The sequence below is a fragment of the Rhodanobacter sp. FW102-FHT14D06 genome (assembly GCF_043950705.1).
In the GTDB taxonomy this organism is placed as follows: Bacteria; Pseudomonadota; Gammaproteobacteria; order Xanthomonadales; family Rhodanobacteraceae; genus Rhodanobacter.
Map to the genome: position 1 here is coordinate 3,457,532 of NZ_CP170722.1, position 57,671 is coordinate 3,515,202.

Sequence of the window (57,671 nt, forward strand, 5' to 3'; positions counted from 1 at the left end):
GGCCAACTACGATGCCGGCGGCACCGTGCACGGCGTGTTCGGCCTGTACTACTTCGACGGTCATGCCGACGGCCAGATCAAGAACATCTTCCTCGGCTCGCCGCCGTATTCCACCCTGGGCCTGACCCAATTCGGCGGCACCGGCGGGCGCATGGGCACCAAGAGCTGGGCCGGCTACGGCGACTTCACCTGGGACATCAGTCCGAGCTGGAGCCTGGACGTCGGTCTGCGCTACACCCACGAGACCAAGACCGCACTGATCCGGAACTACGGCTACGCGGACGACACCTTCACCACGCCGATCGCCACGCTGGCCGACTTCAGCGGTTCGCACGCCAGCAGCAACGTGTCGCCCAAGGTCTCGCTGGACTGGAGCGTCAGCGACCAGGTCAAGCTCTACGCCAGCTACTCGGAGGGCTTCCACTCCGGTGGCTACAACATCCGCGCCAACTGCGTGGCGGTGCCTGCTTCATGCCGCCCGATCGACGACGAGAAGGTGCAGTCGTTCGAGCTGGGCAGCAAGATGAGTTTCTTCGACGGCGCGCTGATGATGAACACGGCGATGTTCCGCAACGTCTACTCGGACATCCAGCTGTCGGTGTTCAGCTCCTACACGCAGGCCAACGGCAGCCAGGGTTTCTTCGGTGACTTCACCAACGCCGGCAAGGGCCACATCGATGGCCTGGAGGAGGAATTCGCCTGGAAGCCGTCGGAGAACTGGACCTTCAGCGGCAACTTCGCCTACCTGCATACCAGGTACACCAAGTACATGACTGGCGGCGTCAACGTCGCCGACCAGCAGAAGTTCACCAACGCGCCGGAGTGGTCCGGCGGCCTCTCGCTGGAAAACAGCACGCCGCTGGCCAACGGCGGCAACCTCTCGGCGCGGATCAACTACACCTACCAGACCATGGTGTATCCGGAGACCACGTTGTCGCCGCTGATCGCGCAGTCCGCCTACGGCCTGTGGAACGCCGGCGTCATCTGGCAGGTCAACCAGCCCTGGTCGCTCAGCCTGCAAGGCACCAACCTGGCCAACAAGTCCTACCGCACCACCGGCTACAACATTGGTGCGCTGGGCATCTACACGGGCTTTTACGGCGCCCCGCGGATGGTCACGCTGAGCGCGAAGTACAAGTTCTGACGACACGGTTCCTCCCCATCCCGCGGAAGTGCCGGCGTGCTTCCGCGGGGTTTTTTTCATGCGCCGGCGCATCCGGTCGGCGTCGGGACCACGCTCGCCGCCAGGCATCGGCTGGCCAAACGGAGAACACGCATGCGCAAGACCCTCGGCTTCGTGACCTTGCTGCTGCTCGCCACCGTCGCGCGGGCGGGCGACACCCCGCCATTGCCCCGGTTGAAGATCGTTCCGGCGCGCACCGCCGTGGTCGGCCTTTCGTCCGGCGCGTACATGGCCAGCCAGGTGCAGCTGGCGTATCCGGAACTGTTCCCGAACGCGGCCCTGGTCGCCGGTGGTCCCTACGGCTGCGCCGGCGGCCAGCTCGGTGCGGCGCTCGGCAGTTGCATGAAGGGCGCGCCCGCACCGGATGTCGGTGCGCTGGTGGCCAAGGCTCGCCGGCGTTCGGCCGCCGGCGAGATCGGCTCCCTGAAGGATCTCGCGCGTGCCCGCGTCTACCTGCTGCACGGCAGGGACGACGCCCTGGTGGCGCCGGCCGTGGCCGAGGCCGGCGCCCGTTTCTACGAGCAGTTGCGCGACGGAACCCCCGCTCTCGCGGGCATGCGGGTGCGCGACGATGGCGATCGCGCGTTCGCACACAACCTGCCGGTGGCCGGCCGCGGCGACGACTGCGACAAGTCGGTGTCGCCCTACCTGGGCCACTGCGGTTTCGATGCCGCCGGCGAGATCTTTGCGCAGATGTTCGGCAAGCCGGCCCACGCGGCGGGCGAAGCACACGGCGAACTGCGCAGCTTCGACCAGGACGCCCTGCGTCCCGGTGACGCCGACGCCTTCCTGGCCGACACCGGCTACGTCTACCTGCCCGCCGCCTGCCTCGCCGGCAAACCCTGCGGCCTGATGGTGGCCTTCCACGGCTGCAAGCAGAACGCTGCCGCCGTGGGCAAGGCCTTCGTCGAGGACGCCGGCTTCAATCGCTGGGCGGACGTCTACGACGTGGCCGTGCTATATCCTCAGACACGCGCAAGTTTCGCGCCCTTGAATCCGCAGGCATGCTGGGACTGGTGGGGTTATTCGGGAGCCGACTACGACACACGCCAGGGCGTGCAGTTGCGCTGGCTGGTGAACGCGGCGCGCGCGCTGGGCTTGCCTGCCGGTCATTGATGGCCCCCCATGCGGACGGCTTCGGCAGTGTTGTGGGAGCGCGCTCGCGCGCGATGCTCTTGTTCCCGTCCGCTCCTGCAGATACCGGCGTACGAAAGCTGTTCGTTTTGAAGACATGGCACATCGGGACTAACGCATCGCGGCCGGGGTCGCCCCCGCAAGCAAGGGCACAGACGCCATGCTGAGCTCCAGCGTCATCGCGATCGCGGCGCTGTGCTGGCTGGGCCTGCTGTTCGGGGTGGCGTTGCTGGGCGAGCGGCGGCCGCACATTTTCGAGAAGCGATGGGCGATCGTGTATGCGCTGTCGCTGGCGATCCACTGCACCTCGTGGACGTTCTACGGCACCGTCACCCAGGCCAGCCGCTCCGGTTGGTGGCTGCCGCCGACGTTCGTGGGGGCGATCGTGATGTACCTGTTCGCGCTGAAATTCCTCGGCCGGATGGTGCAGCTGGTGCGCGAGTACAACGCCGGTTCGCTGGCCGACCTGATCGCGGTGCGGCTGGGCCGGCATTCGGGGTTGGCGGCGCTGGTCACCGCGGTGGTGGTGATCGGCATCGTGCCGTACATCGCGCTGCAGCTCAAGGCGGTGGCGATGAGCTACGGCATCCTCAGCCAGGGGCAACTGGCCGAATCCGAGCCGTGGCAGGACAGCGCGTTGTACGTGGCCTTGCTGATGGCGCTGTTCGCGATGCTGTTCGGTACGCGGCGCGCCTCGACCATGGCGCACAATCGCGGGCTGGTGCTGGCGATGGCGTTCGAGTCGCTGTTCAAGCTTGGCGCAATGCTGGCGCTGGGCAGCCTGTTGTTTGCCGCGCTGCCGGCGGATTTGCCCGCGCATGTGCCAGGGCCGCCGGACAGCGGCGGCTTCCCGGTGCTGATCCTGCTCGGCGCGTTGGCGATGTTCACCATGCCGCACCAGTTCTACGCCGGCATCGTGGAGTGCCGCAGCGACGGCAACCTGCGCACCGCGCGCTGGCTGTTTCCGTTGTACCTGCTGCTGATCTCGCTGCCGATCCTGCCGCTGGCGCGGCTGGGTGATGCGCTGCTCGGGCCCAGCGGGGTGTCGTCGGACATGTACGTGCTGGCCCTGCCGCTGGCACAGGGCGAGCGGGGGCTGGCGCTGGTCGCGTTTCTCGGCGGTCTGAGCGCGGCGACCAGCATGGTGGTGATCGCCACGCTGACGCTGAGCCTGATGGTGGTCAACCATTTCATCGCGCCGCTGCGCGTGCGTTCGGGTTGGGGGCGCGGCGAGCGCGTCGACTTGCGCGGGGCATTGCTCAATTACCGGCGCGTGGCGATCGTGGTGGTGATCCTGCTGGCGTGGGCATACAGCCGCCTGCTGGCGCGCAACGAGGCCCTGGCCGACATCGGCGCGATCTCGTTCTCGGCGCTGGCCGGACTGACGCCGGCCGTGCTTGCGGCGATGTACCGGCCGCAACTGGGCTCGCGCGCGGTGATGGCCGGGCTGGCTGCCGGCACCGTGGTGTGGATCTACGCGGTGTTGCCGGCGCTGCTGCCGGCGTCACTGCCGTGGCTGCGCGAGGGACCGTTCGGCGTGCACTGGCTGGCGCCGGACGACCTGCTCGGCCTGGGCGACTGGAACCGCCTCGGTCGCGCCGTGGTGGTCAGCCTGGCGGCGAACGCGGCGGTGATGCTGGCCGTTGCCGGCTCGCGCTACGGGCAGGGCGGACGGGCGGTCAGCGTCGGCCATGTCGACGTCGCCGAACTGCGTGCGCTGGCGGCGCGCTTCCTGCCGCCGGAGCGTGTCGAGCATCTGTTCGACGGTGCGCCAGCCAGCGGCTCGTCCGGCACCGCGCGGGTCAACCAGGTGGAGCACGAGCTGGCCGCGGTGATCGGCGCCGCCTCGGCGCGCCTGCTGCTGGAAGTGGCGCATCGGCAGGGCCGCGACGAGCTCGATACGGTGGTCGCGATCGTGGGCGAGGCGGCGCAGGATTTGCGCTTCAATCAGCGCGTGCTGGGCGCGGCGCTGGAGAACATGAGCCAGGGCATCTGCGTGGTCGACGCGGAGCTGTGCCTGGTGGCGTGGAACTCGCCGTATGCACGCCTGTTCAACTATCCACCGGGCATGTTGCGGGTGGGCCGCCCGGTCGCCGAGCTGACCCGCCACAACATCGCGGCCGGCATGCTCGGCCCCGGGGCGGTCGAGACACGCGTGCAGCGCCGGCTGGAGCACATGCGCGCGGGCACCCGGCATTTGTCCGAGCGCCGTTTTCCCGACGGCAGGATCGTGGAGGTCCGCGGCAATCCGATGCCCGGCGGTGGCTTCGTGGCCACCTTCACCGACGTCACCGCGTTCCGCCAGGCCGAGGCGGCGCTCAAGCGCGTCAACGAGACACTGGAACTGCGCGTGGATGAGCGCACCCGTGCACTGGCGCTGGCCTCGGCGGATGCGCAGGCGGCCAACGAGGCGAAGGGTCGCTTCCTCACCGCGGTCACCCACGACTTGATGCAGCCGCTGCATGCGGCGCAGTTGTTCGCGCATGCGCTGACCGAGCGCAGTGGCGACAGCCGCACGGCGCAGCACCTCAACGGCGCGCTCGCCGCCACCGAGGGCTTGCTGACCGGGCTGCTCGACGTGGCGCGGCTGGAGGGTGGCCGCCTGCATCCGCAGCTGCGCGCGTTTGCGCTGGCCGAAGTGTTCGATCCGCTCGGCGCCGAGTTTCGCGCGATGGCCGCCGATCGCGATGTCCGGTTGCGCGTGGTGAGTACGCGGGCATGGGTGCAGTCCGATCCGCAGCTGTTGCGGCGGGTGCTGCAGAACTTCCTGTCCAACGCGCTGCGCCATGCCGGCCACGGCCGCGTGCTGCTCGGCGCGCGCCGGCGCGGCGCCATGCTGCGGCTGGAGGTGTGGGATACCGGTGGCGGCATTGCGCCGGAGGAGCAGCAACTGATCTTCCAGGAGTTCCGTCGCGGCAGTACGGCCGGAGGGCAGGGCTTGGGGCTGGGCCTGTCGATCGCACAGCGCATGGCGGACCTGCTCGGCCATCCGCTCGGGCTGCGCTCGTCGCCGGGGCACGGCAGCGTGTTCCATCTCGAGGTGCCGCTGGCACCGCCCACGCCGCACCGCGCGCCCTCTCCCGACACCATGCAGCCGCTGCCGGCGGGCCGCGCGCTGGTGCTGGACAACGAACCGGCGGCGCTGGCGGCGCTGACCACGCTGCTGGCCAGCTGGGGCTGGCAGGTGTACGCCGCGCGCAACGCGGCGCAGGCGTTGGCGGTGCCGTGGCGGCCGGACGTCAACATCCTGGACTTCCATCTGGATGGCGGCCAGAACGGCCTGGATGTCTGGCGACAACTCGCGGCAGGTCACCCTGACGTACCCACGGTGATGCTCACCGCGGACCGCGACGGCGAACTGCGCCAGCAACTGCTCGATGCCGGCGCGGGTGTGCTGTACAAGCCGCTCAAGCCGCTGGCACTGCGGCAGACGCTGTTGCGCCTCGGTGCGCGCGGTGTACATGCGGCGCAACAAGTTGCGCGTACCCGCGTCGTCAGCGCGGGCACGGCGCCTTCGCCCACCGCGTCGCAGCCGGGCGATTCTTGCGGCGCCACTGCCGGCGAGACCTGATCTGGATCAATGCCGCACCGGAGATCGAGGCCTATGGTCATGGGGCTCGACGCCCGGGTGGGCGCCATACCGGATTCGACGGAATGGAACGATGCAGGCAAGCGCAGCGGCACCCCGCGCGATCGGACAGGCGGAAGACGACCGTGCGTTGACGGCGGTATTCACGGCGTACGTCACCACCGCCACGATCTGGCTGGTGATTGCCACGGCAGTCGGTCTGCTGCTGGCGTTCAAGTTCGGCGCACCGGACTTCTGGGCGGCCAAATACCTGACTTTCGGTCGCCTGCGGCCGATCCATACCAACGCGACGTTCTACGGCTGGGCCAGCATCGGCCTGGTCGGCGTGGCGTATTACATCGCCGCGCGCAGCTGCGGCACGCGCCTATACAGCACCCGGCTGGCGTGGCTCGGACTGGCGTTGTTCAACCTCGCCGCGATCGCCGGCACGATTGCGCTGGACCTGGGCTGCAACGACGGCGATCTGGAATATCGCGAATGGCCGTGGCCGATCCGGCTGATCTTCCTGGCCGCCTTGCTGGTGACGGGATGGAACCTCATCGGCACCGTGCTCAGGCGCAGCAGCGAGGACATCTATCTTTCCAACTGGTACACCATCGCCGGCGTGTTGTGGACGTGCGTGATCGCCACCGTGGGCGTGCTGCCGTGGTACCAGCATGGCCTGGGCCAGGTGGCCATCTCCGGTTTCTACATGCACAACGCGGTCGGCATGTGGTTCACGCCTCTGGCACTGGGCACGTTCTACTACGCGATACCCAAGATCCTGAGCCGACCGATCTATTCCTACGCGCTTGGCGTGTTCGCGTTCTGGACCAACCTGCTGTTCTATCCGCTGCTCGGTGCGCACCATTTCCTGTTCAGTCCGCTGCCGTGGTGGCTGCAGACCACCGCGATCGTGTTCAGCGTGGCGATGCTGGTGCCGGTGTGGGGCGGCAGCGCGAACTACCTGCTGACCATGCGCGGGCGCTATCGCGACATGATCCATTCCTACCCGCTGATGTTCATCTTCGTGGGGGTGATCGGTTATCTGTTCGGCTCGACCCAGGGCACGGTCGAGGCGTTCCGCTCGATGCAGGCGATCTGGCACTTCACCAACTTCACGGTCGGACATTCGCACCTGACGATGTACGGCTTCGTCACGTTCGCGCTGTGGGGCGGCATCTACGCGCTGCTGCCGCTGGCCACCGGCAAGACCGCAGGACGCATCGGGCTGGCGGCGCATTTCTGGATGGCGCTGGTAGGCAGCTTCATCTACGTGATCTCGCTGTCGATCGGCGGCACGGTGCAGGGACTGGATTGGCTGCACGGCCTCCCGTTCATCCAGTCGGTGGTGGACATGCAGCCGTACTACGTGTGGCGTGGCGTGGGCGGGATGCTGATGTTCGGCTCGCACCTGGTGTTCGCGTGGAACGTGTGGCGCATGACCTCGGGCCAGCCCGGCAATGCCGCCTCGCCGGTGCTCGATGCCGACGCCACCGGGGAGGTCACGGCATGAAAAAGCTCCTGCTGATCGCCGGCGGGGCGCTGGGCATCTACATCGTCATCGTGCTGCTGGTGGCGGTGCTGCCAGCGATCGACTTGTCCGGCACACCGGCGGGCCCGGGCGTGGAACCGCTGACCGCGTTGCAGGCGGAAGGCCGCACGGTTTTTGTCGCCAACGGCTGCAGCTATTGCCATACGCAACAGGTACGCCCGCTGGACGAGGACAAGGTGTTCGGCCGGCCTTCCGCCCCGGGCGACTTCGTCTACCAGACGCCGGAGTTGCTGGGTTCCGAACGCACCGGCCCGGATCTCGCCAACGTGGGCGCCAGCAAGCCGAGCGACGTGTGGCAGTACATCCACCTGTTCGACCCGCGCGCCGTGGTGCCCGAGTCGATCATGCCGAACTTCAAGTTCCTGTTCCGCGTGGTGGACAAGGTGCCGCCCGGCGAGACCGCGGTGCCGATTCCGGAAGGTTTTGCACCGACGACGGGCAAGGTGATCCCCACGCCGCAGGCCAGGGCGCTGGTTGCCTATCTGCTGTCCCTGAAGCAGACGCCGATCCCGGGTTACACGATGAACGGCAGCATGGGCGGCGCGACGAACGCGGCGCCGATGGCGAAGGCCGGACCTGCGCCGGCGACTGCTCCGGCCGGTGCGTACCAGTACGTGGCGAGCAAGGGCGAGGCGTTGTTCACCGCCAATTGTTCCGCCTGCCACCAGGCCACCGGCACCGGCATCCCCGGCGCCTTTCCGCCGCTCAAGGGCAATGTCGCGGTGGACGATGAGGACCCGACCCTGCACATCCACACGGTGTTGCAGGGCGCGCACGGCGTCATCATCGGCGGCGTGAAATACGACAGCGCCATGCCGCCGTTCGCCGGCCAGCTGAGCGACGCCGACATTGCCGACATCGTCAACTACGAGCGCAGCTCGTGGGGCAACCACGCCAAGCCGGTCACTCCGACCGAGGTCGCTGTCGTGCGCGCGAAGGGGCAATGACATGCATCACATGACCGGGCCGCTGTGGGGCAACATCGCGATCATCGGGATCGCCGGTGCCATCACGATCGGCTGTTTCGTCGCGATGTTCTGGATGATCTTCCGGCCCGGCGAGAAGGATCCGCGCCACTGCAAGAACGACATCCTGCGGCCGGATCGGTGAGGGAGGTATCCGCGATGGCCAAGCCGCATGTGCGCATCTACATCGACGACAACCCGAAGCCGGTGATCGATCGCGAGTTGCCCACCTCGCTGACGCTGGATACGCGCCAGCTGAGCGACGGTCCGCATCGTCTGATCGTCTGTGCCGAGGACCAGGGCGGTGCCGAAGGCATCGAGGAGATTCCGTTCGTCGTGCAGAACGGTCCCGGCATCCTGGTCTCCGGCCTGCGTCCGGGCTCGACCCGGCGCGGCGAGTTGCAGCTGCACGTGGATGCGTTCAGCACGGACGATCCGTTTGATCCGCGCCGCGCCGAGGCGCGTTCGTCGATCCCGGTGTGGGTGTGGGTGCTGAGCCTGTTCGTGGTGGCCTGGGCGGTGTTCTACGCCGCGCGCATGTGGGAGGTGCCCGCGCCCTATGCGAACACGCCGACCTACATGCAGCCGGCCGCACCGTCGCACGGTTGATCGCTGCCGCCGCGCGTGGCCGGTGCGAGCACGGTGTTTTCACCGGTGCGCGCCCATCATGCCGGCGATCCAGCCATTCCCTGACGTGGATCAGCGCTGCGCCATGCGGCCGCGCCTAAGGTGAGGGTACGCGACGCCCGCTTGGCGCCATGCCGGGTGCACAACCATGAAACGATGCAGAAGGGCAGCGGAATCCGACGTGCGGCGGCAGACGCCGGGTGATGCGCGCCAGTCGCGCGAACGGCGCGAACGACGCATCGACGAGCAACTGGCGCAGAGCTTTCCCGCCAGCGATCCGCCCGGCTGGGTGCTCGGCACATCGCGGCCGCCACTCTGAGGCGATCGACCCGACCCCGCGCGTCCGGTCGCCGCAGGGCGAGCGGGCGTGCGCGTCCGAGAAACGAACAGGAGCAAACCCCATGGAGTCACCCATGTATCCCCCCTCCACCGCGGAACTGGCGCGCAAGCGCCGCGAGCTGGCGCCCGCGCCGCTGCAGGCCTTCAAGGCTTTCAGTGCCGCCGTGTTCGCCGACGGCGCCTTGCCCGACGTCACCAAGCAGTTGATCGCGGTGGCGGTGGCGCACACCACGCAATGCCCGTACTGCATCAAGGGCCATACCGCCGAGGCACTCAAGCAGGGCGCCACCGAACAGCAGATCATGGAGGCGATCTGGGTCGCCGCCGAAATGCGCGCCGGCGCCGCCTATGCGCATTCCGCGCTGGCGCTGGACGTGATGCAGCATGCGCACGAGGGCCACTGAGATGAGCGCCCGTTTTGCCACGGTCTCCGACACCATCCTCGACGCCATCGGCGACACGCCGCTGCTGAACATCGAGGGCGTCTACGCCAAGATCGAGTTCCTCAACCCGTCCGGCTCGATCAAGGCGCGCATCGCCAGGTACATGATCGAGCGCGCCGAGCGCGAAGGCCTGCTCAAGCCGGGCGACACCATCGTGGAGGCGACCAGCGGCAACACCGGCAACGCCCTGTCGATGGTGGCCGCGGTGAAGGGCTACCGCATGCAAGTGGTGATGCCCGAGGGGCTGTCCAGCGAGCGCGTGGCGATCTCCCGCGCATTCGGCGCCGAGGTGCTGTTCTGCGGCAATTTCCACGTCAACGAGGCGCTGGCGCGGGCGAAGGAGCTGGGCCAGCAGCCCGGCTATTTCTGCCCCAGCCAGTTCGAGTCGGAATGGAACGTGGAGGAGAACCGCGAGATCCTCGGCCCGGAGATCCTTGCCCAGCTGCCCGCCGGCTGCGTGCCCGATGCTTTGGTGCTCGGCGTGGGCACCGGCGGTACGCTGATCGGCGTGGGGCAGGCGTTCCGCGCGGTCAATCCCGATGTGCGGCTCTTCGCGATGGAGCCATCCGAATCGTGCACGATCCTCTGCGGCGAGATCGCCGCGCACACCATCGAGGGCATTTCCGACGGCTTCGTGCCGGGCATCTTCGAACGCCACGCCAGCCTGGTGAACGAGGTGCTGTCGGTATCCAGCGTCGATGCGGTGGCCGAGATGAAACGGTTGGCACGCCGCCACGGCCTGTTCTGTGGCCCCAGCTCCGGCGCGCACATGCTGGCGGCGCAGCGCATCCGCAAGAACTTCCCCGAGTTGAAGACGGTGGTGACGGTGTTCTGCGACGAAGGCGAGAAATACCTGCACGAGTATTTCATGGCGCCGGCCAGCAGCGAGGTCGATGCCACGCATTTCGCCTGAGTGAGTGTTGGTACGTGACGGGGATCGCGGCGGGACGCCGTGCATTCACGGATGTGCCGCGACGAACCCCTTCGCTTCGGCCAGCGCCGGCAGATCCGCATCGGCGCTGTGCCAGATGGTCATCAGTTCCTTGTAGGTGGCGGTGGCTGCCGCGGGGTCGCCGCTGGCCGATTCCGCGCGGGCGCGGCCGAGCAGGGACCGGGTGCGGCGGGGTGCGCTTTTCAGTGCGGTCCCGAATGCCGCGCGCGCCTCGGTCGCCTTGCCTTGCCTGAGCAACTGTTCGCCCAGCAGTTCGTGTGGCGGCTTGATCGGCATCGGCGGACCGAAGTCGAACGCCAGTGTTTCGTAGCGGCGGGCTGCGCGGCGGATGGCATCCAGGCCACTCTGCGGCTTGCCCTCGCCGATCGCCAGCATGCCGCCGAGGTCCTCCCGGAGGATGGCCAGGTAGCTGGTCGTCTGGGCGTCGCCGGAGGTCTCGCTGCCGGCGTGCCGCGCCGACAGCGCGGCCAGCGATTTCTGCGCAGCCGGCAGGTCGTGGCGTTCGATCGCGGCATAGCCCTCGGTGAAATCGTTCCAGCCGGCGTCCGGGCCCATGCCGATCGTATCCACCGTGGTGTGCGCGGCCGGGCCGTTGCCGTCGCCGGATTCGACCACGGCGATCGCGCGCATCTGCAACAGCGACTTGTTGAGCATTTGCGCGAACTTCGTCGGCGTGCTTTGCATCGTGGCCAGCCGGTCGGCGTGGGCGTTGGCCCAGGCTAGCGAGGGCTCGATCGACTGCCGGCATGTCTGCAGCGCCCTTTCAGCATCGCGGAAACGACCCTGCTGGTAGTAGGCGTACTCCAGCCATTCCATGTAGTGACCGCATTCGGCGGGCGGGCGGCCGGCGGCTTTGGCCTGGGCATTGACCACGCGCATCGCCACCTCGTTGGCTTTCGCCACGTCATCCCACAAGCCGAGCGCCATGAAGATGTGCGACGTCATGTGCTGGGCGTGGGCGGCGTCGGGCGAGATCTTCGACAGCGCGTGCGCAGGCTCGAGCGCGCCGGCGGCGTGCGCGGGATCGTCCATTGCGTGAATCCAGTAATGCGCCGCGCCGGGGTCCTGCGGGTTCAGGCGGAAGATGCGCTCGGCAATGGCACCGGCGCGCAGATAGGCCGGGATGTCGCGCACGCCTTCGCTGCGTCCCATCAGCGCCAGCGCGTGGAAGAGCTGGGCGTTGTTGTCATGCGGCCAGGTCCTGGCCAATCGCTCCATCGCCTGGTCGTACTGCGCGTCGCGTTCCGGCTTGGTGCCGTGGCCGGAATACAGGATTTCCACGGCGGCGAGATAGGCCTTCTCGCGCGGCGTCGGCGCCTTGGCGGCGCGCGCGGCCGGGGTAGGGCCGAGCCGGTCGAGTGCCGCGCGACCGGCATCGGCATCGAGCTGGTTCCAGATGCCGTGGTTGTACGTCATCGCTTCACCCCAGCAGGCCATGGCGAAGCCCGGGTCCAGTTGCCGGGCCTCGCGGAATGCCTTGGCGGCATCCGGATACTCGAACAGGTGCAACAGCAGCGCGCCGCGCAGGAAGGCGGTTTGCGCAGCCGTCGAATGGGTCGACGTGGGGAACGAGATGCTGCCGAGGCCGGCGATGGTTTGCATCGGGGTGGCTTCGCGCGCCTGGGCGCCGGTCAGCAGGCCCGGCCACAGGATTCCGCAGACGAAGGCGACGAGAGCCAGGACGACGAGACGAAGACGACGCGACAGATTCATGATTGACATCCTTCTGCTGGATGAAGGCACGTGCGGCGGGCGAACCCGCCGGCGCAGGGGACGAGATCATGAGGTAGCGCCCATCCTCCGGGAACGGGGCAGACGCGTCTCGGTCTGGGCGCGCGCAGTGTGCGCCGGGCGGGCCACGGATGGAATCCCGCCAAGGGCGATGTCGTGGCGTGGTGTCGCCGCGTGCGGCTATCCCACCCGTCCTGGCTCCCCCAGGTCGAGCGATCGCAACAGCATGCCGGCCTGCGTGCGATTGCGCACCCGCAGCTTCTCGAAGATCGCCGTGACGTGTGCCTTCACCGTGCGCTCCTGGATCGAGAGCCGGTCGGCGATCTGCTTGTTCAGCAGCCCCTCGGCGAGCAGGGCGAGCACCCGCGACTGCTGTTCGGTCAACCGGGCCAGCCGGCCGGCGAGATCGGTGTCGGTGGAATCGGCGGGCAGGGCGGCGACGGCGTCGGCGAGTGCGGCGGGCAGCCAGCTGCCGCAGTCGAGCACCTGCCGGATCGCTGCACCGATCTCGGTGGGGCTGGCGCTCTTGCAGATGAAACCGGCGGCACCGTGGTCGAGCACGCGGCGCACCACGTGCGGTTCGTCGTGCGCCGATACCACCAGCACTGCAACCGCCGGATGCTGGCCGCGCACCGCGGCCAGGCCGGTCAGTCCGTGGCTGCCCGGCATGTGCAGGTCGAGCAGCACCAGGTCGATGTCCGGGTCCGCACGCAACGCGGCCAGTGCCGTGGCCAGGTCGGTGGCCTCGCGCACGGTGCAGTCGGGCAGGCTGTGCTCGGCGGCCTGGCGCAACGCGGCACGAAACAGCGGGTGGTCGTCGGCGATCAACAGACTCGGCATGACCGCCAAGGTAGCCGGACGAACTGCCGGCGTCGAGTTGCCGTGGCGGCGAGGCTGGACCTTCGTACGATGGCAACGTGTCGCGTGCCTGCTTATGGTGTGGCAATGAATGCATCCCTTCGCTGGTTGGCCGCGCCGTGCATCTGCGTGCTGGTTTCCGTCATGCTGTCCGCTTGTGTCGAAGGGGCGACCACGCGAGGGGCGAAGATGCATGAGCTGGAACTGGGCAAGGTGCTTGCCACCGAGCACCGCGGCCACGATGACCTGCTCAGCGCCGGCCTGGGCCTGAGCGGATTGGCAGGCTTGCCGGCGCCGTTCGCCAATCCGCTGGCGCCTACCGCGGCGGAGCTGCGCCGCCGGGCGATCCAGGCCAGCTGGAAAGGCATCGCCGATCTCGGCCCGCTGGGCGGCTACGGCCGCGTGTACGGCGGCGTGCCGGACGTGCCGGGGCGCGAGTACCAGATGTTCGCTCGGCTGCCGGGGGCGCGTTCGCCGCATCGGGTGCTGCTGCAATTGCCCGACGGATTCGACCACGCGAAGCGCTGCCTGGTGGTGACCGCCTCGTCCGGTTCGCGCGGCATCTACGGCGCGATCGCCGTGGCCGGCGCGTGGGGTCTGCCGCGCGGTTGCGCGGTGGCGTACACCGACAAGGGCACCGGCTCGGGCTATTTCGATTATTCCGACGACAGCGGGGTGGCGCTGGACGGCCGGCGTGCGAAACGCGGCGAGCAGGAACTGGAGTTCGAGCCGCCGCCGGCAGGTGCCGGCACGGGCATCGCGGTCAAGCACGCGCACTCCGGCGACAACCCGGAGGCGGACTGGGGCCGCGACGTGATCCAGGCCGCGCAGTTCGGCCTGGCCATGCTCGACCGCGCCTACCCGGGCGAGGCGCCGTTCACGGCGCAGAACACGAAGATCATCGCCACCGGCATCTCCAATGGCGGCGGCGCGGTGTTGCAGGCGGCGGGGCTCGACCATGACGGGTTCTTCGCCGGCGTGGTGGCGCTGGAACCCAATGTCTACGCCGCGGATGGCGGCCGGCCGCTGTACGACTACGCGACCGAGGCGGCGATCTGGCTGCCATGCGCGCTTGCCGACGCCCGCTTCGACGACACGCCCATGGCGCGCGGGGCAACCCGTCAGCCGCCGCCGGCGTGGTCGTTGCGCTGCGCCAGCCTGCGCGCGCAGGGCAAGCTGCAAGGCAGCACGCTGGCCGAGCAGTCGGCGCAGGCGCGCCACTATCTGCAGCAGCGTGGCTGGAACGACGCGGCGATGGCCACCGCGGCCAGCACCACCGCGTTCGACCTGTGGCGCGTGGTCACCGCCGGTTACGCCTCGGCCTATCTGCGCCGCGGCCCTGCCGACATGCCATGCGGGTTCCATTACGCGGCGATGGGTGCCGGTGCCCTCCCGGGCGTGACCGAGCCGATGGCGCGCGCGGCGTGGTGGGCCGACGCCTCGGGCATTCCTCCCGGCAATGGCGTGGGGCTGTTCGGCGGCGTCAACGTGTCGCCCGATCCGACTCTGCTCGGCGAGGATTGCCTGCGCGCGCTGTGGACCGGCGACGAGCCGGCCGCGCAGATGCTGCAGGCCTCCATTGCTGCCACGGCGGCCAAGCTGCCACGCGCCGACTTGCCGCTGTGGGTGGTGCACGGTGCCGACGACGGCCTGCTGCCGACCGCCTTCACCTCCGAACCCTATGCCGCCTGGCTGCGCGAAGAGGGCCGTCGGCTGCTGTACTGGAAGGTGCCGCACGCCCAGCATTTCGATGCGTTCCTGCCGCTGCCAGGCTTCGGCGAGCGCCATCTGCCGCTGCTGCCCTACGGCTACGCCGCCCTCGACCGGTTGTGGGCGCATCTGTACGAGGGGGCTGCCTGGCCGACCAGCGTGCCCACCCCTGCAGGCCACCCGCGCGGCGCGTCCGTGCTCACGCGGGAGTCGCTGGGGCTGGACTGAGGCGCTGCCTCGCGGGGGCGGGTGTTGACCTGACCGGAAAAACGGCGCGACCATGTTCAGTGTTGCGGCAAATCGTCGCAGGCGAGGGACAACAAAAATCAGGGGCTCAATGACGGCGAAGCGGCCGGTCGCGAATGCGGCCGATACCGGCGAACCGCCTTACGTCGGGAGCAGAACTTGATGAACAGACACATGCGATTGGTCTTGTCCGCGGCGATTGCCGCCTGCCTCGTGCCCGGACTCGCGCTGGCACAGGATGACGACTCGGCGCAAACCACGGCACCGCCTGCTGCCAGCAAGGCGCCGGCCAAGCCCAGTACCGCCAATACCAAGAACCTCGAACAGGTGGTGGTGACGGGCAACGCGGCCACCGGCGGCCTGAAGAAGATCGACGCCAGCTACACGATCACCACGGCAACCGCCGAGCAGATCAAGATGGCCAACCCCAAGAGCACGGCCGATCTGCTGAAGATCGCGCCGGGCCTGTGGCCGGAGTCCACCGGTGGCCAGACCGGCGCCAACATCGAGATCGCCGGCTTCCCCGGCGGCGGCGATGCGCCGTTCAACACGGTGCAACTGATGGGCTCGCCGCTGTACGGCATGCCGACGCTGTCGTTCTTCGAGCAGACCTCGATCTTCCGCCTCGACGACACCGTCGATCGCGTCGAGATCATCCAGGGCGGGCCCTCGGTGGTATTCGCCGACGGCCAGATCGGCGCCAGCGAGAACTTCATCCTCAAGCAGGGCACCGAGGTGCCTTCGGGCAGCGTCGGGGTGACCTGGGGCAACGAGAACCTCAAGCGCGTCGATGGCTTCTTCGGCTTTCCGATCGCGCAGGACTGGTATGGCAGCGTGGGCGGTTTCTACCGCGATTCGGACGGCGTGCGCGATCCGCAGTTTCCCGCCGACAAGGGCGGCCAGCTCACCGGCACGCTGACCCACGACAGCGACAACGGCACGATGACGCTGTACGCGCGCTACCTCGACGACAAGAACCAGTTCATCACGCCGATTCCGCTGATCCAGACCGGCACGGACAACTTCCATGCCTATCCGGGCTTCGATCCGCTGACCGACACGTACAACAGCAAGGCCATCCAGCACGTGTTCCTGCGCGGCTATCCCGGTGGGGGCCGCAACGCCGACCTGGCCAACGGCCGCGGCGCCAAGTTCGGCTTCTTCGGCGGCAACTTCGACTACGACCTGGGCAACGGCTGGCGGCTGTCGAACAAGTTCCTCATCGACGGCGGCGACGTCGACACCAATGCGCTGTTTTCCGGCACCAACCCGGGCAGCATGAACGACATGCTGTACACCGACCAGAGCCAGATCGGCGCGTTCAACCTGGCGCCTGGTTCGGCCACCGCCACCTACGTGGGTGGCGGCGCGGTCGATCCGAACCAGAGCGTGATCCACCAGGGCTGGTGGTTCATCCACAAGCACCTGAAGAACATCAACAACGACTTTCGCCTGAGCAAGGAGATCTTCGACGGCAACACGCTCACCGCCGGCCTGTACCTGGCGCACTACACCATGGATGACGAGTGGGCACTGGGCAACCAGATGCTGATGACCAACACTCCCAACGCACGCCCGATCACGGTCAGCTACGTCGATGCCAACGGCGTCAACCAGCTCACCGACAACCAGGGGTTCCTCGACTACGGCGGCTTCAACATCACCGAGCATGGCAACGCCAACAACAAGGCGTTCTACCTGTCCGACATCTGGCGCCTGGGCAAGTGGCTGATCGACCTGTCCGGCCGGGTGGAGAACCAGAACGCCACCAACGACGTGTGCAACCTCACCAACGTCAACCTGGACGGCGACCCCAACACCAAGTACGACAACGCCGTGCCGGTATGCAACGGCAGCTTCTCGCATACGCGCTACGACAAGACGCATCCCTCGTGGACGTTCGGCGTGAACTACGAGCTGGCCGACAACATGAGCGTGTATTTCCGGGCGAACAAGGGCGCGCACTTCCCCGATTTCGACAACGGCATCCGCGGCAATGCGTCGGACAACGTCGCGCCGGTGCAGAAGATCCAGAACGTCGAGGGCGGCTTCAAGTTCCAGTCCAAGCAGTTCTATGCGGACATCAGCGTGTACCACCGCCAGTTCATCGGTCTGCTGTACCAGCCCACCGACGCCGGCGGCGTGCCGAACGGCCCGCAGAGCACATACGGTTCGGATTCCAAGGGCGTCAACGTCAACACCGCGTGGAGCCCGACCGAGAACCTCAAGTTCCAGCTGATCGGCGACTACCTCGATGGCCACTACTCGCACAACAGCTCGTGCCTGCCGTACACCAACCCGGTGGCCGGCAACGGCTGCGCCCTGATCAACGGCGTGCAGCTGCAGCGCCAGCCGAAAGTGCGCTACATGTTCACGCCCAGCTACAAGATCCCGTTCGGCTGGGGCGACGTGCTGGCCTTCGTCACCTACACCCACGTCGGTCCGCACACGCAGGACATTTCCGGCCTGCAGCAGCTGGGCAGCTACCACACCTGGGATTTCGGCGTGGTCGCCAACCTGCAGCAGAACTGGCAGGTGCGCGTGCAGGGCACCAACATGACCAACGAGCTGGGGCTGACCGAGAGCAACTCGCGCATCTTCGGTTCGGCGGCCGGAACCACCGGCGTGATCCTGGCCCGTCCGCTGGAGGGGCGTGAAGTCAACATGGAGGTCAAGTACATGTTCTGACCTGCGCAGGTGGCGCTTCCACGGGTGCGGGAGTGCCACCCATTTTCCCGGGGTCATTCCCGCGAAAGCGGGAATGACCCCGGGGGTACGCAGCCTTCCGGAAGCCGGGCAACAAAGAGGCATGCCCCATGAAGCGTTTTTCCGCCGGACTCGCGGCGTTCCTGCTCGCCATCACCTTGCTCGCTGCGCCGGCATCGGCCGCCACCGATCCGAGCTTCCTGTTCACCGCCACGGCGAAGGATTTCGCCAGCTACTTCCCTGGTTACCTCGCCAACGGCTACTTCTCCACCATGACCTCGCCGCGCGGCACCGAGCCGAACGCGTCGTACATGGTCGCCTTCATGGATTACAAGCCGGGCGACATCTCGCGTCCCGCGGCGATTCCCGGCTGGAGCGAAATCGACTACAACCCTGGCGGTGGCTGGCTCAACCGCACGCGACTGGATGCGGGCATCTTCCAGCGCTACGCACAGACGCTGGACATGCACGACGCCACGCTGATCACGCGCTACCGCTTCGCTTACGCCAACAAGGCCAGCGACATCGAGGTCACCAGCTTCGTCAGCCAGGCCTCGCCGCACCTCGCGGCTATCCGCATGGCGATCACGCCGCAGTTCGACGGCCAGGTGCAGCTGAGTTTTCCGATCCGGTTGTGGTCCGAGCACCAGCCGCGCTTCCCGATCGCCAGCATGGGCGGCGAGGAAATGATCGCCGCGGTGATCGCCAGCGGGCAGAGCCTGGACAACAAGCCGGTACCCACGCCCGACCGTGCGCCGGTGTGGTATCCGGGCTACACCCAGGTGCGTTCCGCCGAGGGTGATGCGAAGGCGCTGACGCTCGCGCTGAAGGGCAGGGCACAACACGGACTCGGCATGGCCGAGGCGGCCGCGATCGGGCTGCCCGAAGGGCTCTCGCCCGACACGGTGAAGCTGGAACGGACCTCCACCAGACTCTCGCTGGACATCACCGCCACGCTGCACAAGGGCCAGCGCTACGTCTTCACCAAGTACGTGGCGCTCTCGCGCGACGGCTGGGGCGACGACGGGGACGTGCTCGCCCTGGCCAGCGCCGCGCGCAAGGCCGGCTTCGACCGCCTGCTCGCCGATCACCGGGCGGCCTGGCACAAGCTGTGGCAATCGGACATCGTGATCGACGGCAAACCGGCCGTGCAGAAGGCGGTGCACTCGGACCTCTACTACCTGTTGTCCAACACCACCGTCGGCACCGCCTGGCCGATGGGCGCCTGCGCGCTGACGCCCAATTACGCGGGCCATGCGTTCTGGGACAGCGACTCGTGGGTGTTCCCGGCGCTGCTGCTGTTGCACCCGGAGCGCGCCAGACCCATCGTGATGTTCCGCGACCGCACCACCGAACCCGCGCGGGCGCGTGCCCGCCAGTACGGCGTGCAAGGCACCATGTACCCGTGGGAAGCCGATCCGCAGACCGGCGTGGACGTCACCCCGCACTTCGCCTGGGAGGTCTACCGCGAGGTCCACGTCAACGCCGACATCGCCATCGCGCAATGGCAGTACTACCTGGCGACGGGTGACAAGGCATGGTTGAAAACGCATGCGTGGCCCGTGCTGGAGGGCATTGCCACGTTCTGGACCAGCCGCGTCACCTACGACAGGTCGCACGACCGCTACGAGATCCACCACGTCACGTCGCCCGACGAGGCCTACAACGACGTGCCGAACGACTCCTTCACCAATGCCGTCGCCCGCAAGGCGCTCGAGATCGCGGTGAAGGCAGCGCGCGTGGTGGGCGCCAAGGCGGACCCGCGCTGGAGCGAGATCGCCGCGAAGATGTACATCCCGTTCGACGAGGATGAACAGCGCCATCTGGATTTCGACAAGTCGGTGCCGCACGACAAGATCACCTGGATGGGCTCCTCGCTGGCCTGGCTGATGTATCCGAACCTGGACTTGCCGATGTCGCCGCAGGTGCGCCGCAACGACTTCGACTTCCAGCTGCAGGCGCTGAAGAGCCACGGCGACGACCCCAACGAGATGATGATGGTGATGCTCGCCGTCGGTGCCGCAGAGCTGGGCGACGGCAGGGCGGCCGGCGAATGGATCGACCGCAACCTGGTCGGTTTCCTCAAACCCCCGTTCAACGTGCGCACCGAGACCGCGGCCAACAACGCCGGCTACATCCTGGCCACCTCGGCCGGCTTCGTGCAAAGCATGCTGTACGGTCTCACCGGACTGCGCATCGACGACGACGGGCTGAGCGCGAAGTACGCCCCGGTGTTGCCGCCAGGCTGGAACGCCTTGACGCTCAAGGACGTGAAGTTCCGCGGGCGCCGCTACGACATCCGCATCAGCCGCGACGCCGACGGCAAGGTGGTGCTCAGCCGCCAGCCGTTGCGTGCAACTGGCATGCGCCACCCTGATCCATTGCAGGAGGAAGCCCGCCCATGAAAGTCGTCTCCCTGTTCGCCGCCATGGCGCTGGCCTTCGCTACCGCGGCCGGTGCCGCCACGCCCGACCCGGCGCAGACGCAGGCATACATCCACAAGGCCTGGGACACGCTGACGCGCTCGCTGGACGATTGCTCGGCCCTGCACGATCCGAAAATGGATGCGCGCCCGGTACTCTACCTGCCGGCCGGCTTCCCTGCGCCCGCAGCGATGGCCGACATCAGACAGCGTTGCAAGATCGACGTGCACACGCTGCCTCGGCGCATCGAAAAGCTCGGCGACCTGATGCCGTCCGCGCTGCCGGCGGAAGGCCTGCTCTACCTGCCCAGGCCCTACGTGGTGCCGGGCGGGCAGTTCAACGAGATGTACGGCTGGGACAGCTACTTCATCCAGCTCGGCTTGCTGGCGGACGGGCGCGTCGAGCTGGCCCGCGACATGACCGACAACATGCTGTTCGAGGTCGAGCACTACGGCGGCGTGCTCAACGCCAACCGCACCTATTACCTGACCCGTTCGCAGCCGCCGTTCCTGTCGCGAATGATCGGCGACGTGCTGGCCGCGCCCGGCGCCTTCAAGGGCGAGGCCGAGCGGCATGCATGGCTGGTCCACGCCTATCCGCTGGCGGTGGCCAACTACCGCATCTGGACCCGACCCGAGCATCGTGCCGGCGACACCGGCCTGGCACGCTACTTCGACCTCGGCGCCGGCCCGGTGCCGGAGATGCACGGCAGCGCCTACTACCGCGGCGTGATCGACTGGGTGCTGGCGCATCCGAAGGACGACCCCGGCTACCTGGTCAAGGCCGCCGAGCATCCCGACGCCGCCGAGACAGCGCGCCTGAAATCCACCAGTTGCGACATCGAGGCGTCCCATGTCTGCGCCGGCGCCTGGTCGCAGGGCCATCGCCTGAGCGCCGACTACTACCTGGGTGATCGCGCCATGCGCGAGTCCGGCTTCGACACCAATTTCCACTTCGGTCCGTACGGCGGCACCACCCATCACTACGCCGGCGTGGGCCTCAACAGCCTGCTGTATCGCTACGAGCGCGACCTGCACGACTTCGCCCTGCAACTGGGCAAGGTGGCCGAGGCCAGGCAATGGGCGGACGCCGCCGCGAGGCGCAAGGTGGCGATGGACAAGTACCTGTGGCAGCCGGAACGCGGCATGTTCATGGACTACGACTTCACCACCAGCAAGGCATCGACGCCGCCCTATGTCACCACCTACTGGCCGCTGTGGGCCGGGCTGGCCAGCAAGGCGCAGGCGGCCGCGCTGGAGAAGCACCTGGCCGTGTTCGAGCGCAAGGGCGGCCTGTCGATGGACGACCTGGGCAGCGGCGCGCAATGGGACGAGCCGTTCGGCTGGGCGCCCACCAACTGGCTGGCGATCTCGGGCCTGGACGCCTACGGTTTCCATGACGACGCCCGCCGCCTGGCGCGCAAGTTCACGGCCACGGTGGATACCGGTTTCGCCCATGACGGCACCATCCGCGAGAAATACAACATGGCGCTGGGCAACGCGGAGGTGAAGATCACCGCCGGCTACACCACCAACGTGATCGGCTTCGGCTGGACCAACGCGGTCTACCTCAAACTGCACCAGTTGCTGCAGGCGGCGCCAAAGCCGGCGGCGGCGCACTGAGGATCATCCGTTCACGGCTGCAGCCGGCGGCTGGGTTATCCTTTCGGTCTTTCGCCCCAGCCTCAAGGATCGCCATGACCATCAACGTCACCTTCACCACCAACCGCGGCCCGATCCACCTGCGCCTGCACGAGGACAAGGCACCGGTGACGGTCGCCAGCTTCGTCAACCTGGCGCGCCGCGGCTACTACGACGGCCTGTCGTTCCATCGCGTGATCGCCGATTTCATGATCCAGGGCGGGTGCCCCGAGGGCAGTGGCCGCGGTGGTCCGGGCTACAAGTTCGAGGACGAGTTCAACCCGTCGCTGCGCCACGACAAGCCGGGTGTGCTGTCGATGGCCAATGCCGGTCCGCGCACCAACGGCAGCCAGTTCTTCATCACCCACGGTCCGACGCCGTGGCTGGACGGCAAGCACAGCGTGTTCGGCGAAGTGCTGGACGCGTCCGACATGGACGTGGTCAATGCGATCCAGCAGGGTGACACGATCGAGAAGGTCACCGTGGAGGGCGACGTCGACGCCTTGCTGGCGGCGCAGGTCGACCGCGTCAAGGAATGGAACGAGGTGCTGGATCAGCGCGGCTGAGCTTGCCGCCGGATACGCAGGAAATCGCCGGCCGGAGCCGGCGATTTTTTTTGCGCGAATGAGTCATGGCTCCACTACTTTCACCGGCCTATGATCGGCGGGCTACACGCGTGTTCATTCATCAAGGAGAGCGACCATGTCATTCCTCAATGATTTGCTTGGCGGTCAGGGACAGCAGGCCGGCGGTGCCAGCTCGATGATTTCGGTGGCCAGCGACCTGTTGCAGCGGGCTGGCGGCGTGCAGGGCCTGATCAGCATGCTGCAGCAGCACGGGCTGGGTGGCGCAGTGCAGTCGTGGGTGAGCAACGGGGCGAACCAGCCGGTATCGGGCGATCAACTCGGCCAGGCGCTGCAGCATGGCGGCATGGGCTCGCTGGTGCAGGAGGCGGCCAGCAAGCTCGGCGTCGATCCCGCCGTGGTGCTCAACGGACTTTCGCAGGTCTTGCCGCAGGCGGTCGACCACCTGACACCGGATGGCCAGGTGCCGGCAGACGGGCAGGGCGGCGGCTTCAACCTCGGCATGCTTGAAGGGCTGGCGGGCAAGCTGCTGGGCTGAGGCTGCGGAGCGTCCCGGCGGGGTGATCGCCCCGCCGGGAGGCCGGTCAGGTCGACTTGCGCTTGAGCAGGTGGTAGAGCAGCAACAACACGATGGCGCCGACCACCGAGGCGATGAAGCCGGCCGATTGCCCCTCCTGGTACCAGCCGAACAAGTGCTGGCCGACCCAGGTCGCCAGCAGCGAGCCGACGATGCCGATGATGGCGGTGATGATGAAGCCGCCCGGGTCCTTGCCCGGCGTCAACAGCTTGGCCACCACGCCCACGACCAGTCCGATCACGAAAACCCAGAGCCAATGCATGCGGTTCTCCTTGTAGCGGGTTGACTGCAAAGCCCGGTGCGCGGGCGCATCCATGATGCCCCGATTGGACGGCGGTGGCGCAAGCGCATGGCAGACGAGCGCCCGGGGCGGGCGGCGTGGTAAAATTGCGGCCTTTGTTTCCTCACTGCGTGAGACAGCAATGCCCCAGCTCGCCAAGCGTGTCGGCCGCGCCAAACCCAGCGCGATCATGCTCATCGCCGAGAAGGCCAGACAGCTCAGGGCTGCCGGCCGCGACATCATCAGCTTCTCCATCGGCGTGCCGAACTTCCTGCCCGGCGAGCATGTCTACGCCGCCGCGCGCGAGTCGCTCTCGCACGACTCCGGCCAGTACGGCAGCAACCGGGGCGCCGACGCGCTGCTGGACGCATTCCTCAGGCACATCGAGGCGCTCGGCTTCAGCGGCTACACGCGCACGAACCTGTCGATCGGCATCGGCGCCAAGCAGGTGCTGTACAACCTGGCCGAGGCGTTGCTGGACGAAGGCGAGGAGATCTGCTTCGCCGCGCCGTACTGGACCACCTACCGCGACATCGCCGACATCGTGGGCGCGAAGATCCACGTGATGCCGTGCGGGGCGGAGCAGAACTACAAGCTCACCCCGGCCCAGCTCGACGCCGCGCTGGCGCGCAAGCCGAAGGTGTTTCTGTTCAACAACCCGTCCAACCCCACCGGCATGGTCTACACCGGCGCGGAAATCGCCGCACTGGCCGAGGTGATCGCCCGGCACCCGGATACCTGGGTCATCACCGACGACATCTACAATGCGATGGTGTTCGACGGGCTGGGATACCACAACTTCGTGTTCGCCAGGCCGGAGCTGCGCGAGCGGGTGATCTTCGTCGATTCGGTCTCCAAGACCTACGGCATGCCGGGCTGGCGCGTGGGCCTGCTGGCTGGCCCCGAAGTGGTGGCCAAGGCGGTCACCACGCTCAATTCCAATCACATCACCAGCCTGCCGGAAGTGATCACCGCCGCGGCCGTCGCAGCCTTGTCCGGCCCGCAGGACGTGCCGCAGGCCAAGTGCAGGGAGTTCGCCGGCCGGCGCGACACGGTGTTTGCCGCGCTCACGGCGATTCCCGGCGTGGCCTGCCCGCGGCCGCAGGGGGCGTTCTACGCGTTCCCGGACATCTCGGTGGCATTCGGCAAGCGCCACGGCAGCATGAAGATCGACAACGACGTGGAGTTCTGCGCCGCGCTGCTGGAAGCCAAGGGCGTGGCCTGCGTGCCCGGCTCGGCCTTCGGCGAACCGCGTGCGATGCGCATTTCCTACACCTGCCCGCAGGCCCAGTTGCAACCCGGCCTGGACCGTATCGCCGAATTTTTCGCCGAACTGACGTGAATCAGTGCCTGCAGGAGCGCACCCTGTGCGCGATGCTCCTGTCGCGAAAGGCATCGCGCACAGGGCGCTCCCGCACAAGAGTGAATACCCCCAGAAGGAGTCATCGTCCATGAAAGCCCCCGTTCGAGTTGCCGTTACCGGTGCTGCCGGCCAGATCGGCTATGCCTTGCTGTTCCGCATCGCCGCCGGCGACATGCTCGGCCCCGACCAGCCGGTGATCCTGCACCTGCTGGAAATCACCCCGGCGCTGCCTGCACTGCAGGGCGTGGTGATGGAACTCAACGACTGCGCGTTCCCGACGCTCGCCGGCGTGGTCGCCACCGACGACGCCAATGTCGCGTTCAAGGATGTGGACTACGCCTTGCTGGTCGGCGCGCGTCCGCGCGGCCCGGGCATGGAGCGCAAGGATCTGCTGGAAGCCAACGGCGCGATCTTCGCACCGCAGGGCAAGGCCCTGAACGCGCATGCCAAGCGTGACGTGAGGGTGCTGGTGGTCGGCAACCCCGCCAACACCAACGCGCTGATCGCCCAGCAGAACGCTCCGGATCTCGACCCGAAGTGCTTCACCGCGATGGTGCGGCTGGACCACAACCGCGCCAAGAGCCAGCTCGCCGAGAAGACCGGCAAGCACAACACCGACGTGAAGAAGATGACGATCTGGGGCAACCACAGCTCCACCCAGTATCCCGACCTGCACCACGCCACCGTCGACGGCAAGCCGGCGCTCAGCCTGGTCGACCAGGCCTGGTACGAGAACGAGTTCATTCCCACCGTGCAGCAGCGCGGCGCGGCCATCATCAAGGCACGCGGCGCCTCGTCGGCCGCCTCGGCTGCCTCGGCGGCGATCGACCACATGCGCACCTGGGCGCAGGGCACGGCCGAGGGCGACTGGGCCTCGATGGGCATTCCTGCCGATGGCTCCTACGGCATCGCGCCGGGCGTGATCTACGGCTACCCGGTGACCGTGAAGAACGGCAAGTACGAGATCGTGCAGGGCCTGGAGATCGGCGCCTTCTCGCGTTCACGCATGGACGCCACCGACAAGGAACTGCGCGAGGAGCGCGCCGGCGTGGAGCACCTGTTCGCCAAGTAATCCCGCCGCGATGCCCGGCCCGCCCTCTGCGCAGGGGCAGCGGACCACGGCGGCACTCCAACGGGCCGGCTTGCGTCGGCCCGTTGTCGTTTCGTCGCTGCCGCAAGCGGCAGCGGTCAGTTCGGTGCCTCGGGCAACTCCGTGGTGCCGGCGGCCTGATCGCCGCGCTTGAGCAGCCAGGCCAGGATCGGCGGCGTAACCATGGCGGTGAGCAGCGACATCGCCACGATGATCGCGTAGATGCGGTTGTCGAACACGCCGGCGGCCAGCCCCAGCGTGGCGACCACGATGCCCACCTCGCCGCGCGGCACCATGCCGAAGCCGATGATGGTGGCGCTGCGCGTGCCCAGCGTGAGCGAACCGAGCCAGCCGCCGGCCAGCTTGGATACCACCGCGATCGCGGTGACCACCGCCAGCATCCACAGCGCCTCGGCGCTGGCCAGTTCGTGCAGGTCGACCTTGCTGCCGGTGACCACGAAGAAGAACGGGGTAAGCAGGGCGAGCAGCGGGGCCGTCTGCTTTTCCAGGGTGTGCTGCTGGCGGGTTTCCGAGGCGATCATGCCGGCCAGGAACGCGCCGATGATCGCGGCCAGGCCGAAGCGGGTGGACAGCCAGGCCAGCCCCAGGCACAGAGCCAGCACGATCATCAGCGGCGAATGCGGGCCCAGCGGCTTGTCCAGCCAGGCGGAGTTCCAGCGCATCACCCGCGCGCCGCCCCAGCCAATCACCGCGATGAAGCCCGCCGCACCGGCGAGTACCACCAGCAGGTGCGAGGCGTCGACGCTGCCGCCACCCTGCAGTGAAATCACGACGCCGAGCAGCAGCATGGCCAGGATGTCATCGATCACCGCTGCACCCAGGATCACCTTGCTCTCGATCCGCTGCAGTGCGCCCAGCTCCTGCAGCACGCGCGCGGTGATGCCGGCCGAGGTGGCCACGAAGGCCGCCGCGACGAACAGCGAACGGTCCCAGTCGAAGCCGTTGCCGTGGGCCCACACGCTGCCCATGCCGAATGGCACCAGCACGCCGACCACGCCGACCGCGAACGCCACCGCACCGACCTTCTTCATGTCTTCCAGCCGGGTTTCCAGGCCCACCGCGAACAGCAGCAGGATCACGCCGATCTCCGCCAGCACGTCGAGCGGGGTGCCGGTGGCGATCTGCCCCGGGCTGATCCAGCCGAGCAGGGAAGGGCCGATCGCGCAACCGGCGGCGATCTCGCCGACCACGCCGGGCAGCTTCAGTCGTTGCGCGATCTCGCTGCCGATCTGGGCGGCGACGAACACGACAAACAGGGTGAACAGGATTTCGCTGGCGTGGTGCATGCAATACGTGCCCGAGCTTGCGGCAAAGACTGCATGCTACACGCAGCCTCTCGCCGGGCGGCGCCTTGCCGCGGTTCAACCTGCCGCCGCGCCGGCTCGCGACAGCGGGCGATCGTGCCGCAGCCGGCCGAACACGCGGCTGGCCGCCGCCGTGACCAGCGCCAGCAGCAGCACCGTCCAGCGGAACGCCTCGACATAATCCGCGCGCTCATGCCCCTGCAGCAGCGCCTGCATCAGCAGCGTGGACAGCGCGATGCCGAAGCTCATCGCGAGGTATTGCACGGTCGAGGCCATCGACGAAGCCATCGAGGCGTGCGCGATGTCCAGGTCGTGGTAGATCAGCGTGTTCATCGCGGTGTACTGCAGCCCGGCGAAGCCGCCGTAGCAGAACGTCAACGTCGCGATGGCCCACACCGGCGTGGCCGGTCCGAGCAGGGCAAACGCCGCCAGCAGCACGGCCACGATCAAGGTGTTGCCCAGCAGCAGGCGGCGGTAACCCAGGTGCACCAGCACGCGATTGATCGCCCATTTGGCGCAGATCGAACCCAACGCCTGCGGCACCATCATCAGGCCGGCCATCAGCGGCGACCAGCCGCAACCGACCTGCAGGAACAGCACCAGCAACAGGAACATGCCGGAGATGCCGAGCCGGGTGAACAGGCCGCCGGCCAGCGCCACCCACACGCTGCGCACCTTGAGCAGGGTCAGGTCGGCGACCGGAAAGGCGGTGCGTCGGCTGTGCCACACATAGGCCAGGCCCAGCAGCACCGCCGCCAGACTGCATTGGCCGATGCGCATCCACGGCACCGGCGTGGCGCCGGCCAGCTCCGAGGCGATCAGCAGCAGGGCCGAGGCGGCGGCGAAAAGCCCGAAGCCGAACAGGTCGAAACGGTGTGCGCGCTCCAGCCGGTAGTCCGGCATGTCGCGCCGGTTCATCCACACCCCGGCGATCGCCACCGGCACGTTGATCAGGAAGATCAGCCGCCACGAGGTGAACTCCACCAGCGCGCCGCCGAGCAGGGGGCCGAGTACTGAACCCAGCAGGCCGAAGGTGGCCACCGTGCTCATCGCGCGCACGAACTCGCGCCTGTCGATGCTGCGCACCAGCACGTAGCGCCCGACCGGCATCAGCGAGGCGCCACCGATGCCCTGCAGCACGCGCGCGGCGACCAGTTGCGGCAGCGTCTGCGCCAGCCCGCACAGCAGCGAACCCAGCCCGAACACCACGATCGCGGCGCCGAACACCCGCCGCGTGCCCAGCCGGTCGCACAGCCACGGACTGGCCGGGATCAGGATCGCCAGGGTCAGCACGTAGCTGGTCAGCGCCGTGCGCATGCCCAGCGGGGTCACCTCCAGCGCCACGGCCATCATCGGCACCGCGGTGTTGACCACGGTGGAATCCAGCGCCTGCATGAAGAAGGCCGCCGCGACCAGCCACAGCAGGCCGCGGAAGCGCTCGCGCGTGGACGGCTCGGGCAAGGCGGCCGAAACCATTGCTGAAGGGGCGTCCGCGGCGGCTGGGCTGGCCATGTCGGGCATGATAACTGTTGTGACAGCTTGCATTTGGCGCCGGGATTTTGCACAGTCACGTCTGATGCACCTGCCGCCGGTGATGTGCCAGGCGCGGCAGCGGATAACCGACCTCACGCGCCGGGACACCATGTTCTGGCGCGTGTTTTTGTGCGGCTGGAGCCGCGGGAACCAGGAATCACCATGAGTCATTCAGCAATCACCGTGTCGCGCATCGACCTGGATCGCATCGAAGCCCTGCTGGAGCGGTTGCCGGCAGCCGAGGCCGACAAGCTGCAGGCGCTGCGCGCCGAGCTGGATCGCGCCGACGTGGTCGAGCCGGCGGACATGCCGCCGCACATCGTGACGATGAACTCCACCGTGGTCTTCGAAGACGAGTCCGACGGCGAAAAGCTGACCCTCACCCTGGTCTACCCGGCCGGCGCCGGTGCGCCCGGTACGGTCTCGATCCTCGCCCCCGTGGGCAGTGCGCTGCTGGGCCTGGCGCGCGGCCAGCAGATCGACTGGCCGATGCCCGACGGGCGCAAGCGCCGCCTGAAAGTGCTGGAGATCACCTACCAGCCCGAGGCCGCCGGCCACCTGCACCGCTGAGCGCCGTGCGCGCGGCGGGCGCACCGGCGGGTCGCTAAACTGCGCGGAGAAGGAGACCCGCATGGCCGCACCCGCCGTTCCCGCCGACATCCTGGCCCGCGCCGCCGCACTGCGCGCGCAGATCGAGCAGGCCAATTACCGCTACCACGTGCTCGACGACGCGGACATCACCGATGCCGCGTACGACCGCCTGATGCGCGAACTGGAAGCGCTGGAAGCCGCACACCCGGCGCTGGCCTCACCCGATTCACCGACGCGCAAGGTCGGCGCACGCGCGCACGGCGGCTTTGCCGAGGTGCGCCACGCGATCCCGATGCTGTCGCTCGGCAATGCCTTCGAGCAGGACGGCGAGACCGATCGCGAACGCTTCCACGAGGTGGCCGAGTTCGAGCGGCGCATCGAGCAGACGACAAAACGGACTGAACCAGTTTTCTCGGTCGAACCCAAGCTCGATGGCCTGGCGATCAGCCTGCGCTACGAGCACGGCGTGTTCGTGCAGGGCGCCACCCGCGGCGATGGTGAAACCGGCGAGGACGTCACCGCGAACCTGCGCACGGTGCGCGCCATTCCGCTGAAGCTGCGCGGCAAGGGCTGGCCTGAGGTGCTCGAAGTGCGCGGCGAAGTGATCATGCTGCGCAAGGACTTCGAGACGTTCAACGCATACGCCCGCGCCCACGACGAGAAGCCGCTGGCCAACCCGCGCAACGGCGCCGCCGGCTCGCTGCGCCAGCTCGACCCGGCGATCACCGCGAAGCGACGACTCAGTTTCTTCGCCTACGCGATCGGCGTGGTCGAAGGCGGCGAGCTGCCGGCTACCCATTCGGCCACGCTGAAGCAATTGCGCGAGTGGGGTTTCCCGGTGTCGCCGGAAGTGGACATCGCGCACGGCTTCGACGGCCTGATCGCCTACTTCCGGCGTATCGGCGCCAAGCGCGACAGCCTGCCGTACGACATCGACGGCGTCGTCTACAAGCTGGACGATTACGAAGGCCAGCGCGAGATGGGCTTCGTCTCGCGCGCGCCACGCTGGGCGATCGCGCACAAGTTTCCGGCGCAGGAGCAGACCACGCGCCTGCTCGACATCGAAATCCAGATCGGCCGCACCGGCGCCGCCACGCCGCGCGCACGGATGGAGCCGGTGCAGGTGGCCGGCGTCACCGTCACCTACGCCACGCTGCACAACGCCGACCAGGTCGCGCGGCTGGACGCGCGCATCGGCGACACCGTGATCGTGCGCCGCGCCGGCGACGTGATTCCGGAAGTGGTGCGCGTGGTCGAGGACCAGCGCCCGCCCGGGACAGTGCCGTGGACGATGCCCACACAGTGCCCGGTGTGCGGTTCGGCGCTGATCCGCGAGGAGGGTGCCGCCGCCTGGCGCTGCTCCGGCGGGCTGATTTGCGCCGCACAGCGCAAGGAGGCGCTGATCCACTTCGCCTCGCGCCGCGCGATGGACATCGAAGGTCTGGGCGAACGCTTTGCCGAGGCGCTGGTGGAGCTCGACATCGTCCACTCGCCGGCCGATCTGTACGCGCTCACCGTCGAGAGTTTCGTGGCGATGAAGCAAGCGATCGACGAACGGGATGGCACCACGCCGGAAACGGTGAAGGCCGGCAAGGTAGCCACCAAGTGGGCCGAGAACCTGGTCGCCGGCATCGAGGCCAGCAAGCAGACCACGCTGGCGCGTTTCCTGTTCGCGCTGGGCATCATGCATATCGGCGAGAGCACGGCCAAGACGCTGGCCGCGTGGCTGGGCCGGCTTGATGTGGTGCGCAGCATGCCGGCGCCGGTACTGCGCGTGCTGCCTGACGTGGGCGCCGAAGTGGCCACCTCGATCGCCGGCTTCTTCGCGCAGGCGGGCAACCAGCAGGTGGTCGATGCGCTGCTCGATGCCGGCATCGTGTTCAGTGACGAGAGCGCGCCTTCGCCGCAGCTGCGCGAGCGGCTGAATCTGGGCGTGCTGCTGGACATGGCCGGGATCAACAAGCTCGGCCCCAAGAGCAGCAAGCTGCTGGCGCAGCATTTCCCCACGCTCGATCGCCTGCTCGCCGCGGGCGCGGCGCACTGGATCACCGCTGGCGTGCCGCAGGCCGCGGTGGCGGCGTTGGAAGCCTTCCTGGCCGATCCCGCTGCAGAGGCTGCGTTGCGCGATGCCGAGGCAGCGATGCACCGCCTGCTCGATGCCATTCCCGCCGGCGCGGCCGTGGCCGCGGCGCCGCTGGACGGGCAGACCTTCGTGCTCACCGGCACGCTGGCCTCGCTCAGCCGCGACGAGGCAAAGGATCGGCTGGAGGCGCTGGGCGCCAAGGTGTCCGGATCGGTCTCGAAAAAGACCAGCGTGGTGGTGGCAGGCGTTGAAGCCGGCTCGAAACTGGACAAGGCGCAGGAGCTTGGCGTGCCGGTCTGGGACGAGGCGCAGTTGCTGGCCTTGCTCGACGAGCACGGGGCGGGTTGATGAGTCTCGCCCTGCCTGACGCCCTGCGCTTGCGTGCACGGCTGTACGCCCTGATCCGCGCGTACTTCGCCACGCGCGATGTGCTGGAGGTGGAAACCCCGGTGCTGTCGGCAGCCGGCAATACCGATCCGAACATGCAGGGTTTCAGCACGACCTTCAGCGGCCATGTCGATGCTGGTGCACGCGAGCGCTGGTTGCGCACCTCGCCGGAGTACCCGCTGAAGCGGCTGCTCGCGGCGGGTGTCGGCGACTGCTACGAGCTGGGCCGGGTGTTTCGCAACGGCGAGGCGGGCGGGCGTCACAACCCCGAGTTCACCATGCTGGAGTGGTACCGGGTCGGTTGGGACCATCGCCGGCTGATGCAGGAAACCATCGTGCTGGTGGAGGCTGCGCTGGGGCTGGTGGGGCGGCGCGCCGAGGTGCGGGTGACCACGTACCGGCAGCTGTTCCTGGACGGGCTGGGCATTGACCCGTTGCATGCGCCGGTGGACGAACTGCGTGCGCCGCTGACCGCGTTCGGCATCGGCCCGGACGGGCTTGGCCGTGACGACTGGCTCGACCTGTTGATCACCCACAAGCTGCAGCCGGCGTTTCCGCGCGACCGCATCACGGTGATCCACGACTATCCGGCCAGCCAGTGTGCACTGGCGAAGATTCGCCCCGGCGAACCGCCGCTGGCCGAGCGCTTCGAGCTGTATCTGGGCCGTTACGAGCTGGCCAACGGCTACCACGAGTTGAACGATGCGGCCGAGCAGCGCGGGCGCTTCGAGCGCGACAACGCGGTACGCCGCGAGCGCGGCCTGCGCGAGATCCCGCTGGACGATAACCTGCTGGACGTGCTCGATGCCATGCCTGCTTGCGCCGGCGTGGCGCTGGGCGTGGAGCGTCTGTTGATGTGCCTGGCCGATACCGACGCGATCGCCGACGTGTTGGCGTTTCCGTTTGCCCGGGCGTGAGACGCGGCGCGCGACCGGGCCGGCCGCACGCCTTGTCGCTCAGGCGGAGTCGCCCCTGATCGCCGGTTGCTGCGGCCGGTCGCTCCACAGGTAGCGGTAGACCAGGCCGCCGATGATGCCGCCAAGGATCGGCATCACCCAGAAGAACCACAGCTGGTGCAAGGCCCAGTCGCCCTGGAACACCGCCACGCCGGTCGAGCGCGCCGGATTCACCGAGGTATTGGTGACCGGGATGCTGATCAGGTGGATCAGGGTCAGCGCCAGGCCAATCGCGATGCCGGCGAAACCCGCCGGCGCACTCCGATGCGTCGCGCCCATGATGATGAAGATGAAGAAGCCGGTCATCACGATCTCGCACAACGCCGCCGCCCCCATCGAATAGCCGCCCGGCGAGTGCGCGCCGTAGCCGTTGGAGGCGAAGCCGCTGGCGGCGGCGTCGAAGCCGGGCTTGCCCGAGGCAATCGTGTACAGCACCAGGCCGGCCACGAGGCCGCCGAGGACCTGCGCGACGATGTAGGGCAGCACATCCTTCGCCGGGAACCGGCCGCCGGCGGCCAGGCCACAGGTCACCGCCGGGTTGATGTGGCACCCGGAAATGTGGCCGATGGCGTAGCACATGGTCAGCAGGGTCAGGCCGAAAGCCAGTGCGACGCCGGCGAAACCGATGCCGAGTTCCGGAAATCCGGCTGCCAGCACGGCGCTGCCGCATCCACCCAGAACCAGCCAGAACGTGCCGAAGAATTCGGCGGCGCAACGTTTGCTCATGTTCATCGAAACTCTCCTTGCAGCATGTGAAAGAGACGAGTCACTCCATGAAGCAGGCAATTACCGCGACTGGGCCCGGGCCCCCTCGGCCAGTCCCGCCGAATACTAATCGGAAAGCGGCAGAAGCTCCGGGCGCCAGGCCGATCGGGCGGGCCGGTTTTTGGGGTATGTTGCCGCGGCGGCCATGGCGGCCTTCAGGAAACCGACGATGTTCGAGCAGGGTCTCGTGTTGCATGGCGACATCGGGGATGACCGGGTGCTCGGTCGCCGCGACATCCGCACACTGATCCTGGCGGCCCTGGGCGGCGCGCTGGAGTTCTACGACTTCGTGGTGTTCGTGTTTTTCGCGATCCCGCTGAGCCAGCTGTTCTTCCCGCACGACACCGCGCCGTGGCTGGCGCAGCTGCAGGTGTTCGGCATCTTCGCGGCGGGCTACCTCGCGCGGCCGCTGGGCGGCATCGTGATGGCCCACTATGGCGACAAGCTGGGTCGCAAGCGGATGTTCACGCTCAGCGTGTTCCTGATGGCGGTGCCCACGCTGGGTATCGGCCTGCTGCCGGTATATGCGCAGGTCGGCATGCTGGCGCCGCTGGCCTTGCTGTCGCTGCGGGTGGTGCAGGGCATCGCGGTGGGAGGCGAAGTACCCGGCGCGTGGGTTTTCGTGGCCGAGCACGTGCCGGCGCGACGGGTGGGATTTGCCTGCGCCAGCCTCACTTCGGGGCTGACCGTGGGCATCGTGATCGGCTCGCTGGCGGCGGCGGCGATCAACAGCCGGATGAGCCCGGCGACTGTGCTCGATTGGGGCTGGCGCGTGCCGTTCCTGGCCGGCGGCGTGTTCGGTTTCTTTGCGGTGTGGCTGCGGCGCTGGCTCAGCGAGACGCCGGTATTCGAGGCGATGCACGCCCGGCGAGAGCTGGCCAGCGGCCTGCCGCTGCGGCAAGTATTCGAGCAGCATTTTCCCAGTGTGCTGCTGTCGATGCTGGTGACCTGGATGCTCACCGCGGCGATCCTGGTGATCGTCCTGATGACGCCGTCGCTGGTGCAGTCGGTGTTCCATGTGGCGCCGGCGCGGGCGTTCCTCGGCAACACCGTGGCCTCCGTCGCGCTGGCGTTGGGCTGTCTGGGTTATGGCGCCCTGGCGGATCGAATCGGGTTTGCGCGCGCGCTGCTGTTCGGCGCGGCCGGCCTGGTGGTGTGCAGCTACGCGCTGTATCTGGATCTGCGCTCCGGGGCGGCGCATTTCCTCGTGCTGTACGCGCTCGCCGGGCTGGCCGTCGGCGTGGTCGGCGTGGTCCCGGCGCTGATGGTGGTGGCGTTCCCGCCCGCGGTGCGCTTCTCCGGATTGTCGTTCTCGTACAACATCGCCTACGCAGTGTTCGGCGGCATCACGCCGCCGCTGATCGGCCTGCTGGTGAAGCAATTCGGCGTGCTGGCGCCGGCGCATTACGTGGCGTTCGCCGCGGTGATCGGGATGGGCGTGGCGTACACGCAACTTCGTCGCCGGCATGCGTAGGAGCCCGCTTGCGGGCGATGCTTTTCCCTGCGCGCACGAAGACAAGAGCATCGCCCGCGAGCGGGCTCCTGCCGTGGGCGATCAGAACTCCAGCTCCTGCGCGGCGCACAGATAGTCGACCAGCGGCGCGACGCGCTTGAAGGTGGCGACCGTCCACGGCAGCAGTTCGTCAGAGCAGGCCAGCGCGTCGCTGAAGCCGGTGCTGGCGATGAAATCCTTGCGCTTGAGATCCTCGATCAGCTCATGCGCGGGGTCGTAGCCGCGCGGCGGGCGGATCAGCGATTCACCGGCGAGCTGCAGGTGCTCCCGGAAGGTCTTGCTTCGCGTGGCGCGCTTCCATGCTTCCGGATTGTCGACCAGGAATTCGCGGATGTGCTTCAGTGCGTCCGGTTCCGGATGCCACATGCCGCCACCGGCGAAACAGTCGCCGGGTTCGATGTGGAGGTAGAAACCGGGCGCCTGGATCTCGTGGCGTCGCTCATGGGTGAAACGCGAGCCCTGCCAGGATTTGTACGGCAGCTTGTTGTTGGAGTAGCGCGTGTCGCGGTAGATGCGGTACAGCGAACCGCCGTTCTTGCGCGGGTCGGCGCGGTAGTGCGGGCTGATCTCCGCCAGCGGCGCCTGCAGGTCGGCGATCAGGACGAGGAACGGCTCGCGCACGTGGCGCTCGTAGTCGTTCTTGTGCGCGTGGAACCAGTCGCGATGGTTGTTGCGTTCCAGAGCGCGCAGGAAGCGGAAGGTGGCGGGGGTGAAATAGCTCTTGGGCATGGTGGTTCGTCGAGGGTGGGGCGGGCATTGCGCCGGGCTTTGGGCGTGTCGCGGTGGCGGGCAGCGCCCGCCCTACGTTCCGTCGATGCTGTGGGCGAGTTGCTCGCCCCAGGCCTGCAACTGGTCGAGCAGGGGCAGCTTGTCCTGCGCGGCCGGATCGTGGCGCAGCTCGCCGAGGCGGGCGAAGTAGTCATCGAGCGTGAGTCCGGTCAGCGGCGTGTGGCGAGTCAGCCGTGCCTGGCGGAATGCACCCCAGCGCACGTGTTCCTCCGCGTCCAGCGTCTCGGGCCAGTTGCGCGCGCGGTAGCGGAACAGCAGCTCCGGATAGCGCGGGTCGCGGAATGGAAACGCGCGCGTGCCCAGTTCTGCCGGTGGCGTGGCACGTACCTGGGCCATCAGGCGCTTGTCGGCATCGGGCAGGAAGCCGTTGTAGAGCGCCAGCTCCGGATCGTCCGGCGGAGGAAACTCCGCGGCGCGCTGGAACACGCGACGCAGCTTTTCGGCCAGCCCGTCGACCGCGCGCAAGGTGTCGCGATGCGCGAGGCAGCGCTCCAGGTCGAGTTGCAGGCGCTGCTGGTCCACGCCTTGCAGCACCGACAGCGGCGCCAGCGCCGGTGCGTGGTTTGCCCGCACCGTGCGCAGCGGGATGCGTTCGATGCCTTCGGGGAGATCGGCACGCGGCGTGAAGATGCGGTCGGCGATCTCGTCTTCGTCCAGCGCCAGCCATTCGGCCGGATCGGTGGCCAGGTCGTACACGATCACTTCGCCGGCGCGGCCCGGATGCGCGGCCAGCGGCGCGATCACTGCAAGGCAGTGGCGACTGGCCGGGTAGCGCGAGGAGACGTGCACCAGCGGCGTCATGTTCACCACGTCGAGCAGGTCGAACACCTTCTGCTTGCGGCGCAACGCGTAGTACCAGTCCCACAGTCGCGGTTGGCGCACACGGATCAGCCGGGCCAGGTCGATCAGCGCACGGACGTCGGACAAGGCATCATGCGCCCGCTCCTGGCTTAGCCGGTTCGCGCTGGCCAGGTGCTCCAGCTTGAAACTCGGCGAGCCATCCTCGCGGGTCGGCCAGACAATGCCCTCGGGGCGCAGCGCCTGGCACATGCGCACCAGGTCGATCAGGTCCCAGCGCGAATTGCCGTTCTCCCATTCGCGGCCGTACGGGTCGTGGAAGTTGCGGTAGAGCATCTGCCGGGTGAATTCGTCGTCGAAACGCAGCGAGTTGTAGCCGACTCCGCAGGTGCCCGGTGCGGCCAGCTGTTCATGCACGCGGGCGGCGAAGTCGGCCTCGCCGACGCCCTCGCGCTCGGCCTGCTGCGGCGTGATGCCGGTGATCAGGCAGGCGTCCGGATGGGGCGGCATCTCCAGCGGGGGCTTGCCGTAGAACATCACGGGTTCGCCGACGATTTCCAGCTCCAACGTGGTGCGGATGCCGGCGAACTGCAGTGGGCGGTCGCGGCGTGGATCGGCGCCCGAGGTCTCGTAGTCGTGCCAGAAGAAGGTCTGCATCCGGCGATGATCGCATGCAGGCATCCGTCACGGGCAAGGCTGATAAACTGGGTCGCACAAGGAGATTCCATGAGCCAAGCCAACGAAGAAAACCTGATCTGGATCGATCTGGAGATGACCGGCCTCGACACCGACAACGATTCGATTCTCGAGATCGCCACGGTGGTTACCGACAAGAACCTCAACGTGCTGGCCGACGGCCCGGTGTTCGCGATACGCCATGAAATCGACCGGCTGGAATCCATGGACAGCTGGAACATCAACCAGCATCACAAATCCGGCCTGTGGCGCCAGGTGCTGAACTCGCAGACCGACCACGCGATGGCCGAGCAGGCCACCGTGGAGTTCCTGCGCGCCTGGGTGCCGCCAGGCAAGTCGCCGATGTGCGGCAACTCGATCTGCCAGGACCGGCGCTTCATGCACCGGCAGATGCCGCGGCTGGAGCGCTATTTCCACTATCGCAACCTCGACGTGTCCACGTTGAAGGAACTGGCGCGTCGCTGGGCGCCGGAAATCGCCAAGAGCGTGGGCAAGGAATCGGCGCACACGGCGTTGTCCGACATCCGCGATTCCATCGCCGAGCTGCGCCATTACCGGCGCTACATGGGCGAGCTGGGCGGCACGGGCGGATGAGCCCGCGGGCAGCAGGGCACGGCGCGGAGACATCAGCATGACGAACGAATGGTTTGCACCGGTACTGGACTGCGCCGGTCGCGCCTTGTCGCTGGATCGCCCGCGCGTGGTCGGCATCCTCAACCTCACGCCTGATTCGTTTTCCGACGGCGGCATCCACGCCAGCGTGGACGACGCGGTGGCGCACGGCGTGCGCATGGTCGAGGAGGGCGCGGACATGCTCGACGTGGGTGGCGAATCCACCCGTCCCGGCGCCGACGAGGTCTCCGTCGAGGAGGAGTTGCGCCGCGTGCTGCCGGTGATCGAGCAGCTGGCGGCGCGCACGACGGTGCCGGTCTCCATCGACACCTCGCGCCCGCAGGTGATGCGCGCGGCGGTGGCCGCGGGCGCGGGCATGATCAACGACGTGTACGCGCTGCGCCGCGACGGGGCGCTGGAGGCGGCAGCCGAGCTGGGCGTGCCGGTGTGCCTGATGCACATGCTGGGCGAGCCGCGCAGCATGCAGGACGACCCGCATTACGACGACGTCGTCGCCGAGGTGCATCGTTTCCTCACCGATCGCCTGTTTGCCTGCGAGCTGGCTGGCATCGACCGGCGCAAGGTGGTGGTCGATCCCGGTTTCGGCTTCGGCAAGACGCTGGAACACAATATTGCGTTGCTGTGCGCACTGGATCGTTTCACCAGCCTGGGCAGCGGGGTGTACGCCGGTCTCTCGCGCAAGCGCATGATCGGCACCCTGACCGGCCGCGCCACGCCGGCCGATCGCGCGGCCGGTTCGGTGGCCGCGGCGCTGATCGCAGTGCAGCGTGGTGCCCGCATCGTGCGTGTGCATGATGTGTTGCCCACGGTCGATGCGCTGGCGGTATGGAGTGCGGTGCAGGCAGCCGACACGGTTCCGCGCCGGGACGATCGTCCGGCGGCGCCGCGCTGGCCCGACGACGATTGAAACGCCCGACTCGACGCGATCCCTTTCTTTCTCGGAATACCACGATGACAGAACGCAAGTATTTCGGCACCGACGGCATTCGCGGCCTGGTCGGGCAGTGGCCGATCAGCGCCGATTTCATGCTGCAGCTTGGTCGCGCCGTCGGCGCCGTGCTCGGGCGCGAGGGCGGCGAGCGGCCCACGGTGCTGATCGGCAAGGACACGCGCGTATCAGGCTACATGTTCGAGGCCGCGCTGGAGGCCGGGCTGGTGGCGGCCGGTGCCGACGTCGGCCTGCTCGGTCCGATGCCTACGCCGGCCGTGGCGTTCCTGACGCGCTCCATGCGTGCCCAGGCCGGCATCGTGATCAGTGCCTCGCACAATCCGCACCACGACAACGGCATCAAGTTCTTCTCCGCGGCCGGCGAGAAGCTCTCCGATGCGGTGGAACTGGCGATCGAGGCTGAACTGGAGGCGGCGTTCACCACGGTCGCCTCCGAACGCCTGGGCAAGGCCGTGCGCGTCGCCGATGCGGTGGCCCGCTACGCGGAGTTCTGCAAGGCCACGGTGGCCGAGGATTTCAGCCTGCGCGGGATCAAGCTGGTGCTCGACTGCGCGCACGGCGCCACCTACCAGGTCGCGCCGAAAGTGTTTGCCGAACTGGGCGCCGAGGTGGTGGCGATCGGCGACAAGCCCGATGGCTTCAATATCAACGATGGAGTGGGTTCGACCCATCCGGAGGCGTTGCAGCAGGCCGTGCTGGCGCATGCGGCCGACCTGGGCGTGGCGTTCGATGGCGACGGCGATCGGGTGATCCTGGTCGATCGGCATGGCGAACTCGCCGATGGCGACGACATCCTGTTCATCCTCGCCCGGCACCTGCGCGCGCAGGGCCTGCTGGCCGGTCCGGTGGTCGGCACCCTGATGAGCAATTTCGGGTTGCAGCAGGCGCTGGATGACCTCGGCGTGCCATTCATCCGCGCCAACGTCGGCGACCGCTACGTCATGCAGCAACTGCAGCAGCACCAGGGTGTGCTGGGTGGTGAAACTTCCGGCCACATCCTTTGCCTGGACCGGGCCAGCACCGGCGACGGCATCATCGCAGCGCTGGCCGTGCTGGAAGCACTGACGCACGCCGGCCATGACCTGGCCAGCGCGCGCCAGGGGCTGCAGAAGTTTCCGCAGGTCATGCTCAACGTGCGCGCCGAGGGTGCGCGCGAGTCGCTGCGGAGCGACGCGGTGCGCGCTGCATTGGGCGAGGTCGAGCGCGTCCTGCAGGGGCGCGGCCGGGTGGTGCTGCGCGCTTCGGGCACCGAGCCGGTGGTACGGGTCACGGTCGAGGGCGCCGACGCGGACGAAGTGCGGCAACTGGCGGATCGCCTCGCCGGAACGGTAAAATCCGCCGCCGAACGCTCGTGAACCTGAGGTAGTACCGGGTCGCCATGGATTGGCCCGACGTGCCCCGCCCCCTGCGGTGGCGGATCAATCGACCGCACGACCCTCCAATGGACGTTCACCCATGAAGCACGTTCCCACCCTCGACATCCGCCGTTACGACAGCGACCGCGACGCCTTCGTCGCGGAAATCGGTGCGGCCTACCGCGAATTCGGTTTCTGCTGCATCAGCGGCCACGGCATCGCGCGCGAGCTGATCGACGGCTCCTACGACGTGTTCCGGCGTTTCTTCGCGCTGCCCACCGACACCAAGATGAAGTACCACGTGCCGGGCAGCGGCGGTGCGCGCGGCTACACGCCCTTCAAGGTCGAGACGGCCAAGGACAGCCAGTACGCCGACCTCAAGGAGTTCTGGCATATCGGCCGCGAGATCCCGCGCGATTCGAAGTTTGCCGAGCTGATGCCGCCGAACCTCTGGCCGGCCGAGGTGCCCGACTTCAAGCGCTACGGTTACGGCCTGTACGAGGCGCTCGACCAGCTCGGCACGCGCGTGCTGCGCGCGCTGGCGCTGCACATCAGGCAGCCGGAGAACTTTTTCGAGGACAAGACCGACGTCGGCAACTCGATCCTGCGGCCGATCCATTACCCGCCGATCACCGACGAGAATGTGCCGAACGTGCGCGCCGGTGCGCACGAGGACATCAACTTCATCACCCTGCTGGTCGGCGCCAGCGCCGAAGGGCTCGAAGTGCTCACCCGCGAGGGCGAGTGGCTGCCGATCACCACCGAGGGCGACGCGATCGTGGTGAACATCGGCGACATGCTGCAGCGCCTCTCCAACCACGTGTATCCGTCGACCACTCATCGCGTGGTCAACCCGCCGAACGAGAACGCGCGCAAGCCGCGCTACTCGGTGCCGTTCTTCCTGCATCCGAACCCGGACGTGATGCTCGATCCACTCGATTCGTGCATCACGCCGGACAACCCGCGTCGCTACGACACCTCGATCAGCTCGCACGAATACCTGCTGCAGCGGCTGCGCGAGATCAAGCTGATCTAGGGCTGGGATGCGGGGCGCCCCGTCGGGCGCCCCGCGATGCCGTTGCTACTGGTTTTCCAGCGCGTGGGTGTTCTGCAGGTTGCGGCGGATGTCCTGTTCCAGGTAGTCGATCCAGCCGTTGTAGTTGCGATGGATGCTGCGCTGAGCGCCCTTCTCGCGATAGTTCAGGTTGGTGCTGCGCAGGTAGGTGAGGTTCACCGCCGCGGCGTCGTAGGTGATGCGGATGGTGGCGGTATGTTCGCGAATGTGCAGCGTGCTGAGGATGTCGCCGTCGGCAAGATTGTCCAGGGTCCAGCCGCGACCTTCGAGAGCATTGATGATGCTGGTCTTGACCTGCGCCTGGCTGACCCCGGCCGGCACGGCGATCGGTGCGGCGGGCTTCAGCGGCGCCGAGGTACAGGCAACGAGCGCCAGCGTGGCCAGAAGCACGAGTACCGTCCTTTTCAACAGTCGATCCATGAGAATTCCCCCTGTGTGGTGCAAGCGCGCGGACATGCGCCGCAGGATCATAGCCGACGAACGCAGGCGGTCCGCGGCAAGCTGATTCCGGAGGATTACGCCATCCAGAAGAACACGGCGGTCATGCGCTTGGCCGCCATCTCCAGTCCCCAGTACGCGCTGGCGCTGTGGATCAGGTTGGCCTTGTAGACCAGCAGCCGGTTCCAGCGGTGCGCCACGCGCACGTCTTCGACGAACGCATCCGGGCGCACGAAACGATTGCCCAGGGCCTCGGCCAGGTTGCGATGCGGCGCCAGCACGATGTTGCCCCCGAGCTGGCCGCCGGGCATGCGTTGGCGGAAGAAACTGGTGCCGCAGTGGTCCGGCACGTCCGGGTTGAGGTAGAGCACGGCGGCGTAGCGACACAGGTGCGAGGAATCGGTGTGCGGCTTCACCGAGCCTTCGACCGAGCCGACGACCTGCACGCAATTGTGGTTGAGCCGGGTGCCGGCTTCGCTCTGCTCGACCCAGACCCTTGCCGCACCGGTCAGTGCGCAGACTCGCGCATCCAGTGCCGCCAGTTCCCCATCGAGCAAGGCGGGCATGGCCCGCATGCCGGGCCAGACTTCACCCGTGTGCGGGTAGCCGAGTTCCCAGTCGGCGCGGGCCAGGCAGCGTTCGCGCACGTCACCGGCATTCGGCAGGACGTCGTCCACCACCCAGTAATCGCGGCCTTGTTGTGGTTTGCGATAGGGGAGCGGGCGCATCTGCGTCGGCATCAGCGACATGTCAGTGGGTTTCCGTGTCGCGATAACGCGTGCCTTGCCGTGCCGACAGCCGCAGTGCCAATCGGTCCGGCATCAGCTGCAGCGCCGTCTTGATGAAACGGTTGATCCGGCCCGGGATGTAGACCGCCTCGCCACGCTCCACCGCGGCAATGCCCTGGCGCACGACCGCGTCGGCGGTCAGCCACATGTAGCCGGGCAGCTTGTCCATTTTTGCGCGCGTGCCGGTGACGTCGTGGAACTCCGACCAGGTGAAGCCCGGGCACAGCGCGCTGACATGGACGCCGCACGCGCTGTTTTCCAGTGCCAGCGCCTGCGAGAACTTGATCAGGTAAGCCTTGCTCGCCGCATACAAGGTGTGGCCGGCCGGCGCCGGAACATGCCCGGCCAGCGAGGCCACGTTGATGATGCGACCGTAGCCGCGCTGGCGCATGCCGGGGAGCAATCGCCAGGCCAGCTCGGTGGGCGCGGTGAGCAGCACGCGCAGGAAATCGGCATGCACCGGCCAGTCATTGGCGTCGAACCTGCCGGGCACGCCGTAGCCGGCGTTGTTGACCAGCCAGTCCACCCGCAGGGAGCGTTGCTCGATGGCATGGCAGAGGTCCACCACCGCCGTCGGCTCGGCCAGGTCGCAAGACAGCACCGTGACCGTGGTCGAGTGCGTCGCGTGCAGTTCCGTCGCCAGCTCCTGCAGGCGCTCGGTACGGCGCGCGGTGACCACCAGGTCATGGCCCCGTGCGGCAAGCTGGCGGGCGAACGCCGCACCGATGCCGGAAGAGGCGCCAGTAACCAGGCTGAGCGGGCGAGCAGGTGTCATCGGTGTTCCCTGTGAGTGCCGCCGCGCGTGACCGGCGGGTTTGCCGATGTCGCGGGCGCTGGCTAAGCTTGCCGTTTTGACGGCTACGGAAGCACACCATGCGCAAGAAACTGGTCGCTGGCAACTGGAAGATGCACGGCAGTCGCACGATGGCCGCCGCGCTCGTCGGCGAGCTTGCTGCCGCCAAGCCGGCGTCGATCGACGTGAACGTGTTCCCGCCTTTTCCCTACCTGGCCGAACTGGCCGCGCAGCACCGTGACAGCGGCATCGGCTTTGGCGCGCAGGATCTGAGCGAGCACGAAGGGCAGGGCGCGTTCACCGGCGAAGTGTCCGGCGCGATGCTGGCGGATGTCGGCGCGCGCTGGGTGCTGGTGGGCCATTCGGAGCGCCGGCAGTACCACCATGAGGACAACGAGCTGGTGGCGCGCAAGTTCGCCGCTGCACGCGCGGCGGGCCTCACGCCGATCCTGTGCGTGGGCGAAACCCTGCAGCAGCGCGAAGCCGATGCCACCGAAAGCGTGATCGCCGCCCAGCTGCAGGCCGTGCTGCGCAGCTCGGGCATCGCCAGTTTCGACACCGCGGTGATCGCCTACGAGCCGGTCTGGGCGATCGGCACCGGCCGTACCGCCACGCCGGAACAGGCGCAGCAGGTGCATGCGTTCATTCGTAGCCAACTGGAAACCGAAGATGCTACACTTTCCCGTCTGACCCGACTGCTTTACGGCGGTAGCGTCAAGGCGGCGAATGCCGCCGAGTTGTTCGCGCAGGCGGACGTGGACGGTGGCCTGATCGGCGGTGCCTCATTGACTGCTGCGGACTTCCTGGCCATCTGCACCGCCGCACACCAGGCGCCCCAGGGCAGCTAGTACACAGGCTCGAATACAAACCTATGTTCGTCATTTTCAGCGTGTTTTACATCCTGATCGCTGCGGCCATGATCGTGCTGATCCTGCTGCAGAACGGTGCAGGCGCGGATGCCGGTTCCGGTTTCGGCGGCGGCGCGTCGGCTACGGTGTTCGGCGCGCGGGGTTCGTCGACCTTCCTGACCCGCGCCACCGGCGTGCTGGCCGGGCTGTTCTTCCTGCTCAGCCTCGGCATGGGCATTTACCTGCATGCCAACGGCGCGCCACAGCCCGCCGGCGGCGGCCTAGGCGTGATGGCCGGTTCGACGGAACAGCCTGCACCCGCAGCGGCGACACCGCCGGCCGCAACCAACGGTTCGGAAGTACCCGCGGCCACGCCGGCCGCCGGCAAGGCCGTTCCGGCAGCGACGCCCGCCGCCACGAACGCAGCGCCGGCCCAGAGCCAGGGCGACGTGCCGCCGGCAAAGCCGTCGGAGCCAACAAAGCACTGAAGCAACACACCTGCCCAGGTGGCGGAACTGGTAGACGCACTACCTTGAGGTGGTAGCGCCGAAAGGCGTGGGGGTTCGAGTCCCCCCTTGGGCACCAATACAACGTTTCAGGATGTACCTCAACGTCCTAGAAACACAATGAAACCCGCAACTTAGCGGGTTTTTTTGTGCCTGATTGTTCGGTAGTGTCCTGTGAAGGATCATTGCATCCGGGCTCAGACGTGAGTAAGTTTGCGAGTAACTGAGCTGGCATCCGCCTACTCACACAGGGGTTACTCACGTGCTGACGGAAATCAAACTGCGATCGTTGCGTACTGGCGACGCGCTCTACCGGGTCGCTGACAGTGCGGGGCTCGCGATTGAGGTGCCAGCCTCCGGGGCGCTGCGCTGGCGCTACCGGTACAGGTTTGGCGGTAAGGCCAAGATGTTGAGTTTGGGGACGTATCCCGTCGTGTCACTGGCTCAGGCCAGGCTGAAACGCGATGCGGCCAGAGCCCAATTGGCGCAGGGGGTCGACCCTAGTGCTGAGCGCCAAGCTAGCAAGCAGGCAACGGTGGAGGCTAGCGCACCCGTCCAGACCTTCCGCATGGTAGGTGAGCAGTGGATGGCTCGGCAGGAGGTGGCCGAGATCACCGCGGCGAAGTCCCGCTGGATACTGGATTCGTTCCTGTACCCGGATCTAGGCAACCGACCGCTCGGCGAGATCACCGCGCGCGAGCTGCTGGACACCCTGCGCAAGGTCGAGTCCACCGGCATGCTGGAAACTGCGAAGCGAGCCAAGGTCAAGGCGGGGCAGGTGTTCCGCTATGGGATCCTTGAAGGGATCACAGACAACGATCCGACCAGCAGTTTGCGTGGTGCGCTGAAGTCGCCCAAGGTGAAGCACCATGCCGCCATCGTCGATCCGGCCAAGGTGGGCGAACTGTTGCGCGCGATCGACGGGTTTACCGGCCATTATGTGACGCTGTGCGCCTTGAAGCTGGCCCCGCTGCTGTTCGTGCGCCCCGGCGAGCTGCGCCAAGCTGAATGGGCCGAGTTCGACCTGGACGAAGCGATGTGGCGCATCCCTGGCGAACGCATGAAGATGAAAGCCGCCCACTTGGTGCCGCTGGCCGCCCAAGCAGTGGCGATCCTACGCGAGCTGCATACCTCCACCGCCGATGGTCGGTACGTGTTCCCGGGCCTGCGCACAGCATCGCGTCCCATGAGCGAGAACACGATCAATGCGGCGCTACGTCGGCTCGGCTACACCGGCGAGGAAATGACCGGACACGGTTTTCGGAGCATGGCGGCGACGCGGCTCAACGAGATGGGCTGGAAGTCAGACGCAATCGAGCGTCAGCTGGCCCACGCTGAATCCAACAAGGTTCGCGAGGCTTACACGCACGCGGCACAGTACCTGGATGAGCGCAAACGAATGATGCAGGCGTGGGCGGACTATCTGGACGGATTGCGTGTTGGTGGACAAGTCGTGGGAATCAACCGCAAGGCTGGGTGAATCTTGCGGTTGCAGCAGAAGCGACTGCAGCGATGCCCTCATTTCAATCCCGCGGGGCGCGATTTCCACTTAGGAGGCGTCTGCTCCGGTTTTTCAGCCGGGGGCAGGATCGGAGCTTTAGCCTTCCGCTGTTGGAAGAGTTGTATAGGCTCAATTTCCAGAAACGCGATCGACGCTTGTGGTTGTCCATGCAAATGGAAGACTTGGCGGTTATACGCCTCCTTGTATGGGGCGTAGGCATTGCTTCCCCCATAGAGACCGTTGTTCGCAACGATCACCATCTGGAACATGTGGTAATGCAGGGCCAAAGACATCTGATCGAACGTGCCCACATCTCGATTCAGTGCTGGGATAGCAAATACGTCAGACCGATCTCGAAGGTCCGTAGCGAGTGCAAGGTCCGTGGCGTCGTAGCAGATCGATGCCGTTAGCCATAAGGGGCGATTGGCGACATCACGGGTCCATTCGTACCCGATTAGCCACTGACAAGGGCGAAAACCCTGGATCTCTATCGCCGTCGAATTGAGCGACTCTTCCATCGGCGCCAAATGTTGCTTGCCCTGTCGTCGAATCCGTACCTGCAGCCCATGGGCTGGATCCCAGACTGGAATAACCCACAAGGCAGAGTTGACCAGCGGCTGGTTTTCAAACAACTGCTGATAGGTTAGCCCCGCCAAGATGATCGTCTTGTGCGCTCTGGCAAACGGGACGAGATGGGTTTTAACGTCATCGGGATGCACCGAGAGTTCGGGAAGAATGAGCCAGTCGAGACGTCCGTCTCTTCCCTTATGGGTTTCCCGTAGATCCAGCATTCGCTCTACTGCGGCAAGTGCTGACGACAAGTGGCGCCTGTGACGTTTCCGAACTGCCGGATTGGAACAAGTGAGGTCGTCCGAATGAAAATCATCATCGGATGGAATGATGGTTTGTATGACACAGGCGCGAAGTGGCCTATTGGTATCTGGTTTGACTGGCCAAGGTGCTGTGATGGGGAGCATTAAAAGCCCAGTATTGGGTCCGCGAAGTTCCTGCAAGTCTTTCAGGCGTCGTTGGATGTGCGCCACAACTGCGTCGGGCCCGATGTGTACGAAGGAAAAATGATCCTGTTCCCGACTGCCTGGCCAGCGGAGTAGGGCTGACAACAAATGCTCTGTCCACTCGGACAGGGGCATCCAGTCGTCACCAAATGCGCTGTGTCCATTGAACAGTCCATGGACTCTCTGATACCAGTGACCAACTCCTGGTCGGTATACCGATTCGTGTTCCTTCCAGTGCGCCTCCTGAACTACGCGAGTGAAATCCTCTCGCGCAGTTAAAATGAACCTGAGCAGAAAGCCGAGCTGAAACCGCCACCGTTGGTCGATTGGACACCATGTTGGAGGGCAATAAATGGAACCATCTGCCGCAACGCGGCTCGATACGATCTTGACTCTGGCGACAAGGCCGTCATCCGACAGGACAACGCGAACGTCGCCCGGCGTGATCGCCTCGATTTCCGGAATTTGACGCAAAGTTGCCAAGAACCCGGCTGCAAAGCTTAGGAGCGTGAGCTCATTTCGTAGCAAGCCGTTTTGGCTTTGGCCCAACACAAGATCCGCAAGCGATGGGATTTCGTCTAAGTTCTGTCGGCGCTGAAGACACAAATCGTCGCGTAGGCGTGGTGAAACTGTTTCGGCAAGGCTCGGATTTTCTTCAATCAATTCCAGCGCAAACCCTGGATCCCGTTCTGCAATCTGCGCAAGGCCACGTGTTCCAAGTTCTTGAAGGGCCAAAGCAGTTGCTATGGATGGTTGAGCGAAGGAACGGCGAGCGAGTACCGCAATTGTCGCAAATTCGGATCCTTTCGCGCTGTTGCTATCTTTCCGCAAATATCGCACAAGCTCTCGATAGTGCTTGGTTTCTTGGCTTTTCCCAGCTCGCTGGATGGGTGCCATTTCTGGATTGTGCACCGCCAAAATAAGTAGCGCCTGCTGCGTCAGATACCAGGGCAAGCTCGCGCCCGTGAGCGCCACAAGGCGAGCAGCCTCTTTGCAAAGCGTTTGGCGGTACTCATGCAGATCAATGGCAGCTGGAAGCGATTCGGTATCTTGGACGAACCCAGTTTCAGTAGCTCCCGCGCGGAATAGTTCGGCGAGGCAATACCAGGCAACGCGACGTGGTGCTTTACGCATTCCGTCTTTAGCCGTGAAAGGTCTTAAGAGGTCCAACACTCCCTCGAGGACATCCGCCGCTGGCCAGAGATCAAGTCCTATCCGGAGAAGGCGCACGTTTGCGGGGTCTTGGATCCAGCCTTCGATCAATCCAAGCGCAAACGCCCGAGCCTCGTCATCGAGCTCTTCCTGTGATCGCACATCGGACGCGCGTTCCAGTTCAACTGCATCCTCGTCTGGTGTTTCAATGCCGGCGATCTCGTCCCGCATCGTCAACATTGGGCGCAGTGACCGATATGTAGCTCTGTAGCGCCCCGCCGCAAAGCGCGCGACAGTCGCATCGCGGACGTCTGGGACTGGCGCGAACGCCCAACCAGCGTTGCCATCGCGTGCCTCTGAGTACCTTTGTTGGGAGCGGATCAGCCCTTGTACTGCGTCGAGAATCTCCACGCCCCCAACGGTATCGAATCCGCCGGAAATCGCTCCCTGGATTCGTGCCATCTTTCGGCTCTGGCGAACTAGCGGCCGTTCGGTACTGCGGAGCGCGACGGCGAGTGTCTTGTCCTCAGAAACCCTGAGTCCTCCCGCCGTCACATCCAGCTGCTTCTGAAGCCAGCTGCACATAAATCCTTTGACATCGTCCAAGCTGTGATTGCTATCTACAGTGAGGACGATACGAAGGTCATCCACGTACCGTGAAGCGTCTTCAACGTAGATCCCGGGAGCTATTTCGCTCGACAGAGAGGCGCGTAACGCCTGATCGAAGTCGAGTAGCACCAAATTGGCGAAGAATCCCGCAGACACCAGTCCCTGCGGCAACGCAATCGACGAAAAGCCTTCGATAGCAGCTTGCTGGGAATAGCTGTCGACTTCGAAATGGTCCCGCTTATCCCAACTCCATGCCAATACGCGGGATGCGAGTTCGAAGAATCTTGGATCGCGATCAGGTCCAACAACCGCAGCTAACTTGGTAGTGAGAAGCTCAGGTCGGACTCGATCGTAGAATTGCTTCAGGTCGGAGTGAACGATAACCACGCGCTTCCCTTCACCAGGATGGATCGCGTCGGCAATTAATTCGGGTCTAGCAATGAAGCTACGGTAGTCCTGATAGTAGGCTCGATAGAGCTTTGACGAGCCCCACCTATGCCGCAAACCTCCTGGGACCGAATCACAGAACAACCGGTTACCGTAGGAGATCACGCGGGACTTTGCGTCCTCGAGCTCTGGTGGACGTCGCGGATCTCCTTGCGCGGTTTCAACGCGGTCAGCGAGGCACATCATGATCGCCGTTGCTACCACTTGGCTCCTCAAGTCAGCGTGAGCGAGTGGTCGAAGCTTCGATTCTGTCTCGCTTACCTTTACGGGTCTCCAGTTGCCGTCTACCACGTGCCAGTCTTGGCTCTTCGGGGCAGGTACCATGCGCAATGGCAAATTTCCCCACTGGGCATACTGCTGAACTGATTCTCTAAGTTGTCGCAGAAAATTCGGAAGGTTGACCGCGGCGCGGTCCAACTCCAACGTGTCCGAGTACCAATTGTGGTAGCGGATGTACGAGGCGGTCTTCTTCCATGCCTGAATCAGCACGTATTCTTGCGAAAGGAGATCGAGGTTCGGCGATAGAACATCCATGGTCATGCAATTTCCCCTTTGACTTCCGTGCTTTTGGCCGCTCGCATGCTGCTGTTCAAAAGTATTGCAGGCGAGATCTGACCTAGCTCAATTAGATATCCAGTCCGGCCCCACGATCGCGTAACCAGTTCTTACGCTCTCTGTAGTCTGGCAAGATCTTGTCGACTGAATCGCCCCGGGTTTCGCGGAGGCTGTTTGGTTTAAGTCAGGCCTCCACGGTGGCTGCCTGACTGGCGAGTTGCCGGTAGTAGTTTGCCTCGGCCTCGGCCGGCGGGATATAGCCGATCGATCCGAGCAGGCGGTGATGGTTGAACCAGGCCACCCATTCCAGCGTGGCCAGTTCCACGGCTTCCCTGTTTTTCCATGGCGCTCGGCGGTGGATCAGTTCGGCCTTGTAGAGGCCGTTGATGGTCTCGGCGAGCGCGTTGTCGTAGCTGTCGCCCTTGCTGCCCACCGACGGCTCGATGCCTGCCTCGGCCAAGCGCTCGCTGTAACGGATGGACACGTATTGCGATCCACGATCGCTGTGGTGGATCAAGGCACTGTCCCGCTCCGGTTGGCGTGCGTAGAGGGCCTGCTCCAGGGCGTCGAGCACGAAGTCGGTCTTCATCGAGGTACTGACACGCCAACCGACGATGCGGCGCGCGAACACGTCGACGACAAAGGCCACGTAGAGCCAGCCTTGCCAGGTCGAAACGTAGGTGAAGTCCGAGACCCAGAGCTGGTTCGGCCGCTCGGCACGGAACTGCCGATTGACGCGATCCAGCGGACACGGCGCCTTGCCATCGCTGACGGTGGTACGCACCACCTTGCCACGCACGACACCATGCAAGCCCAGTCGACGCATCAGGCGTTCGACCGTGCAACGGGCCACCGTCATGCCTTCGCGGCCCAACTGCTTCCAGACCTTGTCGGCCCCGTAGACCTGCATGTTGCCTTGCCAGACGCGCTCGATCTCCGGCAGCAGCAACGCGTCGCGTTTGGCCCGGGCACAGCGACGGTGCGGTTCACGCACCTGCGCGGCATGCCGCCGATAGCCCGACGGGGCGATCTGCAACACCTTGCAGATCGGCTCGACCCCGAACGTGGCGCGATGCGCGTCGACGAAGGCCCTCAGGACTTGAGTTTGCGGTCGAGCTCCGCCTGGGCAAAAAAAACGCTCGCCAGCTTCAGGATCTCGTTGGCCCGGCGCAGCTCCTTGTTCTCGCGCTCCAGCTCCTTCACGCGCTTCGCTTCGGCGGTGGTCACGCCCTCACGCACGCCAGTGTCGATCTCATGGCGTTGAACCCAGTTCAGCAAGGTCTGCGGCACACAACCGATCTTCGGGGCGATCGACTCGACCGCCGTCCACAGCGAGGGGTACTCGCCGCGGTGCTCCTGCACCATGCGCACCGCGCGCTCGCGGACCTCAGGGGAAAACTTCGTAGACTTGTTCATGGCTCCATTCTCTCAAGAGTTGGAGCCTCCACCGAACCCGGGGCGATTCAGTAGCAGTCTTTAATGACCTTCTTTGGTATACAACTAAGCCTACGCAGTCTCAGGCGGGATGTGCAATCGACGTTGGCCTTGATGCCATGGCAATAGCCGCGGCATATGCCACGGCATCTGCAGGACATCCGGATCAGTATATCTCTGCAAGAAGTGAGTAACTATGTGAGTATGTTTTTTATTGCTGACGTATAAGTGCGGCAAATACTTGCTTTGTTATGCCCCTCTCGGCACCAACCCTGACCTTGGCCATCTGCGGCCAGGATCGCGAAAAGCCGCCGCAAGGCGGCTTTTTCGTTCGATGGCTGCGTGGGCCATGGCGCTTGCATCTCGATCGTTCCAGGCATGTGCACGGCGAGTTTCCGCACAGCTTCCGTAGGATTGCACCGACATATCGGCAGCGGACTGGCGTGCCATCCTGCCTGCGTTTGCGGGGATGAGGGTTGGGGGCTGATGTCCGGCGTCATGCAAGGGGATGGCTGCATGCTGACGATTTCGCTGCGCTGCTCGGGATACGGCTGGAGCGTGTGTCGGCACGACGCCGCACTGTTCAGCCAGTTGCCGCTGCGGCAGGCGATCGAACTGGCGCGAACCGTTGCGCGTGACGAACACCGGCGTTCGCGCCAGCCGGTCCGCGTCGAGATGGCGGGTGCGCGCGGGCATGTCGTGCTGGCCCGTTTCGCGAAGGCGGTCGACGGTCGGGGGATGCATCCGGCCCTCGACACCCGCTGCACAGGGGCCTGATTGGCGGGCGCGCGCGGTCGGTGCAGTTCAGTGCAAGAATCTGTGCCGGCCGCTTGCAATGGGGTGGCAGCCGGCCTACTTTCAAACAACCCAACCAAGGAGGGCGTCACGTGATCAGTGTGGTCCTGGTGGACGATCATGAGCTGGTGCGCACCGGCTTTCGGATGATCCTGAAACAGCAGCCGGACATCGAGGTCAGCGGCGAGGCGGGCAGTGCGGAAGAAGGCTTGCGCCTGATTCGCAACCTGTCGCCGGACATCGCCCTGGTGGACGTGCACATGCCCGGGATGAGCGGGATCGAGCTTACCGAAAGGGTGAACCGATCCAAGCTGTCGACCCACATCGTCATCGTGACCGTGGTCGATGACGCGCGTTTCCCCAAGCGCCTGCTCGATGCCGGCGCGCTGGGTTACCTGACCAAGGGGTGCAACGCGGACGAGCTGGTGGCGGCCGTGCGACAGGTGGCTGGCGGGCGTCGCTACCTGGCCCCGGCGGTGGCCCAGCAGCTTGCGTTGGCCACGCTCGACGGCAGCGCCTCGCCGTTCGATGCGCTCTCCAGCCGGGAGCTGGAAGTGGCCATGATGCTGGTGCGCGGCAAGCCGCTCACGATCATCGGCGAGCAGCTCAACCTGAGCCCGAAAACCGTCTCGACCTACAAGCAGCGCCTGATGGAGAAGTTGCAGGTGGACCATGTGCTCAGCCTCGCGCATCTGATGACCGTGCACGGACTGATCGACACGCCCAGCCATCACGTCGGCAATTGAACGCGGTTCGGTACGCTGATCGCCGGTACCGGATTCCAGGCACGAAAAAAAAACCGGACTCGCGTCCGGTTTTTTCGTTTCGACACTCGGGTGGATCAGCCGTGCGATTCACCACTCGAACGACCGTCCTCCGGCCGCGGCTCCGCTCGCGGCTTGTCGGCTTCGCTTGCCTGGACGTGAGGCGTCGCGTTGCCGGATGAGGCGAGCAGGTCGCCCTGCTTGGGCAACGATGCGGCGACCGGTGCCTGCGGGTGGGTCGTCGGGCCCGTGGATGGCTCAAGCGGTGTCGTGGCAGGCGTGACGACAGGCGACGCCGGCGCGGTGGTCGGCCGAACGGTGTCGGCCGCTGGGGTGGCCGGCGTCGGAGTCGCCAATGGCGCGGCCACCGGTGCCGCAGCGATTGCCACGCGAACCGGCGATTCGGTCGGCCGCGGGCCGGCGGGCAGGCTGGATGCCCCCGTCTGGGCCACCGCCGGTTCCGGGCGGAGGGACGTCGCATCAACAGCGACGCGATCAGCATGGCGCGGCAGCGGCGACTCGACCCGAACCTGGGTATCGGCACTGCGCGGTGGCGTCGCGGCAGCGGACAGGGTGGCCTGGGCCGGCGCCGGTTCGGCATCGGTCGATGGCGCAGCGGAATCGGGGATCGGCGGCAGCGTCGGCAGGATGAAGCTGGCGGCGGGCAAGGCAACAGCCGGCTTGTCCATGGACTTGTCGGAAGGCACGGTGCCGGTCGCCGAGAGGATCTTGTCGGTTGCCGGTTCCCGCGCGCTCGTCGGTGCAGACGACGAAGGTGCGGTCACGGCGGAGATGCCGGCAGGGGCCGGAGCGGGGTGCGACTCCGTCTCCTTCGATGCTGCGGCCAGCGCATCCGGTGTCGCGGCGGGACGTGGCGTGCGGCGCGCCGCGGCGGTCACGGTGTCGGCGGTAGCCGGCGCCTTGCCGGGCTCGTCGCGGTCCTCGTCGTCCAGGGCTTCGGCTTGCGTCGAATCCAGCGAACCGTCGACGGCGGTCGTGTCGTCATGACGGCGACGGCGACGGCCGCCACGGCGGCCGCGGCGGCGACGCGACGTGCCGGCATCACCCTCGGCTGCCGAGTCGGTCGGATTCTCGTTCTCGCCCGGCGCCGTCGGAACCACTTCGGCGGCACCGGCGGCGAGCAGGGCTGCGGCCTTGGCAGCCTCATCCGTTGCCTCGATGGGCGCGCGCTCGGCACGCTCGGGGCGCGGCGCCCGCTCCGGACGCGGCTGTTGCGGTGCGCGTTCGGGGCGTGACGCGGCGGCGGACTCGACGGCCGGCGCGGGCCTGGCCGGCCGCTCGGCACGCGCGTTCTGGCTCTGCGGCTGAGCGGGCGAACGCGACGCCGCTTCGTTGGTGCGTTGGCGATTGTTGCGCGCTTGCTGCTGGGCGCCGGACTTCTGGCTTTGCGGCGATGGCGAGTCGCGGCGCGGCTGGCGGGCGGATGATGCCTGCGTGCCATTCGTGCCGCGCGTGGCGTTGCGCGGACCGTTGTCCTCGCGGCGATTGCGTGCGCTGCTGGTCGGTGCCGGGGCGGGCGTGGGCGCGGCGGCTTCGGCATTGCGGAACCAGCCGAACAGGCGCGAGAGCAGGCCGCCGGTCGGAGCGGCGATGGCAGCACGCGGGGCAGGCATCGGGCGTCGCGGCGCCGGCTGCGTTGCCGCCACCGGGGCCGGCACTTCCTCGCGCACCGGGGCAGGGCTGCCCGGCACGATGCCGCTCACGGCGGGCTGCTCGCCGCTGCCCAGGGTCTGGCCCATCTTCGGCAAGTCCGTGGCGGTCACAGCGGTGAGCATTTCGTAGCTGGGCTTGCTGTGCTCGCCCATGTCCGCTTCGCGGATGCGCTGGATCTCGATGTGCGGGGTCTGGAGCTTTTCGTCGGCGACGATCATCACGTGCACCTTGTGGCGCAGTTCGATCTCCACCACGCTGGCGCGCTTTTCGTTGAGCAGGAAATTGACCACGCTCGAAGGAGCCTGCACCAGCACCTGGCCGGTGTTGTCCTTCATTGCGTGTTCCTCGATCAGGCGCAGGGTCGACAGCGACAGCGATTCCACGCCGCGGATATGGCCGTGGCCTTCGCAACGCGGGCAGGTGATCTGGGTAGCTTCGCCGAGGCTGGGGCGCAGCCGCTGGCGCGACATCTCGAGCAGGCCGAAACGCGAGATCCGGCCGACCTGCACGCGGGCGCGATCGAGCTTCAGCGCTTCCTTCAGGCGATCCTCCACCTCGCGCTGGTGGCGCGGACTGTCCATGTCGATGAAGTCGATCACGATCAGGCCGCCGGCATCGCGGATGCGTGCCTGGCGCGCCACTTCCACCGCGGCCTCGCAGTTGGTGTTGAACGCGGTCTCCTCGATGTCGCTGCCCTTGGTCGCCTTCGACGAGTTGACGTCGATGGCGGTCAGCGCCTCGGTCTGGTCGATCACGATCGAGCCGCCCGACGGCAGCCGCACCTGGCGGTCGAACGCGCTTTCGATCTGCGTCTCGATCTGGTAGCGGGTGAACAGCGGGGTGTCGTCCTGGTACAGCTTGAGCTTGCGCAATGCGTTCGGCATTACCTGCTGCATGAACTCGCGCGCGTCGTTGAACAGCGGCTCGTCGTCGATCAGGATCTCGCCGATGTCGCTGCGCAGGTAGTCGCGCAGGGCACGGATGAACAGCTTGGATTCCTGGTAGATCAGGAATGGCGCCTTCTGCTTGCCGGCCGCCTCGGAGATCGACTTCCACAGGGTCAGCAGGTAGTCCAGGTCCCACTGCAGTTCTTCGGCGTCGCGGCCCAGGCCGGCGGTACGCACGATCAGGCCGACGTCATCCGGCACGGTGACGTGGTCCAGCGCCTCCTTCAGCGCCTGCCGGTCCTCGCCCTCGATCCGGCGCGACACGCCGCCGGCTTTCGGGTTGTTCGGCATCAGCACCATGTAGCGGCCGGCCAGGCTGATGAAGGTGGTCAGCGCAGCGCCCTTGTTGCCGCGCTCTTCCTTCTCCACCTGCACGACCACTTCCTGGCCTTCCTTGACCAGCTCGCGGATGCTCGACTTGTGGTGGTCGAGGCCCGGCGTGAAGTACTCGCGGGAGATTTCCTTCAGCGGCAGGAAGCCGTGGCGCTCGGCGCCGTACTCGACGAAGCAGGCCTCGAGCGAAGCCTCGACCCGGGTGATTCGGCCCTTGTAGATATTGGACTTTTTCTGCTCCCGCGAAGGGATTTCGATGTCCAGGTCGTACAGGTTTTGGCCATCGACAATGGCCACGCGCAACTCTTCACGCTGAGTCGCGTTGATCAACATGCGTTTCATGGTGGTTATCCTCGGCTTGGCCGCGCGTCGCGAGCCACGGTGGCGCCTGGAATGGCGGCCTGCCGGGAATCGCGCCGCAGCGGTTAAGCGGCAAAAAAACGGCACCGTTGCCGGTGTCGGGGATGATTCGGTCAGCTGCGCCTGCTGTCGCAATGCCGTATGGCAACGGACAAACACCAGCCCAAACCGTTACGATGAAAGGGAGCCGCGACCGGCTACCCCAAGGGCAACCGGCGCAATCCTCGCCGACGTCACGGGCGGGCACTCCACCCGATCCAGGCAACAGACGGATGGAAACCAGCGCCCGGCGAGTATCCTATCTAAGCAGGTTTTTTTCAATGCAGACGGCAACTTCCCGGGACGCACCTCACGGTGTACGTCAAGTCGAGATCGGCCCGGAGCGCGACGGGCAGCGCATCGACAACGCCCTGGTGACCCTGCTCAAGGGCGTACCCAAGAGCATGATTTACCGACTGTTGCGCACCGGACAGGTGCGCGTGAACGGGAAACGGGCCAAACCCGATACGCGTCTCGCTGACGGTGATACGCTGCGTATCCCGCCGGTGCGGATGGCCGACAAGGTCGAGGGTCGGGGGCCGGCCGAGGGGCAGGTGGCCGAGGTCGCCGAGGCCGTCATCTTCGAGGACAAGCATTTCCTGGTCATCGACAAGCCGGCCGGCGTGGCCAGCCACGGCGGCAGCGGGATCAGCCATGGGGCGATCGAGCTGCTGCGCGCGGCGCGTCCGCAGGAACACCTGGAGCTGGTGCACCGGCTCGACCGCGATACCAGCGGCGTGCTGGTGTTAGCTCGTACCCGGGCGGGATTGACCGGGCTGCAGGCGGCGATCCGGGCCGGCGAGGTTACCAAGCAGTACCTGTGTTTGATGCTGGGACACCCGGCCAAGGCCAGGTTCGACGTCAATGCGCCGCTGCTGAAGTCGATCATGCAGGGTGGCGAGCGCATGGTGCGGGTGGCCGAGAGCGGCAAGCCGTCGTTGACTTTCTTCCGCGAAATGGAGCAGTACCCCAGCGCGCGCCTGATGCAGGCCACCCTGGGAACCGGCCGCACCCACCAGATTCGCGTGCATGCGGCGCACATCGGCCATCCGCTGGCTGGCGACCCCAAGTACGGCGATCGCGAGATGAACAAGCGCTACCGCGAGATGGGTCTGCACCGAATGTTCCTGCATGCGGCCCACCTGAGCTTCGACCTCGACGGGCGTTCCTACAGTTTCTCGGCGCCGCTGCCGGCGGACCTGAAGGATTTCCTCGACACGCTGGCCGTCAAGGGCAAGCGGCTGGTCTAC

46 protein-coding genes, 1 tRNA gene and 1 other annotated feature (2 of these 48 running past the window's edge) are annotated in these 57,671 nt (G+C 66.6%); of the genes, 33 read left to right on the forward strand and 14 right to left on the reverse strand.

Annotated features, from left to right (window positions below):
* The 10 genes from ACFCQI_RS15625 to ACFCQI_RS15670 all read left to right on the forward strand — a co-directional run.
* A protein-coding gene (locus ACFCQI_RS15625) for a TonB-dependent receptor (protein WP_395118218.1) crosses the window boundary here: on the forward strand, window positions 1–1,144 show its 3' portion. The gene continues 1,085 nt to the left of window position 1, outside the view; the window shows 1,144 of its 2,229 coding nt (coding positions 1,086–2,229); the start codon falls outside the window, past its left edge; it ends in the stop codon at window positions 1,142–1,144.
* 132 nt (window positions 1,145–1,276) lie between these two features.
* A complete protein-coding gene (locus ACFCQI_RS15630; protein WP_395118220.1) occupies window positions 1,277–2,299 on the forward strand; it encodes a PHB depolymerase family esterase in 1,023 nt (340 codons plus the stop codon).
* 178 nt (window positions 2,300–2,477) lie between these two features.
* Window positions 2,478–5,888: a PAS-domain containing protein gene (locus tag ACFCQI_RS15635; RefSeq protein ID WP_395118222.1), complete on the forward strand. Its 3,411-nt coding sequence runs from the start codon at window positions 2,478–2,480 to the stop codon at window positions 5,886–5,888.
* Between the two features lie 91 nt (window positions 5,889–5,979).
* The gene (locus tag ACFCQI_RS15640) at window positions 5,980–7,401 is read left to right on the forward strand and encodes a cbb3-type cytochrome c oxidase subunit I (protein WP_395118224.1); all 1,422 of its coding nucleotides are present in this window, start codon (window positions 5,980–5,982) and stop codon (window positions 7,399–7,401) included.
* Window positions 7,398–8,387, forward strand: coding sequence for a cbb3-type cytochrome c oxidase subunit II (locus tag ACFCQI_RS15645; protein WP_395118226.1), 990 nt, complete (start codon window positions 7,398–7,400; stop codon window positions 8,385–8,387). The genes ACFCQI_RS15640 and ACFCQI_RS15645 overlap by 4 nt, the downstream gene beginning before the upstream one ends.
* A 10-nt stretch (window positions 8,388–8,397) precedes the next feature.
* Window positions 8,398–8,550 carry a hypothetical protein gene (locus tag ACFCQI_RS15650; RefSeq protein ID WP_395118228.1) on the forward strand — a complete coding sequence of 51 codons (153 nt, stop codon included), beginning with the start codon at window positions 8,398–8,400 and terminating at the stop codon, window positions 8,548–8,550.
* A 14-nt stretch (window positions 8,551–8,564) separates the two neighbouring features.
* A complete protein-coding gene (locus ACFCQI_RS15655; RefSeq protein ID WP_395118230.1) occupies window positions 8,565–9,014 on the forward strand; it encodes a cytochrome C in 450 nt (149 codons plus the stop codon).
* A gap of 166 nt (window positions 9,015–9,180) precedes the next feature.
* The gene (locus tag ACFCQI_RS15660; protein WP_395118232.1) at window positions 9,181–9,351 is read left to right on the forward strand and encodes a hypothetical protein; all 171 of its coding nucleotides are present in this window, start codon (window positions 9,181–9,183) and stop codon (window positions 9,349–9,351) included.
* A gap of 82 nt (window positions 9,352–9,433) precedes the next feature.
* A complete protein-coding gene (locus ACFCQI_RS15665; protein WP_395118234.1) occupies window positions 9,434–9,775 on the forward strand; it encodes a carboxymuconolactone decarboxylase family protein in 342 nt (113 codons plus the stop codon).
* A 1-nt stretch (window position 9,776) separates the two neighbouring features.
* Window positions 9,777–10,727 carry a PLP-dependent cysteine synthase family protein gene (locus ACFCQI_RS15670; protein WP_395118236.1) on the forward strand — a complete coding sequence of 317 codons (951 nt, stop codon included), beginning with the start codon at window positions 9,777–9,779 and terminating at the stop codon, window positions 10,725–10,727.
* Between the two features lie 45 nt (window positions 10,728–10,772).
* Here the strand turns inward: ACFCQI_RS15670 and ACFCQI_RS15675 are convergent, their stop codons facing one another.
* Both ACFCQI_RS15675 and ACFCQI_RS15680 read right to left on the reverse strand, forming a co-directional pair.
* Window positions 10,773–12,479 carry a hypothetical protein gene (locus tag ACFCQI_RS15675; protein WP_395118238.1) on the reverse strand — a complete coding sequence of 569 codons (1,707 nt, stop codon included), beginning with the start codon at window positions 12,477–12,479 and terminating at the stop codon, window positions 10,773–10,775.
* A 198-nt stretch (window positions 12,480–12,677) separates the two neighbouring features.
* Window positions 12,678–13,337 (reverse strand): response regulator, encoded by a 660-nt coding sequence (locus ACFCQI_RS15680; RefSeq protein ID WP_395118240.1) that lies wholly within the window; start codon window positions 13,335–13,337, stop codon window positions 12,678–12,680.
* 105 nt (window positions 13,338–13,442) lie between these two features.
* Here ACFCQI_RS15680 and ACFCQI_RS15685 point away from each other — a divergent pair, with 105 nt between their 5' ends.
* The 6 genes from ACFCQI_RS15685 (at window position 13,443) to ACFCQI_RS15710 (ending at window position 23,202) form a co-directional block, all read left to right on the forward strand.
* Window positions 13,443–15,293 carry a 3-hydroxybutyrate oligomer hydrolase family protein gene (locus tag ACFCQI_RS15685; RefSeq protein WP_395118242.1) on the forward strand — a complete coding sequence of 617 codons (1,851 nt, stop codon included), beginning with the start codon at window positions 13,443–13,445 and terminating at the stop codon, window positions 15,291–15,293.
* A 180-nt stretch (window positions 15,294–15,473) separates the two neighbouring features.
* Window positions 15,474–17,999 (forward strand): TonB-dependent receptor, encoded by a 2,526-nt coding sequence (locus ACFCQI_RS15690; RefSeq protein WP_395118244.1) that lies wholly within the window; start codon window positions 15,474–15,476, stop codon window positions 17,997–17,999.
* A 128-nt stretch (window positions 18,000–18,127) separates the two neighbouring features.
* Complete coding sequence (locus tag ACFCQI_RS15695; RefSeq protein WP_395118246.1) at window positions 18,128–20,422, forward strand: glycosyl hydrolase family 95 catalytic domain-containing protein; 2,295 nt, start codon at window positions 18,128–18,130, stop codon at window positions 20,420–20,422.
* Complete coding sequence (locus ACFCQI_RS15700; RefSeq protein ID WP_395118248.1) at window positions 20,419–22,062, forward strand: trehalase family glycosidase; 1,644 nt, start codon at window positions 20,419–20,421, stop codon at window positions 22,060–22,062. The genes ACFCQI_RS15695 and ACFCQI_RS15700 overlap by 4 nt, the downstream gene beginning before the upstream one ends.
* Before the next feature lie 74 nt (window positions 22,063–22,136).
* Window positions 22,137–22,646, forward strand: a complete 510-nt coding sequence (locus ACFCQI_RS15705; protein ID WP_395118250.1) for a peptidylprolyl isomerase — start codon at window positions 22,137–22,139, stop codon at window positions 22,644–22,646.
* A 136-nt stretch (window positions 22,647–22,782) separates the two neighbouring features.
* Complete coding sequence (locus ACFCQI_RS15710) at window positions 22,783–23,202, forward strand: YidB family protein (protein ID WP_395118252.1); 420 nt, start codon at window positions 22,783–22,785, stop codon at window positions 23,200–23,202.
* A 46-nt stretch (window positions 23,203–23,248) separates the two neighbouring features.
* On the opposite strand, the gene ACFCQI_RS15715 is transcribed toward ACFCQI_RS15710, so the two are convergent.
* Window positions 23,249–23,503 carry a GlsB/YeaQ/YmgE family stress response membrane protein gene (locus ACFCQI_RS15715; protein ID WP_395118254.1) on the reverse strand — a complete coding sequence of 85 codons (255 nt, stop codon included), beginning with the start codon at window positions 23,501–23,503 and terminating at the stop codon, window positions 23,249–23,251.
* 160 nt (window positions 23,504–23,663) lie between these two features.
* Here ACFCQI_RS15715 and ACFCQI_RS15720 point away from each other — a divergent pair, with 160 nt between their 5' ends.
* Window positions 23,664–24,863, forward strand: coding sequence for an aminotransferase class I/II-fold pyridoxal phosphate-dependent enzyme (locus ACFCQI_RS15720; protein ID WP_395118256.1), 1,200 nt, complete (start codon window positions 23,664–23,666; stop codon window positions 24,861–24,863).
* Between the two features lie 109 nt (window positions 24,864–24,972).
* Window positions 24,973–25,956: a malate dehydrogenase gene (locus ACFCQI_RS15725; RefSeq protein WP_395118258.1), complete on the forward strand. Its 984-nt coding sequence runs from the start codon at window positions 24,973–24,975 to the stop codon at window positions 25,954–25,956.
* A 116-nt stretch (window positions 25,957–26,072) separates the two neighbouring features.
* Here ACFCQI_RS15725 and ACFCQI_RS15730 read toward each other — a convergent pair whose 3' ends face one another.
* Together ACFCQI_RS15730 and ACFCQI_RS15735 are read right to left on the reverse strand one after the other, a co-directional pair.
* Window positions 26,073–27,281, reverse strand: a complete 1,209-nt coding sequence (locus tag ACFCQI_RS15730; protein ID WP_395118260.1) for a cation:proton antiporter — start codon at window positions 27,279–27,281, stop codon at window positions 26,073–26,075.
* Between the two features lie 75 nt (window positions 27,282–27,356).
* A complete protein-coding gene (locus ACFCQI_RS15735; protein ID WP_395118262.1) occupies window positions 27,357–28,811 on the reverse strand; it encodes an MFS transporter in 1,455 nt (484 codons plus the stop codon).
* A 183-nt stretch (window positions 28,812–28,994) separates the two neighbouring features.
* Here ACFCQI_RS15735 and rnk point away from each other — a divergent pair, with 183 nt between their 5' ends.
* From rnk to epmA, 3 genes are all read left to right on the forward strand, one after another.
* Entirely contained in the window at window positions 28,995–29,402 is a 408-nt protein-coding gene (gene rnk, locus ACFCQI_RS15740) for a nucleoside diphosphate kinase regulator (protein ID WP_395118264.1), read from the forward strand.
* Window positions 29,403–29,463: 61 nt separating this feature from the next.
* On the forward strand, window positions 29,464–31,854 hold the full coding sequence (gene ligA, locus ACFCQI_RS15745) for an NAD-dependent DNA ligase LigA (protein ID WP_395118266.1): 2,391 nt from the start codon (window positions 29,464–29,466) through the stop codon (window positions 31,852–31,854).
* Window positions 31,854–32,810, forward strand: a complete 957-nt coding sequence (epmA, locus tag ACFCQI_RS15750) for an EF-P lysine aminoacylase EpmA (protein WP_395118268.1) — start codon at window positions 31,854–31,856, stop codon at window positions 32,808–32,810. Before ligA ends, epmA begins: the two co-directional genes overlap by 1 nt.
* Before the next feature lie 39 nt (window positions 32,811–32,849).
* Here epmA and aqpZ read toward each other — a convergent pair whose 3' ends face one another.
* Window positions 32,850–33,581: an aquaporin Z gene (gene aqpZ, locus ACFCQI_RS15755; RefSeq protein WP_395118270.1), complete on the reverse strand. Its 732-nt coding sequence runs from the start codon at window positions 33,579–33,581 to the stop codon at window positions 32,850–32,852.
* A 202-nt stretch (window positions 33,582–33,783) separates the two neighbouring features.
* Between aqpZ and ACFCQI_RS15760 the strand changes: the two genes are divergently transcribed.
* A complete protein-coding gene (locus ACFCQI_RS15760) occupies window positions 33,784–35,088 on the forward strand; it encodes an MFS transporter (protein ID WP_395118272.1) in 1,305 nt (434 codons plus the stop codon).
* Window positions 35,089–35,169: 81 nt separating this feature from the next.
* Here ACFCQI_RS15760 and ACFCQI_RS15765 read toward each other — a convergent pair whose 3' ends face one another.
* Both ACFCQI_RS15765 and sbcB read right to left on the reverse strand, forming a co-directional pair.
* A complete protein-coding gene (locus tag ACFCQI_RS15765; protein WP_395118274.1) occupies window positions 35,170–35,856 on the reverse strand; it encodes a DUF2461 domain-containing protein in 687 nt (228 codons plus the stop codon).
* A gap of 72 nt (window positions 35,857–35,928) precedes the next feature.
* Window positions 35,929–37,371: an exodeoxyribonuclease I gene (gene sbcB, locus ACFCQI_RS15770; protein ID WP_395118276.1), complete on the reverse strand. Its 1,443-nt coding sequence runs from the start codon at window positions 37,369–37,371 to the stop codon at window positions 35,929–35,931.
* A gap of 69 nt (window positions 37,372–37,440) precedes the next feature.
* Between sbcB and orn the strand changes: the two genes are divergently transcribed.
* From orn to ACFCQI_RS15790, 4 genes are all read left to right on the forward strand, one after another.
* A complete protein-coding gene (orn, locus tag ACFCQI_RS15775) occupies window positions 37,441–38,004 on the forward strand; it encodes an oligoribonuclease (RefSeq protein ID WP_395118278.1) in 564 nt (187 codons plus the stop codon).
* Window positions 38,005–38,041: 37 nt separating this feature from the next.
* Window positions 38,042–38,950 carry a dihydropteroate synthase gene (gene folP, locus ACFCQI_RS15780; RefSeq protein ID WP_395118280.1) on the forward strand — a complete coding sequence of 303 codons (909 nt, stop codon included), beginning with the start codon at window positions 38,042–38,044 and terminating at the stop codon, window positions 38,948–38,950.
* Window positions 38,951–38,994: 44 nt separating this feature from the next.
* Window positions 38,995–40,347, forward strand: coding sequence for a phosphoglucosamine mutase (gene glmM / locus ACFCQI_RS15785; RefSeq protein WP_395118282.1), 1,353 nt, complete (start codon window positions 38,995–38,997; stop codon window positions 40,345–40,347).
* A gap of 100 nt (window positions 40,348–40,447) precedes the next feature.
* Window positions 40,448–41,383, forward strand: coding sequence for an isopenicillin N synthase family dioxygenase (locus ACFCQI_RS15790; RefSeq protein WP_395118284.1), 936 nt, complete (start codon window positions 40,448–40,450; stop codon window positions 41,381–41,383).
* 45 nt (window positions 41,384–41,428) lie between these two features.
* Here the strand turns inward: ACFCQI_RS15790 and ACFCQI_RS15795 are convergent, their stop codons facing one another.
* From ACFCQI_RS15795 to ACFCQI_RS15805, 3 genes are all read right to left on the reverse strand, one after another.
* The gene (locus ACFCQI_RS15795; RefSeq protein WP_395118285.1) at window positions 41,429–41,842 is read right to left on the reverse strand and encodes a hypothetical protein; all 414 of its coding nucleotides are present in this window, start codon (window positions 41,840–41,842) and stop codon (window positions 41,429–41,431) included.
* A 95-nt stretch (window positions 41,843–41,937) separates the two neighbouring features.
* Window positions 41,938–42,609: a DUF6445 family protein gene (locus ACFCQI_RS15800; protein WP_395118287.1), complete on the reverse strand. Its 672-nt coding sequence runs from the start codon at window positions 42,607–42,609 to the stop codon at window positions 41,938–41,940.
* 1 nt (window position 42,610) lies between these two features.
* Entirely contained in the window at window positions 42,611–43,423 is an 813-nt protein-coding gene (locus tag ACFCQI_RS15805; protein ID WP_395118289.1) for an SDR family NAD(P)-dependent oxidoreductase, read from the reverse strand.
* 98 nt (window positions 43,424–43,521) lie between these two features.
* Here ACFCQI_RS15805 and tpiA point away from each other — a divergent pair, with 98 nt between their 5' ends.
* From tpiA to ACFCQI_RS15825, 4 genes are all read left to right on the forward strand, one after another.
* Window positions 43,522–44,289 carry a triose-phosphate isomerase gene (gene tpiA, locus ACFCQI_RS15810; protein ID WP_395118291.1) on the forward strand — a complete coding sequence of 256 codons (768 nt, stop codon included), beginning with the start codon at window positions 43,522–43,524 and terminating at the stop codon, window positions 44,287–44,289.
* A 23-nt stretch (window positions 44,290–44,312) separates the two neighbouring features.
* A complete protein-coding gene (secG, locus tag ACFCQI_RS15815) occupies window positions 44,313–44,777 on the forward strand; it encodes a preprotein translocase subunit SecG (protein ID WP_395118293.1) in 465 nt (154 codons plus the stop codon).
* 12 nt (window positions 44,778–44,789) lie between these two features.
* Window positions 44,790–44,874: transfer RNA gene (locus ACFCQI_RS15820), tRNA-Leu, on the forward strand.
* 183 nt (window positions 44,875–45,057) lie between these two features.
* Window positions 45,058–46,275 (forward strand): tyrosine-type recombinase/integrase, encoded by a 1,218-nt coding sequence (locus ACFCQI_RS15825; RefSeq protein WP_395118295.1) that lies wholly within the window; start codon window positions 45,058–45,060, stop codon window positions 46,273–46,275.
* A 38-nt stretch (window positions 46,276–46,313) separates the two neighbouring features.
* Here ACFCQI_RS15825 and ACFCQI_RS15830 read toward each other — a convergent pair whose 3' ends face one another.
* On the reverse strand, window positions 46,314–50,060 hold the full coding sequence (locus tag ACFCQI_RS15830; protein WP_395118297.1) for a hypothetical protein: 3,747 nt from the start codon (window positions 50,058–50,060) through the stop codon (window positions 46,314–46,316).
* A 199-nt stretch (window positions 50,061–50,259) separates the two neighbouring features.
* A protein-coding gene (locus ACFCQI_RS15835) for an IS3 family transposase (RefSeq protein ID WP_395118299.1) occupies window positions 50,260–51,491 on the reverse strand; the annotation gives its coding sequence in 2 pieces (ribosomal slippage) (window positions 50,260–51,203 and window positions 51,203–51,491; 1,233 coding nt in all).
* Window positions 51,097–51,213, reverse strand: a sequence feature (AL1L pseudoknot). (Overlaps the previous gene by 117 nt.)
* Window positions 51,492–52,025: 534 nt before the next feature.
* Between ACFCQI_RS15835 and ACFCQI_RS15840 the strand changes: the two genes are divergently transcribed.
* A complete protein-coding gene (locus ACFCQI_RS15840) occupies window positions 52,026–52,286 on the forward strand; it encodes a hypothetical protein (RefSeq protein ID WP_395118301.1) in 261 nt (86 codons plus the stop codon).
* Between the two features lie 110 nt (window positions 52,287–52,396).
* Window positions 52,397–53,050: a response regulator gene (locus tag ACFCQI_RS15845; RefSeq protein ID WP_395118303.1), complete on the forward strand. Its 654-nt coding sequence runs from the start codon at window positions 52,397–52,399 to the stop codon at window positions 53,048–53,050.
* A gap of 95 nt (window positions 53,051–53,145) precedes the next feature.
* On the opposite strand, the gene ACFCQI_RS15850 is transcribed toward ACFCQI_RS15845, so the two are convergent.
* A complete protein-coding gene (locus tag ACFCQI_RS15850; protein WP_395121381.1) occupies window positions 53,146–56,364 on the reverse strand; it encodes an Rne/Rng family ribonuclease in 3,219 nt (1,072 codons plus the stop codon).
* Between the two features lie 338 nt (window positions 56,365–56,702).
* On the opposite strand from ACFCQI_RS15850, the gene ACFCQI_RS15855 reads away from it, so the two are divergent.
* Window positions 56,703–57,671, forward strand: partial view of an RluA family pseudouridine synthase gene (locus ACFCQI_RS15855; RefSeq protein ID WP_395121382.1) — the 5' portion only. 30 nt of this gene lie beyond the right edge of the window; the window shows 969 of its 999 coding nt (coding positions 1–969); the start codon lies at window positions 56,703–56,705; its stop codon lies beyond the right edge, outside the window.

Coding starts and splice junctions, on each gene's coding strand:
- ACFCQI_RS15760 (WP_395118272.1), top strand. CDS start 33,784: ATGTTCGAGCAGGGTCTCGTGTTGCATGGCGACATCGGGGATGACCGG.
- ligA (WP_395118266.1), top strand. CDS start 29,464: ATGGCCGCACCCGCCGTTCCCGCCGACATCCTGGCCCGCGCCGCCGCA.
- ACFCQI_RS15705 (WP_395118250.1), top strand. CDS start 22,137: ATGACCATCAACGTCACCTTCACCACCAACCGCGGCCCGATCCACCTG.
- ACFCQI_RS15690 (WP_395118244.1), top strand. CDS start 15,474: ATGAACAGACACATGCGATTGGTCTTGTCCGCGGCGATTGCCGCCTGC.
- orn (WP_395118278.1), top strand. CDS start 37,441: ATGAGCCAAGCCAACGAAGAAAACCTGATCTGGATCGATCTGGAGATG.
- ACFCQI_RS15730 (WP_395118260.1), bottom strand. CDS start 27,281: ATGCACCACGCCAGCGAAATCCTGTTCACCCTGTTTGTCGTGTTCGTC.
- ACFCQI_RS15650 (WP_395118228.1), top strand. CDS start 8,398: ATGACCGGGCCGCTGTGGGGCAACATCGCGATCATCGGGATCGCCGGT.
- ACFCQI_RS15805 (WP_395118289.1), bottom strand. CDS start 43,423: ATGACACCTGCTCGCCCGCTCAGCCTGGTTACTGGCGCCTCTTCCGGC.
- ACFCQI_RS15720 (WP_395118256.1), top strand. CDS start 23,664: ATGCCCCAGCTCGCCAAGCGTGTCGGCCGCGCCAAACCCAGCGCGATC.
- epmA (WP_395118268.1), top strand. CDS start 31,854: ATGAGTCTCGCCCTGCCTGACGCCCTGCGCTTGCGTGCACGGCTGTAC.
- sbcB (WP_395118276.1), bottom strand. CDS start 37,371: ATGCAGACCTTCTTCTGGCACGACTACGAGACCTCGGGCGCCGATCCA.
- secG (WP_395118293.1), top strand. CDS start 44,313: ATGTTCGTCATTTTCAGCGTGTTTTACATCCTGATCGCTGCGGCCATG.
- ACFCQI_RS15655 (WP_395118230.1), top strand. CDS start 8,565: ATGGCCAAGCCGCATGTGCGCATCTACATCGACGACAACCCGAAGCCG.
- ACFCQI_RS15840 (WP_395118301.1), top strand. CDS start 52,026: ATGCTGACGATTTCGCTGCGCTGCTCGGGATACGGCTGGAGCGTGTGT.
- aqpZ (WP_395118270.1), bottom strand. CDS start 33,581: ATGAACATGAGCAAACGTTGCGCCGCCGAATTCTTCGGCACGTTCTGG.
- ACFCQI_RS15710 (WP_395118252.1), top strand. CDS start 22,783: ATGTCATTCCTCAATGATTTGCTTGGCGGTCAGGGACAGCAGGCCGGC.
- glmM (WP_395118282.1), top strand. CDS start 38,995: ATGACAGAACGCAAGTATTTCGGCACCGACGGCATTCGCGGCCTGGTC.
- ACFCQI_RS15725 (WP_395118258.1), top strand. CDS start 24,973: ATGAAAGCCCCCGTTCGAGTTGCCGTTACCGGTGCTGCCGGCCAGATC.
- ACFCQI_RS15635 (WP_395118222.1), top strand. CDS start 2,478: ATGCTGAGCTCCAGCGTCATCGCGATCGCGGCGCTGTGCTGGCTGGGC.
- tpiA (WP_395118291.1), top strand. CDS start 43,522: ATGCGCAAGAAACTGGTCGCTGGCAACTGGAAGATGCACGGCAGTCGC.
- folP (WP_395118280.1), top strand. CDS start 38,042: ATGACGAACGAATGGTTTGCACCGGTACTGGACTGCGCCGGTCGCGCC.
- ACFCQI_RS15665 (WP_395118234.1), top strand. CDS start 9,434: ATGGAGTCACCCATGTATCCCCCCTCCACCGCGGAACTGGCGCGCAAG.
- ACFCQI_RS15765 (WP_395118274.1), bottom strand. CDS start 35,856: ATGCCCAAGAGCTATTTCACCCCCGCCACCTTCCGCTTCCTGCGCGCT.
- ACFCQI_RS15630 (WP_395118220.1), top strand. CDS start 1,277: ATGCGCAAGACCCTCGGCTTCGTGACCTTGCTGCTGCTCGCCACCGTC.
- ACFCQI_RS15685 (WP_395118242.1), top strand. CDS start 13,443: ATGAATGCATCCCTTCGCTGGTTGGCCGCGCCGTGCATCTGCGTGCTG.
- ACFCQI_RS15670 (WP_395118236.1), top strand. CDS start 9,777: ATGAGCGCCCGTTTTGCCACGGTCTCCGACACCATCCTCGACGCCATC.
- ACFCQI_RS15675 (WP_395118238.1), bottom strand. CDS start 12,479: ATGAATCTGTCGCGTCGTCTTCGTCTCGTCGTCCTGGCTCTCGTCGCC.
- ACFCQI_RS15715 (WP_395118254.1), bottom strand. CDS start 23,503: ATGCATTGGCTCTGGGTTTTCGTGATCGGACTGGTCGTGGGCGTGGTG.
- ACFCQI_RS15645 (WP_395118226.1), top strand. CDS start 7,398: ATGAAAAAGCTCCTGCTGATCGCCGGCGGGGCGCTGGGCATCTACATC.
- ACFCQI_RS15800 (WP_395118287.1), bottom strand. CDS start 42,609: ATGTCGCTGATGCCGACGCAGATGCGCCCGCTCCCCTATCGCAAACCA.
- ACFCQI_RS15660 (WP_395118232.1), top strand. CDS start 9,181: ATGAAACGATGCAGAAGGGCAGCGGAATCCGACGTGCGGCGGCAGACG.
- ACFCQI_RS15640 (WP_395118224.1), top strand. CDS start 5,980: ATGCAGGCAAGCGCAGCGGCACCCCGCGCGATCGGACAGGCGGAAGAC.
- ACFCQI_RS15795 (WP_395118285.1), bottom strand. CDS start 41,842: ATGGATCGACTGTTGAAAAGGACGGTACTCGTGCTTCTGGCCACGCTG.
- ACFCQI_RS15695 (WP_395118246.1), top strand. CDS start 18,128: ATGAAGCGTTTTTCCGCCGGACTCGCGGCGTTCCTGCTCGCCATCACC.
- ACFCQI_RS15735 (WP_395118262.1), bottom strand. CDS start 28,811: ATGGCCAGCCCAGCCGCCGCGGACGCCCCTTCAGCAATGGTTTCGGCC.
- ACFCQI_RS15700 (WP_395118248.1), top strand. CDS start 20,419: ATGAAAGTCGTCTCCCTGTTCGCCGCCATGGCGCTGGCCTTCGCTACC.
- ACFCQI_RS15830 (WP_395118297.1), bottom strand. CDS start 50,060: ATGACCATGGATGTTCTATCGCCGAACCTCGATCTCCTTTCGCAAGAA.
- ACFCQI_RS15680 (WP_395118240.1), bottom strand. CDS start 13,337: ATGCCGAGTCTGTTGATCGCCGACGACCACCCGCTGTTTCGTGCCGCG.
- rnk (WP_395118264.1), top strand. CDS start 28,995: ATGAGTCATTCAGCAATCACCGTGTCGCGCATCGACCTGGATCGCATC.
- ACFCQI_RS15790 (WP_395118284.1), top strand. CDS start 40,448: ATGAAGCACGTTCCCACCCTCGACATCCGCCGTTACGACAGCGACCGC.
- ACFCQI_RS15850 (WP_395121381.1), bottom strand. CDS start 56,364: ATGAAACGCATGTTGATCAACGCGACTCAGCGTGAAGAGTTGCGCGTG.